At 60.7% G+C, this 56,917-nt stretch carries 56 protein-coding genes (2 of these 56 cut by a window edge); 34 read left to right on the plus strand and 22 right to left on the minus strand.

The genetic code is table 11. The annotated features are described in order from the left end of the window. The 3 genes in view from KD146_RS01365 to KD146_RS01375 are tightly spaced (at most 22 nt apart) and all read left to right on the plus strand, a layout consistent with a single transcriptional unit that may run on beyond the window. Positions 1-616, plus strand: the 3' portion of a protein-coding gene (locus tag KD146_RS01365; RefSeq protein WP_345790721.1) for an autotransporter assembly complex protein TamA. 1,259 nt of this gene lie to the left of the window's left edge; only the last 616 of its 1,875 coding nucleotides appear in the window; its start codon lies off the left edge, out of view; it ends in the stop codon at positions 614-616. After that, positions 616-4,941 (plus strand): translocation/assembly module TamB domain-containing protein, encoded by a 4,326-nt coding sequence (locus KD146_RS01370; RefSeq protein ID WP_212656965.1) that lies wholly within the window; start codon positions 616-618, stop codon positions 4,939-4,941. Before KD146_RS01365 ends, KD146_RS01370 begins: the two co-directional genes overlap by 1 nt. Before the next feature lie 22 nt (positions 4,942-4,963). Further along, complete coding sequence (locus KD146_RS01375; protein WP_212656966.1) at positions 4,964-5,566, plus strand: class I SAM-dependent methyltransferase; 603 nt, start codon at positions 4,964-4,966, stop codon at positions 5,564-5,566. Between the two features lie 76 nt (positions 5,567-5,642). On the opposite strand, the gene KD146_RS01380 is transcribed toward KD146_RS01375, so the two are convergent. The 4 genes from KD146_RS01380 to KD146_RS01395 are packed head-to-tail and all read right to left on the minus strand — an operon-like array spanning position 5,643 to position 11,395. Beyond that, positions 5,643-7,490: an extracellular solute-binding protein gene (locus KD146_RS01380; protein ID WP_212656967.1), complete on the minus strand. Its 1,848-nt coding sequence runs from the start codon at positions 7,488-7,490 to the stop codon at positions 5,643-5,645. Positions 7,491-7,536: 46 nt separating this feature from the next. After that, positions 7,537-9,168: an ABC transporter ATP-binding protein gene (locus tag KD146_RS01385; RefSeq protein ID WP_212656968.1), complete on the minus strand. Its 1,632-nt coding sequence runs from the start codon at positions 9,166-9,168 to the stop codon at positions 7,537-7,539. Next, complete coding sequence (locus KD146_RS01390) at positions 9,165-10,298, minus strand: ABC transporter permease (RefSeq protein ID WP_212656969.1); 1,134 nt, start codon at positions 10,296-10,298, stop codon at positions 9,165-9,167. Before KD146_RS01390 ends, KD146_RS01385 begins: the two co-directional genes overlap by 4 nt. Then, positions 10,295-11,395 (minus strand): microcin C ABC transporter permease YejB, encoded by a 1,101-nt coding sequence (locus KD146_RS01395; protein ID WP_212656970.1) that lies wholly within the window; start codon positions 11,393-11,395, stop codon positions 10,295-10,297. Before KD146_RS01395 ends, KD146_RS01390 begins: the two co-directional genes overlap by 4 nt. Before the next feature lie 216 nt (positions 11,396-11,611). On the opposite strand from KD146_RS01395, the gene KD146_RS01400 reads away from it, so the two are divergent. From KD146_RS01400 to KD146_RS01490, 19 genes are all read left to right on the plus strand, one after another. Then, positions 11,612-11,845, plus strand: coding sequence for a hypothetical protein (locus KD146_RS01400; protein ID WP_212656971.1), 234 nt, complete (start codon positions 11,612-11,614; stop codon positions 11,843-11,845). Between the two features lie 120 nt (positions 11,846-11,965). After that, positions 11,966-12,568, plus strand: coding sequence for an AprI/Inh family metalloprotease inhibitor (locus KD146_RS01405; RefSeq protein WP_212656972.1), 603 nt, complete (start codon positions 11,966-11,968; stop codon positions 12,566-12,568). A 158-nt stretch (positions 12,569-12,726) separates the two neighbouring features. Next, positions 12,727-13,872, plus strand: a complete 1,146-nt coding sequence (zapE, locus tag KD146_RS01410) for a cell division protein ZapE (RefSeq protein ID WP_212656973.1) — start codon at positions 12,727-12,729, stop codon at positions 13,870-13,872. A gap of 150 nt (positions 13,873-14,022) precedes the next feature. Then, on the plus strand, positions 14,023-14,985 hold the full coding sequence (gene mdh, locus KD146_RS01415) for a malate dehydrogenase (RefSeq protein WP_212656974.1): 963 nt from the start codon (positions 14,023-14,025) through the stop codon (positions 14,983-14,985). Positions 14,986-15,128: 143 nt separating this feature from the next. Beyond that, positions 15,129-16,322 carry an ADP-forming succinate--CoA ligase subunit beta gene (gene sucC / locus KD146_RS01420; protein ID WP_212656975.1) on the plus strand — a complete coding sequence of 398 codons (1,194 nt, stop codon included), beginning with the start codon at positions 15,129-15,131 and terminating at the stop codon, positions 16,320-16,322. Between the two features lie 4 nt (positions 16,323-16,326). Beyond that, the gene (locus tag KD146_RS01425; protein ID WP_212656976.1) at positions 16,327-16,848 is read left to right on the plus strand and encodes a hypothetical protein; all 522 of its coding nucleotides are present in this window, start codon (positions 16,327-16,329) and stop codon (positions 16,846-16,848) included. 67 nt (positions 16,849-16,915) lie between these two features. Then, positions 16,916-17,824 (plus strand): succinate--CoA ligase subunit alpha, encoded by a 909-nt coding sequence (sucD, locus tag KD146_RS01430; RefSeq protein ID WP_212656977.1) that lies wholly within the window; start codon positions 16,916-16,918, stop codon positions 17,822-17,824. A gap of 231 nt (positions 17,825-18,055) precedes the next feature. Further along, positions 18,056-21,058 carry a 2-oxoglutarate dehydrogenase E1 component gene (locus tag KD146_RS01435; protein WP_212656978.1) on the plus strand — a complete coding sequence of 1,001 codons (3,003 nt, stop codon included), beginning with the start codon at positions 18,056-18,058 and terminating at the stop codon, positions 21,056-21,058. An 11-nt stretch (positions 21,059-21,069) separates the two neighbouring features. Beyond that, positions 21,070-22,335, plus strand: a complete 1,266-nt coding sequence (gene odhB / locus KD146_RS01440; RefSeq protein WP_212656979.1) for a 2-oxoglutarate dehydrogenase complex dihydrolipoyllysine-residue succinyltransferase — start codon at positions 21,070-21,072, stop codon at positions 22,333-22,335. Between the two features lie 162 nt (positions 22,336-22,497). Continuing rightward, positions 22,498-22,944, plus strand: a complete 447-nt coding sequence (locus KD146_RS01445) for a hypothetical protein (RefSeq protein ID WP_212656980.1) — start codon at positions 22,498-22,500, stop codon at positions 22,942-22,944. Positions 22,945-23,032: 88 nt separating this feature from the next. Further along, positions 23,033-23,665, plus strand: a complete 633-nt coding sequence (locus tag KD146_RS01450) for a LysE family transporter (RefSeq protein WP_212656981.1) — start codon at positions 23,033-23,035, stop codon at positions 23,663-23,665. Between the two features lie 18 nt (positions 23,666-23,683). Beyond that, on the plus strand, positions 23,684-25,093 hold the full coding sequence (gene lpdA / locus KD146_RS01455) for a dihydrolipoyl dehydrogenase (protein ID WP_212656982.1): 1,410 nt from the start codon (positions 23,684-23,686) through the stop codon (positions 25,091-25,093). A 310-nt stretch (positions 25,094-25,403) separates the two neighbouring features. Continuing rightward, positions 25,404-26,381, plus strand: coding sequence for a TRAP transporter substrate-binding protein (locus KD146_RS01460; RefSeq protein ID WP_212656983.1), 978 nt, complete (start codon positions 25,404-25,406; stop codon positions 26,379-26,381). Between the two features lie 66 nt (positions 26,382-26,447). Next, positions 26,448-26,972, plus strand: coding sequence for a TRAP transporter small permease (locus KD146_RS01465; RefSeq protein WP_249327549.1), 525 nt, complete (start codon positions 26,448-26,450; stop codon positions 26,970-26,972). A 7-nt stretch (positions 26,973-26,979) separates the two neighbouring features. Beyond that, entirely contained in the window at positions 26,980-28,266 is a 1,287-nt protein-coding gene (locus tag KD146_RS01470) for a TRAP transporter large permease (RefSeq protein WP_212656984.1), read from the plus strand. Beyond that, a complete protein-coding gene (locus KD146_RS01475; protein ID WP_212656985.1) occupies positions 28,266-28,997 on the plus strand; it encodes a FadR/GntR family transcriptional regulator in 732 nt (243 codons plus the stop codon). Before KD146_RS01470 ends, KD146_RS01475 begins: the two co-directional genes overlap by 1 nt. Positions 28,998-29,016: 19 nt before the next feature. Further along, positions 29,017-29,859, plus strand: a complete 843-nt coding sequence (gene kduI / locus KD146_RS01480) for a 5-dehydro-4-deoxy-D-glucuronate isomerase (RefSeq protein ID WP_212656987.1) — start codon at positions 29,017-29,019, stop codon at positions 29,857-29,859. A gap of 38 nt (positions 29,860-29,897) precedes the next feature. After that, entirely contained in the window at positions 29,898-30,620 is a 723-nt protein-coding gene (gene kduD, locus KD146_RS01485) for a 2-dehydro-3-deoxy-D-gluconate 5-dehydrogenase KduD (RefSeq protein WP_249327691.1), read from the plus strand. Positions 30,621-30,624: 4 nt separating this feature from the next. Next, on the plus strand, positions 30,625-30,960 hold the full coding sequence (locus KD146_RS01490; RefSeq protein WP_212656989.1) for a cupin domain-containing protein: 336 nt from the start codon (positions 30,625-30,627) through the stop codon (positions 30,958-30,960). A 27-nt stretch (positions 30,961-30,987) separates the two neighbouring features. Here the strand turns inward: KD146_RS01490 and KD146_RS01495 are convergent, their stop codons facing one another. Continuing rightward, the gene (locus KD146_RS01495) at positions 30,988-31,617 is read right to left on the minus strand and encodes a hypothetical protein (protein WP_212656990.1); all 630 of its coding nucleotides are present in this window, start codon (positions 31,615-31,617) and stop codon (positions 30,988-30,990) included. An 80-nt stretch (positions 31,618-31,697) separates the two neighbouring features. On the opposite strand from KD146_RS01495, the gene KD146_RS01500 reads away from it, so the two are divergent. From KD146_RS01500 to KD146_RS01515, 4 genes are all read left to right on the plus strand, one after another. Continuing rightward, positions 31,698-32,312 carry a trimeric intracellular cation channel family protein gene (locus tag KD146_RS01500; RefSeq protein ID WP_212656992.1) on the plus strand — a complete coding sequence of 205 codons (615 nt, stop codon included), beginning with the start codon at positions 31,698-31,700 and terminating at the stop codon, positions 32,310-32,312. A 110-nt stretch (positions 32,313-32,422) separates the two neighbouring features. After that, positions 32,423-33,634: a mannonate dehydratase gene (gene uxuA, locus KD146_RS01505; protein ID WP_212656993.1), complete on the plus strand. Its 1,212-nt coding sequence runs from the start codon at positions 32,423-32,425 to the stop codon at positions 33,632-33,634. A 99-nt stretch (positions 33,635-33,733) separates the two neighbouring features. Next, complete coding sequence (locus KD146_RS18135; RefSeq protein WP_212656994.1) at positions 33,734-35,620, plus strand: ATP-binding protein; 1,887 nt, start codon at positions 33,734-33,736, stop codon at positions 35,618-35,620. A gap of 14 nt (positions 35,621-35,634) precedes the next feature. Next, positions 35,635-36,024: a response regulator gene (locus tag KD146_RS01515; protein ID WP_212656995.1), complete on the plus strand. Its 390-nt coding sequence runs from the start codon at positions 35,635-35,637 to the stop codon at positions 36,022-36,024. A gap of 87 nt (positions 36,025-36,111) precedes the next feature. Here the strand turns inward: KD146_RS01515 and KD146_RS01520 are convergent, their stop codons facing one another. Then, entirely contained in the window at positions 36,112-36,504 is a 393-nt protein-coding gene (locus KD146_RS01520) for a response regulator (RefSeq protein ID WP_212656996.1), read from the minus strand. 11 nt (positions 36,505-36,515) lie between these two features. Then, the gene (locus KD146_RS01525) at positions 36,516-37,877 is read right to left on the minus strand and encodes an aminotransferase class I/II-fold pyridoxal phosphate-dependent enzyme (protein ID WP_212656997.1); all 1,362 of its coding nucleotides are present in this window, start codon (positions 37,875-37,877) and stop codon (positions 36,516-36,518) included. A 207-nt stretch (positions 37,878-38,084) separates the two neighbouring features. On the opposite strand from KD146_RS01525, the gene KD146_RS01530 reads away from it, so the two are divergent. Beyond that, on the plus strand, positions 38,085-40,484 hold the full coding sequence (locus KD146_RS01530; RefSeq protein ID WP_212656998.1) for a putative bifunctional diguanylate cyclase/phosphodiesterase: 2,400 nt from the start codon (positions 38,085-38,087) through the stop codon (positions 40,482-40,484). Here the strand turns inward: KD146_RS01530 and KD146_RS01535 are convergent. From KD146_RS01535 to KD146_RS01560, 6 genes are all read right to left on the minus strand, one after another. Continuing rightward, positions 40,481-41,623, minus strand: a complete 1,143-nt coding sequence (locus KD146_RS01535) for a succinylglutamate desuccinylase/aspartoacylase family protein (protein WP_212656999.1) — start codon at positions 41,621-41,623, stop codon at positions 40,481-40,483. The genes KD146_RS01530 and KD146_RS01535 overlap by 4 nt on opposite strands. A 9-nt stretch (positions 41,624-41,632) precedes the next feature. Then, positions 41,633-41,923 carry an MTH1187 family thiamine-binding protein gene (locus KD146_RS01540; RefSeq protein WP_212657000.1) on the minus strand — a complete coding sequence of 97 codons (291 nt, stop codon included), beginning with the start codon at positions 41,921-41,923 and terminating at the stop codon, positions 41,633-41,635. Positions 41,924-41,927: 4 nt separating this feature from the next. Further along, positions 41,928-42,662, minus strand: coding sequence for an ABC transporter permease (locus KD146_RS01545; protein WP_212657001.1), 735 nt, complete (start codon positions 42,660-42,662; stop codon positions 41,928-41,930). Then, positions 42,662-43,471: an ABC transporter permease subunit gene (locus KD146_RS01550; protein WP_212657002.1), complete on the minus strand. Its 810-nt coding sequence runs from the start codon at positions 43,469-43,471 to the stop codon at positions 42,662-42,664. Before KD146_RS01550 ends, KD146_RS01545 begins: the two co-directional genes overlap by 1 nt. Before the next feature lie 86 nt (positions 43,472-43,557). Further along, positions 43,558-44,310, minus strand: a complete 753-nt coding sequence (locus KD146_RS01555) for a transporter substrate-binding domain-containing protein (RefSeq protein ID WP_212657003.1) — start codon at positions 44,308-44,310, stop codon at positions 43,558-43,560. A 55-nt stretch (positions 44,311-44,365) separates the two neighbouring features. Continuing rightward, positions 44,366-45,163: an ABC transporter ATP-binding protein gene (locus KD146_RS01560; protein ID WP_212657004.1), complete on the minus strand. Its 798-nt coding sequence runs from the start codon at positions 45,161-45,163 to the stop codon at positions 44,366-44,368. Positions 45,164-45,315: 152 nt separating this feature from the next. Between KD146_RS01560 and KD146_RS01565 the strand changes: the two genes are divergently transcribed. Next, entirely contained in the window at positions 45,316-46,155 is an 840-nt protein-coding gene (locus KD146_RS01565) for a YdcF family protein (RefSeq protein ID WP_249327693.1), read from the plus strand. 54 nt (positions 46,156-46,209) lie between these two features. Here KD146_RS01565 and KD146_RS01570 read toward each other — a convergent pair whose 3' ends face one another. Further along, the gene (locus KD146_RS01570; RefSeq protein WP_212657005.1) at positions 46,210-46,374 is read right to left on the minus strand and encodes a DUF1328 domain-containing protein; all 165 of its coding nucleotides are present in this window, start codon (positions 46,372-46,374) and stop codon (positions 46,210-46,212) included. A 115-nt stretch (positions 46,375-46,489) separates the two neighbouring features. After that, the gene (locus KD146_RS01575; RefSeq protein WP_212657006.1) at positions 46,490-47,284 is read right to left on the minus strand and encodes a response regulator; all 795 of its coding nucleotides are present in this window, start codon (positions 47,282-47,284) and stop codon (positions 46,490-46,492) included. A 156-nt stretch (positions 47,285-47,440) separates the two neighbouring features. Here KD146_RS01575 and KD146_RS01580 point away from each other — a divergent pair, with 156 nt between their 5' ends. Both KD146_RS01580 and KD146_RS01585 read left to right on the plus strand, forming a co-directional pair. Further along, the gene (locus tag KD146_RS01580) at positions 47,441-47,665 is read left to right on the plus strand and encodes a NepR family anti-sigma factor (protein WP_269371097.1); all 225 of its coding nucleotides are present in this window, start codon (positions 47,441-47,443) and stop codon (positions 47,663-47,665) included. Between the two features lie 4 nt (positions 47,666-47,669). Further along, positions 47,670-48,224, plus strand: coding sequence for an RNA polymerase sigma factor (locus KD146_RS01585; RefSeq protein ID WP_212657007.1), 555 nt, complete (start codon positions 47,670-47,672; stop codon positions 48,222-48,224). On the opposite strand, the gene KD146_RS01590 is transcribed toward KD146_RS01585, so the two are convergent. Then, positions 48,199-48,603 carry a response regulator gene (locus tag KD146_RS01590; RefSeq protein ID WP_212657008.1) on the minus strand — a complete coding sequence of 135 codons (405 nt, stop codon included), beginning with the start codon at positions 48,601-48,603 and terminating at the stop codon, positions 48,199-48,201. The genes KD146_RS01585 and KD146_RS01590 overlap by 26 nt on opposite strands. Positions 48,604-48,787: 184 nt before the next feature. On the opposite strand from KD146_RS01590, the gene KD146_RS01595 reads away from it, so the two are divergent. The 4 genes from KD146_RS01595 (at position 48,788) to KD146_RS18140 (ending at position 53,528) form a co-directional block, all read left to right on the plus strand. Then, the gene (locus KD146_RS01595) at positions 48,788-49,480 is read left to right on the plus strand and encodes a Crp/Fnr family transcriptional regulator (RefSeq protein WP_249327550.1); all 693 of its coding nucleotides are present in this window, start codon (positions 48,788-48,790) and stop codon (positions 49,478-49,480) included. A gap of 100 nt (positions 49,481-49,580) precedes the next feature. After that, a complete protein-coding gene (locus KD146_RS01600; RefSeq protein WP_212657009.1) occupies positions 49,581-50,972 on the plus strand; it encodes a sensor histidine kinase in 1,392 nt (463 codons plus the stop codon). A 31-nt stretch (positions 50,973-51,003) separates the two neighbouring features. Continuing rightward, positions 51,004-51,906: a diacylglycerol/lipid kinase family protein gene (locus tag KD146_RS01605; RefSeq protein WP_345790805.1), complete on the plus strand. Its 903-nt coding sequence runs from the start codon at positions 51,004-51,006 to the stop codon at positions 51,904-51,906. Positions 51,907-52,052: 146 nt separating this feature from the next. Next, positions 52,053-53,528, plus strand: a complete 1,476-nt coding sequence (locus KD146_RS18140; protein ID WP_212657011.1) for an HWE histidine kinase domain-containing protein — start codon at positions 52,053-52,055, stop codon at positions 53,526-53,528. 23 nt (positions 53,529-53,551) lie between these two features. Here KD146_RS18140 and KD146_RS01615 read toward each other — a convergent pair whose 3' ends face one another. The 6 genes from KD146_RS01615 to KD146_RS01640 form a co-directional block, all read right to left on the minus strand. Continuing rightward, positions 53,552-53,989: a hypothetical protein gene (locus KD146_RS01615; protein WP_212657012.1), complete on the minus strand. Its 438-nt coding sequence runs from the start codon at positions 53,987-53,989 to the stop codon at positions 53,552-53,554. Positions 53,990-53,994: 5 nt separating this feature from the next. After that, complete coding sequence (locus tag KD146_RS01620; protein WP_212657013.1) at positions 53,995-54,351, minus strand: ElaB/YgaM/YqjD family protein; 357 nt, start codon at positions 54,349-54,351, stop codon at positions 53,995-53,997. Positions 54,352-54,558: 207 nt separating this feature from the next. Beyond that, positions 54,559-54,717 (minus strand): DUF3309 family protein, encoded by a 159-nt coding sequence (locus KD146_RS01625; RefSeq protein ID WP_212657014.1) that lies wholly within the window; start codon positions 54,715-54,717, stop codon positions 54,559-54,561. A gap of 42 nt (positions 54,718-54,759) precedes the next feature. Next, positions 54,760-54,924 carry a hypothetical protein gene (locus tag KD146_RS01630; RefSeq protein ID WP_212657015.1) on the minus strand — a complete coding sequence of 55 codons (165 nt, stop codon included), beginning with the start codon at positions 54,922-54,924 and terminating at the stop codon, positions 54,760-54,762. A 137-nt stretch (positions 54,925-55,061) separates the two neighbouring features. Continuing rightward, positions 55,062-55,940 (minus strand): transglutaminase family protein, encoded by an 879-nt coding sequence (locus KD146_RS01635; RefSeq protein ID WP_212657016.1) that lies wholly within the window; start codon positions 55,938-55,940, stop codon positions 55,062-55,064. Between the two features lie 5 nt (positions 55,941-55,945). After that, a protein-coding gene (locus KD146_RS01640) for a circularly permuted type 2 ATP-grasp protein (RefSeq protein WP_212657017.1) crosses the window boundary here: on the minus strand, positions 55,946-56,917 show its end. It continues 1,437 nt past the right edge of the window; the window shows 972 of its 2,409 coding nt (coding positions 1,438-2,409); its start codon lies off the right edge, out of view — the gene reads right to left on this strand; its stop codon occupies positions 55,946-55,948.

Raw genomic sequence — 56,917 nt, forward strand, 5'->3', positions numbered from 1 at the left:
TTTCGGCACGCGCGACTTCACTACGGCGGGGCTCTATGGCGGTGCCACGCTGGACTTCCGCAATGACCGGGTCGATGCGACTGCGGGCTGGTATGCCCAGGCCAGTGTCGAACCGTTCTATGAATTCCGCTTCGCCAATGCCGGCGCGCGGGTGACGCTGGAAGGCCGGACCTATTTCGGTTTTGGCGAGAATGATCCGTTCGTTCTGGCGGGCCGGATCAAGGGCGGTGCCCTGGTGGGGCCGGCCCTGTCGGAAATCTCGCCAGACAAGCTGTTCTTTGCCGGCGGCGGCGGATCGGTGCGTGGCTATGGCTACAAGTCGATTGGCGTCAATGATGGTGCGGGCAATGTGACCGGCGGGCGCTATCTGCTCGAAGGATCGCTCGAAGCGCGTATGCGTATCAACGAAGCCTTCGGCATTGTCGGGTTCCTCGACGGTGGCTATGTGGCCGCCGATGTGTTCCCGAGCATTGATGATCTGCGCCTGGGGGCAGGTGCCGGCCTGCGCTATTACACAGGGCTTGGCCCATTGCGACTGGATGCGGCGATCCCGCTGAACAAGAAGCCGGGTGACGCTGATTATGCCGTCTATGTCGGCATCGGGCAGGCCTTCTGATGCGGCGTTTTCTGATTGCCTTGCTGGTCCTTGTGGGCCTTGGCGTGCCTGCGGCCCTGGTGGCGCAGGACGTGCTCAATATGGACAATGATGCGCAGAAGGACTGGTTGACCAGTTTTGTGCAGGATCAGTTGTCGACCCCTGAGCGCCAGATCCGGCTATCCAATATCGATGGTGTGCTGGGCTCGGATGTCTCGGTGCGTGAAATCACCATTTCCGATGCCGATGGCGTTTGGCTGCGGGTGAACAATGCGCAGCTGAACTGGAACCAGGCCGCGCTGTTCCTCGGCCGGCTCGAAGTCCGTTCGCTGACCGCCGATTCGATCGATTATCTGCGCAATGCTGTGGCCAGTGATCAGGTTGATCTGCCACCAGCGGAAGAGGGTGGCTTTACCGTGCCCGAATTCCCCGTGGCCATTCAGCTTGAACAGCTCAGCGTGCCGCAGGTGAGCTTTGGCGAAAGCGTCTTCGGGCTGGGTTCACAGGTGTCGCTGGAAGGCGCGTTTTCGCTTGATGGCGGCAATCTGAACACCAGTCTGGATATTGTCCGGCTTGATGGGCCGGGCGGCACGCTCAATCTGGATCTTGCCTATGCGCAGGGCGACAGCAATCTTGACCTGGGGTTGTCGCTGGTGGAGCCCGAAGACGGGGTGATTGCCAATCTGCTCAATATTGAAGGGCGCCCGGCGGTCACGCTGACGCTTAATGGCAAGGGCCCGGTCGGCGATCTGCGCACCGAACTTGAACTACAGGCCAATGGCCAGACCGCGTTGAGCGGCGTGGCGACTGTGCGGCAGCAGGCCGAGGGTTTTGGCGTCGATGCCGATCTGCGCGGTCCCCTGTCGAACCTGATGGCGCAGGCCTATCAGCCATTCTTTGGTGCCGAGACGGCTTTGAGTGCCAATGCGCTGGTGCGCAATGATGGCGGGCTGTCGATCAGCGGACTGCGCGTGAGTGGCGGACAATTGCAGCTTGAGGCTTCGGCCGAAACCACGACTGACAGCTTTTTGCGTGAGCTGACCCTCAACGCCATGATCAGTGATCCGGCAGGCAGCGCGGTGACGCTGCCGGTGGCGGGGGCGTCGACCAAGGTGCGTTCAGCCCAACTGACGGTTGATTATGGCGGGGCCGTCGGCAATGGCGCACCGCAGGAATGGCGCGCGAACCTCAATGTGAGCGGTTTTTCCCAGCCGGGCCTGACGGCAGATACCCTGGCGCTGGCCGTCGATGGTGTGGCGACCGCGCTCGATGATCCAACGGCGCGCATGGTGACCTTCAATGGCGATGGCTCGCTGAGCGGCATTGCGGCCGATGCGGCTATCGAAGCCGCGCTGGGCGATGAAATCGGCATTGGTATTGCCGGCCTCTACAAGGCGGGTGAGCCGGTGCAACTGGCGCAGTTGCGCGTGGTCGGCAAGGCGCTGACGGCAGCTCTGTCGGGTCAGCTGGATGGATTGAATTTTACCGGCGATATCGGGCTGGAGACGGCCAGCATTGCGCCGTTCTCCGGACTGGCGGATCGTGATCTGTCCGGCGGGCTGACGCTGGCGGCCAAGGGGACCGTCAAGCCGCTCACCGGTGGTTTTGATCTGACGCTGGATGGTACGGGCCGCGATCTGGCGATTGGCGACGAGATTGCCGATGATCTGCTGGCAGGCACGGTCAAGCTCTCGGGCCGGGTGGCGCGCAGCAAGGCGGGCCTGACCGCTGATAATTTCCGCATCGCCAACACCCAGGTTCAGCTGCTGGCCGACGGCACCTATTCCAGCGTGCTGGCCGATTTCGCGTTCAATCTGGATCTGAGTGATCTGTCGCTGCTGTCCGACCAGGCCAGTGGTGCGCTCAGCGTGGTGGGCACGGCCAAGGGCATGGACGATGTGATCGATCTTGATCTCAACGCCAGTGTCCCGGCTGGACAATTGGCTGATCGGGCGCTGCGCGAGGGTGCGCTGCGGTTTGCCGGGCAATATCGCGGTGAGGTGCTGAGCGGCAAGATTTCCGGCGCGGCAGCACTGGATGGCTATCGCACGACACTGGCAGCGGACGTGAATGTGGCGCCAGCCGAGCAGTCGCTGGCCAATATCGACTTTCAGGCAGCCGGGACGCGGATCAGCGGCGGGCTGACACGTACCGAACTGACCGGGCTGATCAATGGCGGGCTCAGCGTGGTGTCGCCGGACGTGTCAGTGGCGGCAGCATTGGCGCTGCTCGATGCCAGTGGTTCGGTCAATGCCGAGATTACCCTGACGCCGGTCAAGGCCAAGCAAAGTGCCAGCATTCGCGGTGATGTGCGGGCGCTCAGCGTCAACGACATCCGGGTTGGCGCTGCGGACATCAATGCTAGCATTGCCGATCTGTTCGGGGTGCCCGTGATCAATGGCGCCATCAATGGCAGCAATATTGCCGCTGCGGGCGTCGATATCGACACGCTGAGCGCGCGGGCCAACCAGACAGGCGAGACCACCGCTTTTGACGCGCAGGCCGCGCTGGCAACAGGCACCGATGTCGATCTGGCGGGGTCGCTGACCCCGGTCGATGGCGGCTATCGTCTGGCGCTGGATCGGGCGCAATTGCAGCAGGGCACGCTCTCGGCGGCTCTGGCACAGCCAACCGTGCTGGAAGTTGCCGGTTCCGATGTGCGGCTTGATGCAGTGCGGTTCAATGTGGGATCGGGGTCGATCACGGCAAGCGGGTCGGCTGGCGAGGTGATCGACATCGCGCTCGACATCAATGCGCTGCCGCTATCGGTGGCCAACGCCGTGGCGCCCGAGCTGGGCCTGAGCGGCACGCTGAGCGGGCAGGCCCAGATTTCGGGTTCGGGCAGTGATCCCCAGGTGCGGTTCACCACCCAGGCCCAGGGCATTGGCGCTGCGGCCATCAATGATTTCGGTATTGCGCCGCTCAGCCTGACGGCCAATGGCAGCTTTGCCAATGGCAGTGTGTCTCTGGCCTCGCTAACGGCCAATGGCGCCGGCGGGTTGACCATAAGCGGTTCGGGCACGGTGCCCCTGAGCGGCAATGGCCTGAACGTATCGGTGACCGGTTCGGCGCCGCTTGTACTGGCCAATCGCTTTGTTGCGGATCGCGGCGGCCAGTTGAGCGGTGTGGTCAACCTGAACGCCCAGGTCACGGGCAGTCTGGACAATCCGCAATTTGGCGGGCGGGTCTCGACCAGTGGCGCTGGCTATATCGATCCTGAACTCAATTTCCGCATGCAGGGCATTACCGGTTCGGCAAGCCTGAATGGCGACCGGCTGGTGATCGAACAGCTTTCGACCAATCTGGCGCGTGGCGGCTCGGTGTCGGCCTCTGGCTCGGTGGGGCTGAGCGGTGGTTTTCCCGCCGATATTCGCGTGGCGCTGAATTCAGTGCGCTATGCCGACGGCAATCTGTTTGTGGCGACGGTGGGGGGCAATCTTACCCTGACAGGCAATCTGACCGGCTCATCGCTGCTGGCCGGCGACGTGCGGGTGGAAGAAGCCAATATCACCGTGCCGGAGAATTTCGGTTCTGGCGCCGACCTGATCAATGTCGAACATGTGCGCGCCCCGGCTGCGGTGGAACGCACGCTGGCGCGTGCCCGGATCGACGAGACCAGTGGCGCGCCCATTCCGCAGACGCGCTCGCCGGGCATGCTGCTCGACATCAAGATCAGCGCGCCCAACCAGATATTCATCCGCGGCCGTGGGCTTGATGCCGAAGTGGGTGGCTCGGTGCGGGTCACCGGTCCGATCGGCAATATCCAGCCCGTGGGTGCGTTTTCGCTCAATCGCGGCCGCTTGGCGATCCTGGGGCAGCGCGTGACGTTTGAATCCGGTCAGGTCACCCTGGTAGGCGACCTTGATCCCATGCTGAACCTGATTGCCGTCACCGAGGGCGAGGGGATTACGGTCTATGTGACCGTATCGGGCCGCGCCTCCAATATCGATGTGAGCTTTTCCTCCAGCCCGGCCCTGCCGCAGGATGAAGTGCTCAGCCGGCTGATCTTCAAGCGCTCGATGAGCGAGCTGTCGCCACTGCAACTGGCCAAGCTGGCTGCTGCGGCCGCCGAGTTGGTGGGTGGCGGTGGCAATGGGCTGGTGGACAGCCTGCGCGGCGCTGCGGGGCTGGATGATCTCGACATCGTCACCGATGCCGATGGCAATGTCGCGGTTCAGGCGGGTACCTATCTGCAGGACAATGTCTATCTGGGCGTGCAGGCCGGGGCCGGCGGGCAGAGCAAGGTGACCATCAATCTCGATGTCACCAGCGATCTCAAGGTGACAGGTTCGGCCAGCCAGGACGGCAATTCGAGCGTCGGCGTCTATTACGAGAAAGACTACTAGATCCCAACCCAATGAGGGCGCGATGAGCTTCTGGGACCAGCGCTATGACCGCGCCGAATATGTGTTCGGCGAAGCGCCCAACGCCTTTCTGGCGGCCAATGCGGAGCGCCTGAAGGGTTATGGTTCGGCGCTGGCCGTTGCTGATGGCGAGGGCCGCAATGGCGTGTTCCTGGCTGAACAGGGGCTGGACGTGCTGGCCGTGGATGCCTCGCCAATTGGTTTGGCCAAGGCCGATCAGCTGGCCGAAAGGCGGGGCGTGACGCTGACCACGCAATGCCTGGATATCGGTGCCTATGACTGGCCCGAAGCCCGGTTCGATGTGGTGGCCGCCATCTTTATCCAGTTCGCGCCGCCCGCCATGCGCGACGCGATGTTTGCCGGCATGGTGCGCACCCTCAAGCCGGGTGGTCTGCTGTTGCTTGAAGGCTATCGCCCCGAGCAACTCGGCTATGGCACAGGCGGGCCGGGGCAGCTCGAGAACCTTTATACCGAGGCGCTGCTGCGCGCGCGCTTTGGTGCGCTCGAGATCATCTCGCTAGAGAGCTATGATGCCGAACTGAGCGAGGGATCCGCGCATGCCGGGCCGTCCGCCCTGATCGATCTGGTGGCGCGCAAGCCAGCCTAGGGATTTGCCTCTGGCTATCCTCCCCCCCCAAAAAAAGGGGGAGGAACAGATCGCGTCAGACTTTAGCCAATCTTGACTACTGCGCGCCGCCGGTCTTGGCGGCCTTGGCCTCGTCATACCACCAGATGGTGGGAAAGCCCGAGGAAAACTCCGGCAGCGGATCGGGGTGGCTGAAGCGGTCCCAGCGGGCGATGCGCGAATTGCGCAGGGTGTAGCTGGGGACCATGTAGTGGTGGTGCAGAAGGACGCGGTCGAGCGCCATGCTGGCCGCTTCCTGGGTGGCGCGATCATCGGCGATGATGATCTTGTCGATCAGGGCGTCAACACCAGGATCGGCAATGCCGGCATAGTTGCGCGAGCCTTCTTCATCGACGCTGCCGGAGCCGAAATAGTAGCGCTGTTCATTGCCCAGCGAGAAGGACTGGCTCCAGCCGGTATAGATGACATCGTAGTCGAAGCTGCGCAGGCGGTTGATGTATTGCGGGCTGTCGACCGAGCGGACGCTGACATCGACGCCGATCAGCGCCAGATTGGCGACCATATTGGCGGCCACGGGTTCGATGGTGGGGCCGTTGAGCAGGATCTCGAAGGTGAAGGGATTGCCCGCCTCGTCGACCAGCTTGGTGCCCTCGAGCGTATAACCGGCCTCGTTGAACAGGGTCAGCGCGGTGCGCAGGTTTTCGCGCTGTTTGGCGGAGTCGCTGCCCACCGGGTTTTCATAGGGCTCGGTGAACACCGATGCGGGCACCAGATCCTTGATCTCGTTGAGGATCTCGAGCTCTTCGCCTTCGGGCAGGCCGCTGGAGGCAAATGGCAGGCCGAAGAAATAGCTGTCGATGCGATCATACTGGCCAAAGAACAGCGTGTTGCTCAGCTCCTCGAAATTGAAGGCATAGTTGAGCGCCTCGCGCACCCGTTCGTCCTTGAACTTGTCGCGCCGCATATTGGGGATGAAGCCGACGCCGACACCACTACCGGCATAATCCTGGGGGAACAGTTCCTTGATCACCCGGCCATCGGCGACGGCGGGGAAGTCGTATGCGGTGGCCCAGCGGCGGGCCTGGTTCTCGCTCCACCAGTCGAACTGGTCACCCTTGAAGGCTTCGAACTGCACGGTCAGATCGAGGAAGTACTCGATCTTGTACTGATCAAAATTGTTGGAGCCGACGCGGGTGGGCTGGTTCAGCCCCCAATAGTGGGGGTCGCGCTGATAGGTGATGGTGCGGCCCGCATCGAAGCTGGCCAGCTGATAGGGGCCCGAGCCCATCGGCGCCTCAAGGGTGGACTGGCCGATATCGCGGGTTTCACCATTGGCGTTGGTGCCCTCCCACCAGTGCTGGGGCAGCACCAGCATCTGGCCCAGGATCAGCGGCAATTCGCGATTGCCGGTCTGATCGAAGGTGAAGGTGACTTCGCCCGGCGCGGTGACTTCAGCACTGATGATATTGGCGTAGTACTGCGCCATGTTGGGATTGATCTCGACCAGCGTGTCGAAGGACCACACAACATCCTGGGGCGTGACGGGTTCGCCGTCCTGCCATTTGGCGGCCGGGTCGATGCGGAAGGTGACCGCGCCATAATCTGGGGCGATCTTCAGGCTTGAGGCGATCAGTCCGTAATAGGTGTTCACCTCATCCGAGGAGGGGGTCATCAGGGTCTCATAGACCAGCCCCAGCCCACCGGCCGCCTCGCCCTTGGGCAGGACGGGATTGAAGGTGTCAAAGCCGCCCATATCGCCAATGCGCACGGTGCCGGTCTTGGGGGCATCGACATTGACGTAGTCGAAATGGGTGTAGTCCGCGCCATATTTCGGCTCGCCGGTCATGGTGAAGGCGTGGGTCCACACATCGGTGGGGGTCTGCGCCAGGGCAGGGGTGGCCAGGCCGGCCATCAGGCCAAGGGCGAGGAGGGGTGCGAACTTCATCGGACGGCTCCGGAGCTAGAGAACTGGGAAAACAGACTAGGCGCGATCATGGGCGGACAACAGGGGGTGTTGCCGCCGATGTGGGCGCGGTGAGGGTGGCGATGTCGAAAGCGGCGGCCATCAGGGTCCTGGTGTAGTCCGATTGCGGCGCGGCAAAGATGGCTGCAGCATCGCCCTGCTCGACGATCTTGCCATTGCGCATGACGATCAGGCGATTGGCCAGGGCGCGGACGACCTTGAGATCGTGGCTGATGAACATATAGGTCAGGCCATGGCGCTGCTGCAGATCGCGCAGCAGGTCCACGACCTGGGCCTGAATGGAGACATCGAGTGCCGAGGTGGGTTCATCGAGCACGACGAATTTGGGTTCGAGCACCATGGCGCGGGCAATGGCGATGCGCTGGCGCTGGCCGCCGGAGAATTCGTGCGGATAGCGAAAGCGCATTTCGGGCGGCAGGCCCACTTCGCGCAGCGCGGTGACGACACGGGCATCGCGCTCGGCGGCGCTGAGATCGGGGCGATGCACGGCCAGTCCTTCGCCAATGATGCGGTCAACCGACAGGCGCGGGCTGAGCGAGCCGAACGGGTCCTGAAACACGATCTGCAGATCAGCACGCAGCGGGCGCATGGCCTTCCAGGAGCGCGACTGGATTTCGTTGCCCAGCACGACGATCCGGCCCGTGGAGGGCAATAGCCGCAGCAGGGCATAGCCTAGGGTGGATTTGCCGGAACCGGATTCCCCGACCACGCCCAGCGTCTCGCCCTGACGGATGGTCAGATCAACACCATCAACGGCCCGGATATGGCCCTTGGTGCGGCGCAGCAGGCCGCGCTTGATGGGGAACCACACCTTGAGGTCGCTGACGTCGACAATGGTGGGCGCGCTCTCGTTGCTGGGCGGTGGGGCGCCATGCGGTTCGGCTGCCAGCAGGTGTTGGGTGTAAGCGTGTTGCGGGTTGGCAAACAGCGGGGCGACCGGGCCGGTCTCGACGATTTCGCCTTCGGTCATGACGCAGACGCGGTCGGCGATGGTTTTGACGATGCCCAGATCATGGGTGATGAACAGCATGGCCATGCCCAGACGTTTCTGCAGATCTTTGAGCAGAGTCAGGATCTGCGCCTGCACGGTGACGTCGAGCGCGGTGGTGGGCTCATCGGCAATCAGCAGATCGGGTTCATTGGCCAGCGCCATGGCGATCATGACGCGCTGGCGCTGGCCGCCCGAGAGCTGGTGCGGAAAGGCAGCCAGGCGGCTGGCCGGGTCGGGAATGCCGACGGCATCGAGCAGTTCGAGTGTGCGGGCACGGGCGGCGTTGGCGCGCAGGCCCCGATGGATGGCGAGCACTTCGCCGATCTGGGCCTCTATGGTGTGAACCGGATTGAGCGAGCTCATCGGTTCCTGAAAGATCATCGAAATATCATTGCCGCGCACGGCGCGCAGGTCGTCGGCTGGCGCGGTGATCAGGTCCTGGCCCTTGAACAGGATCTGGCCGGTCAGCTGCGCGCTGGGCGGCAGCAGCTTGAGCACCGACAGGGCGGTGACCGACTTGCCCGACCCGGATTCGCCGACCAGCGCGAGGGTCCCGCCACCCGCGATATCAAAGCTGATATTGCGGGTGGCGGGATTGTCGCCAAAGCGGATGGTCAGGTCGCGGACCGAAAGGAGGGGGGCGCTCATGCGAAGGCCTTGCGGGGGTCAAAGGCATCACGCACAGCCTCGCCGACAAACACCAGCAGGGTCATGATGATGGCGATGGCAAAAAAGCCGGTGAGGCCGAGCCAGGGCGCCTGCAGGTTCTCCTTGCCCTGAAACAGCAGGTCGCCCAGCGAGGGGGTCCCCGGTTCCAGGCCCAGGCCGAGCAGGTCAAGCGAGGTCAGCGTGACCACCGAGCCCGACAGGATGAACGGCATGAACGTCAGGGTGGCGACCATGGCGTTGGGCAGCAAGTGGCGCCACATAATGGTGACATTGGAGACGCCCAGCGCCCGGGCGGCGGCGATATATTCAAAGTTGCGGCCGCGCAGGAATTCGGCGCGCACAATGCCCACCAGCGACACCCAGGAGAACAGCAACAGAATGCCCAGCAAGACCCAGAAGCTGGGGGCGATAATGCTCGAGATGATCAGCAGCAGATAAAGGGCGGGGATGGAGGTCCAGATTTCGATCAGGCGCTGGGCGATCAGATCGAGCCAGCCGCCGAAATAGCCCTGCACAGCGCCCGCCATCAGCCCGATGATCGAGGACAGGATGGTCAGGGTGAAGCCGAACAGGATGGAAATGCGCACGCCATAGAGCAGGCGGGCCAGCACATCATGGGCTTCGCCATCGGTGCCCAGCCAGTGGTAATTGCTCCAATTGCATTCGAGATCATCCACGCCCAGCGGATAGCGCTGACAGGCTTCCTCGCGGCTGAGCATCCAGGTGGGGGCGATGGCGCCGGAGCCGGGCTGGTAGCCGTCCACGGTATTGTAGCTGAAATGAACCGGCGGCCAGATGGCCCAGCCATTGTCGGCGATCTGCTGTTCCATGAAGTCGCCGCGATAGTCGGGCGTGCCCAGAAAGCCGCCAAAGCGGGATTCGGGATAATCGACAAAGGCGGGAAACAGCAGCTCGTTTTGGTAGGACACCACGATGGGGCGATCATTGGCGATGAACTCCGAGCCCAGTGCCAGTACCAGCAGCGCCAGAAAGATCCATAGCGACCACCAGCCCCGGCGATTGGCGCGGAAATTGTCCCAGCGGCGCTGATTGAGCGGGCTGAGCCAGCGGCGGCGGGGCAGGCGCGCGGTGTCGGTCACGGCGCTCATACTTCGCGGCTTTCGAAATCGAGCCGCGGATCAACCCACATATAGGCCAGGTCGGACACCAGCGAGATCACCAGTCCGAGCAGGCTGAAGATGTAGAGCGTGGCAAATACCACCGGATAATCGCGGCTGGCCACCGAGACGAAGCCGAGCAGGCCCAGCCCATCAAGCGAGAAGATGGTTTCGATCAGCAGGGAGCCACCAAAGAAGGCGCCGACAAAGGCGGCGGGGAAACTGGCAATGATCAGCATCATGGCGTTGCGAAAGACGTGGCGGTAGAGCACCTGATTTTCCGTCAGGCCCTTGGCGCGGGCCGTGGTGACATATTGCTTGCCGATCTCGTCGATGAACGAGTTCTTGGTGAGCAAGGTGGTGGTGGCAAAGGCGCCCAGCCCCATGGCGGTGATGGGCAGCACAAGATGCCAGAGATAATCGAACAGCCAGAGGTGGAAAGGCCAGTTGGCAGCACCGGTGGAATGCAGGCCGCGGAGCGGGAAAATCGACCAGAAGCTGCCGCCGGCAAACAGGATGATCAGCGCGATGGCGACCAGAAAGCCGGGCACGGCATAGCCGATAATGACAATGGTCGAGGTCCAGACGTCAAAGCGGCTGCCATCGCTGACGGCCTTCTTGATGCCCAGCGGGATGGAAACGCCATAGGCAATCAGGGTCATCCACAGACCCAGCGAGATCGAGACCGGCATCTTCTCCTTGATCAGATCGATCACCGAGATGTCGCGGTAATAGCTGTCACCGAAGTCAAAGCGCAGATAATTCCACAGCATCATGCCGAAGCGTTCGAGCGGTGGCTTGTCGAAGCCGAACTGCTTTTCGATGCGCTCTACCAGTTCGGGCGCCAGACCCTGGCTGCCGCGATAGGCCGAGCCGCTTTGGCCGCCCTGGCCGGGCTGGGCGGTAAAATCGCCGCCCGCGCTGCCGGTGATGCGTTCGGTCATGGAGACGTTCTGGCCTGACAGATTGGCCAGCGCCTGTTCGACCGGCCCGCCGGGGGCGAATTGGGTGATCAGGAACGAAATGGCCATGATGCCGAATACCGTCGGGATCATCAGCAGGATGCGGCGAAGAATATAGGCGCCCATCGGGTCTCCGGGCAGGCAGGTTATCTGGCAAGCTAAGCGCTGCAGGGGGATCGGCGGCAAATCACCTTGCAGTGAAAGGGCTTGGGCACGAGTGCAACATTTTGATGAATGCTTGGCAAGCCGCGCACGGGCGCAAGCGTCCAGTGCGGGGCGGCCATGGTTATGGCTTGCCCCGCCGTGTATTGAGCGTCAGGATTGCGCCATAGGGAGCTGCTCATGAGCTACGAAATCATCGCCAATGTCGAAAACCCGTCCACGGCCCGTGTGCTGATGACCGCGCTGCGGGCGCACGGGTTTCATCCGCTCGAAAATGGCGAAGGCGGGCTGCCCGGTGTCGGCAATATCTTCGGCAAGGGGGGCGTTCCCGTGCAGGTTCCCGAAGAGGAAGCGGCCGATGCAACCCTGCTGGCGGCGGAGTTGTTGAAGGAAATGGTGGCCAGCGACACGTAAAAGCGCCACATTGATGCGCCTTACGTCAGTTGCGGCCAGGGCGGTTGAACGCAGTGTGGGCTTTGGCTATAAGCCAGCCGACCTGTTAACTTTTGTTAAGCCTTTGGGCAGGAGCGACCAATGTCGATTTGGATGCGCGGATCGTTTTCCGCTGCGGGAGTTGCAGCAATCGCGCTGTTGGTGGCGGGGTGTACCTCGACGGGATCAAACACAGCCAATCTCAATACGATTGGGGCACCACAGCAATTGCAGCCGGTGCAGAATTCTACAGTGCAACAGGGAACGCTGCCGGCAATCGGCGCGACCGGTACGGTTGCACCAGGCCTGTCTGGCCAGCCCGTGCTGGGCGGGGTTCAGGCCAATACCCAGGTTGCGGCCACAACGACCGGCACGCCATCGTCGATCGTTTCGCTTGATCCACTGGCCCGGCCCGTGTCCGGCGCCATGACCACGGGCCCTGAGGGCGTGTGGAATGTGGTTGCGGGCGCGCAGCAGTGCCGCCTCAACCTGCCCATGACCGCCAAGACCGGGACCAGCTATTTCCGCGCCTCGGCGCCGGGGTGTGCCATTCCGACCCTGGCTGGCGTTGCCGGTTGGCAGCAGGTGGGCAGCCAGCTGCAGCTTTATGATGAGAACGGCAATATCGCCGCGTTCCTGGCGCCAAGCGGTGGGCGCTATATCGGCACCATGGGCGGTGGCCAGGCCATCTCGATGGCGCGCTAAAAGATTTGGGAAGCCGGTCTGCAAAGGCCGGCTTCTTTTGACCTCTAAGGTCCATTCTTCTCCATGCTGTCCGCGGGCTTGACCCAGGGACCACTCTCAACGCATTGGATGCTGCAATTGACCTTCGGGTCGCGCCCGAGGGCAGCACAGTTTTTGCTATGTCATCCAGTTCTTCCCAAACATTCCCCGGCCCGGTCAACGCGGCCTATGCCGCGCTGGTAGCGCGCGGCGCCCTGACGGCGGACCCCGCCCAGCATGATGCCGCCGCACTGCTTGATGATGTGCTGGCTGGCCTCGAGGCGCAAAAGCCCAAGGGGCTGCTGGGCAAGCTGTTCGATGCCAAAACTGGCCCGGTACAGGGCCTTTACCTGCATGGCGAAGTGGGGCGCGGCAAAACCATGCTGATGGACCTGTTCTTCAACGCCGCGCCGATCGAGGGCAAGCGGCGGGTGCACTTCCACGAGTTCATGGACGAAATCCATGCCGGCATGTCGACCTTTCGCAAGAGCGCCAAGGGGCGCGATGCCGATCCGGTCGAGGCGGTGGTCAAACCGATTCTGAAATCGGGGCTGAAGCTGCTGTGCCTTGATGAAATGCATGTGCACGACATCACCAATGCCATGCTGCTGTCGCGGCTGTTCGAAAAACTGTTCGCTGGCGGCGTGACGCTGGTGGCAACGTCCAATGTGGTGCCGGACGAGCTCTATAAGGATGGGCTGAACCGGCAATTGTTCCTGCCCTTTATTGCGCTGCTCAAGGCGCATCTGACGGTGGCATCGCTGCCCGCGGCGCAGGATTACCGGCGGATGAAATTTGCCGGGCAGCATGTCTATGCCTTTGGCACGGGCGAAGCGGCGCGCGCGGAAATGGACAGGCTGTGGCTACGCATTACCGGGGGTGAACCCGGTGAGCCTGGCATTGTCGAAAGCACCGGGCGTTCCATTGCCGTGCCGCTGACAGCGCTGGGAGCGGCACGGTTCGGCTTTGCCGATCTGTGCGAGAAACCATTGGGGTCGCGCGATTTCGTGCGCATCGCGCATCAGTTCGATTCGATCATCGTGGATGGCGTGCCGCAAATGGACCGGACCATGTCCAACGCCGCCAAGCGGTTCATCCTGCTGATCGACACGCTCTATGATCGCGGCGTCAAGCTGGGCGCAAGCTTTGCGGTGCCGCTCGAAGAGCTGGGCCACGATGACAAGACCGCGTTTGAATTTCAGCGGACCGTGTCACGGCTGATCGAGATGCAGTCCGAGGACTATCTCGGCCAGGGGCTGCGCGATGCCCCGCCTGCGGCAGACTAGGGCTCGCGCAGCACTACCTTGCCCAACGGGCAGGGGGGCTTCACCCATCGGCAAGGGCGAAAGCGCTGTTTAGACGAAGGGTTCACTTGCCCCTCTGGGCCGCTAGGGTTAAACGTGCGCCAATTCAACGCAGTTTTGGGATGAGGACTTATGGCGCGTAAAAAGATCGCTCTTATCGGCTCAGGTCAGATCGGTGGCACGCTTGCCCATCTGGCTGCCCTCAAGGACCTTGGCGACATCGTTCTGTTTGATATCGTTGACGGTGTGCCGCAGGGCAAGGCGCTGGATCTGTCCCAGTCGGCTCCGGTTGAGGGCTATGACGCCGCGATCACCGGTACCTCGAAATATGAAGACCTCAAGGACTCCGATGTGGTGATCGTCACCGCCGGTGTGCCCCGCAAGCCCGGCATGAGCCGCGATGATCTGCTCGAAATCAACCTCAAGGTGATGGAGCAGGTTGGTGCAGGCATTGCCAAGTATGCGCCCAATGCCTTCGTGATCTGCATCACCAACCCGCTCGACGCGATGGTCTGGGCCCTGCAGAAGTTCTCCGGCCTGCCCACCAACAAGGTGATCGGCATGGCTGGCGTGCTGGACAGCTCGCGCTTTGTGCACTTCATCGCTGATGAGCTGGGCGTGTCGGTGCAGGACGTCAACGCCTTCGTGATGGGCGGTCATGGCGATACCATGGTGCCGCTGGCCCGCTACTCCACCGTTGCCGGCATCCCGCTCACTGACATCGTCAAGATGGGCTGGATGAGCAAGGAAAAGCTTGAAGAGATCATCCAGCGCACCCGTGATGGCGGTGCCGAGATCGTGGGCCTGCTCAAGACCGGTTCGGCGTTTTATGCGCCGGCCACTTCGGCGATCGCGATGGCCGAGAGCTATCTCAAGGACAAAAAGCGCGTGCTGCCCGCTGCCGTCTATCTGAACGGCGAATTCGGGGTCAAAGGCACCTATGTCGGCGTGCCGGTGGTGATCGGCGCAGGCGGTGCCGAGAAGGTCGTAGAGATCTCGCTCAACTCGGCTGAACAAAAAGCGTTCGACAAATCGGTCGGCGCGGTTGAAGGGCTGATCGAGGCCTGCAAGAAGATTGCGCCCAAGCTGGCGTAACCAAGATGGTGTCATCCCCGCGCAAGCGGGGATTTCCCGTTTGGGGGCACTGAGATGAGATTTCCGCACAAGCGGAAATGATGCGGTGGGGGCCAGGGGGCCCCGTGACCACTAAGCGATTTACCCATCCAAGGGGACTTTGAATGAACATCCATGAACATCAGGCCAAAGAGCTGCTGAAGTCGTATGGCGCGCCGGTTGCGGCGGGCGTGGCGATCTTTTCGGCGGACGATGCTGCGGCCGCAGCGCAGTCGCTGCCAGGCCCGCTCTATGTGGTCAAGAGCCAGATCCACGCCGGTGGCCGTGGCAAGGGCAAGTTCAAGGAACTGGGTCCAGATGCCAAGGGCGGCGTGCGCCTGGCCAAGACCGTCGACGAGGTTGTTGCCTTCTCCAGGGAGATGCTGGGCAACACGCTGGTGACCAAGCAGACCGGCGATGCCGGCAAGCAGGTCAATCGCCTGTATATCGAAGACGGCGCTGACATTGCCCGCGAGCTGTACTGCTCGCTGCTGGTCAATCGCGAGAGCGGCCGCGTGTCGTTCGTGGTCTCGACCGAAGGCGGCATGGACATTGAGGCAGTTGCCGAGGCGACCCCTGAAAAGATCATCAGCATCGATATCGACCCGACCGCTGGCGTCACCGATGCCGACGTGGCCAAGATCGTCTCGGCGTTGGCGCTCGATGGCGATGCCAAGGCCGATGCGGCCAAGCTGTTCCCGATCCTCTACAAGGCCTTTGTCGACACCGACATGAGCATGCTCGAGGTCAACCCGCTGATCGTGATGGATGATGGTCACCTGCGCGTGCTCGACGCCAAGGTGAGCTTCGACAACAATGCCGCGTTCCGCCATGAAGAACTCAAGGCCCTGCGCGATCTGAGCGAAGAAGACGCCAAGGAAATCGAAGCGTCCAAGTATGATCTGGCCTATGTGGCGCTGGACGGCAATATTGGCTGCATGGTCAATGGCGCGGGTCTGGCCATGTCCACCATGGACATCATCAAGCTCTATGGTGCCGAGCCGGCAAACTTCCTGGACGTTGGTGGCGGTGCCACCAAGGAAAAGGTCACTGCTGCGTTCAAGATCATCACCGCCGATCCGGCTGTGAAGGGCATTCTGGTCAACATCTTTGGCGGCATCATGCGCTGCGACGTGATCGCCGAAGGCGTGATCGCTGCGGTCAAGGAAGTCGGCCTGGAAGTGCCGCTGGTGGTTCGTCTGGAAGGCACCAAGGTCAAGGAAGGCAAGGCGATCCTGGATCAGTCCGGCCTGAACGTGATCTCGGCAGATGACCTGGACGATGCCGCCCAGAAGATCGTCAAGGCGGTCCAGGGCTAGCGCGGTGCGCGCCGCTCTCACCATCATTGCCGTTGTGGCACTCTGCGCGACGCCTGTCGCCGCGCAGGGCAAAACCAAGACCAAGGCGTCAGCCGGCGTTGCGGTTCTGGAGATGTGTGAGCGTTTTGCCAGCGGCGATGTGCTGGCAGTACAGGCGGCGCAAGCCCAGGGCTGGGATGCCTATGAAGATGCGGGCGAAAGCCCGTTCGTAAAGTCGTACACGGCCGACAAGGCCGTGCCCGGCGTAGGTGAAGCCAGCCTGTTTGCCCTGATCGAAAGCTATCCCGAAAGCAGCTTTGGCTATTGCCGGGTTGATGTCGACCAGCCCGAAGGGGGCAATGAACTCGTCCAGGCCATTGCCGATCTGCCGCGCTATGCGGGGGAGACACGGGTGGTCGATGACGGGCTCTATGCCAGCCTGGTGGCCAGCGACAAGCCCAATTGGCTGCTGCTGTCGCATCGCAATGCGGACAGTTTCGTGATCCAGCTTTCCATCAATACGCCCAAGGCGGCGACTGAACAGTAATTCAACGGCGCTTTGCCCATGGCAGGCGGAATTCGGCGCCGAGCGCCCAACGACGAAAGAGAAGTAGATGTCCATTCTCGTCAACAAAGACACCAAGGTTCTCGTACAGGGCCTGACCGGCAAGACCGGTACATTCCATACCGAACAGGCTCTGGCCTATTTCGGCACCCAGATGGTGGGTGGCACGCACCCCAAAAAGGGTGGCGAAGTGTGGACCAGCGGTCTGGATGCCGCGCGCACCCTGCCCATCTTCACCACGGTTGCTGAAGGCCGCGAAAAGACCGGCGCCAATGCATCGGTGATCTATGTGCCGCCTGCCGGCGCTGCTGCGGCCATCGAAGAAGCGATCGACGCTGAAATCGAGCTGATCGTATGCATCACCGAAGGCGTTCCCGTGCTCGACATGGTGCGGGTCAAGGCCAAGCTGGAAAAGTCCAAGTCGCGCCTGATCGGGCCAAACTGCCCCGGCGTGCTGACACCAGAAGAATGCAAGATCGGCATCATGCCCGGTTCGATCTTCTCGAAGGGCTCGGTGGGTATCGTGTCGCGTTCGGGCACATTGACCTATGAAGCCGTGTTCCAGACCACCAATGAAGGTCTGGGCCAGACCACTGCAGTGGGTATCGGTGGTGATCCGGTCAAGGGCACCGAATTCATCGACATGCTCGAGATGTTCCTGGCCGATGAAGCCACCAAGTCGATCGTGATGATCGGCGAAATCGGTGGTTCGGCTGAAGAAGATGCCGCCCAGTTCCTGATCGACGAAGCCAAGCGTGGCCGCAAAAAGCCAATGGCTGGCTTCATTGCGGGCCTGACTGCGCCTCCAGGCCGCACCATGGGTCATGCTGGTGCCGTAATTTCAGGCGGTAAGGGCGGTGCTGAAGACAAGATCGCGGCAATGGAGGCAGCGGGTATCCGCATGTCGAAGTCGCCAGCACGCATTGGCCGGACGCTTGCCGAAGTCCTCAAGGGCTAAGGCTTAGTCGAAAGTCGGTCGCGCTTCGGACACAGATCGGTGTTACCGATTGTGTGTGTTGGTGGCCGACAACACTGCAGTGTGAGCCGCGGCGCCTTCTGGGGCGCCGCAAGTCTTAACAGGATGCAAAGGAAAAGCGGTCAATAGTCCCAGAAGCAATGACCGCTCATTAAGCCGGGACTGTCCGGCGGTTCAGAAGGATGGCGGGGCGCGGGCCTCGGACATAAAGCGATGACACGACAGGAAAAGAACGACACGTTCTTGCTGACCTCGTTCCTCTATGGTGGGAACGCCGACTACATCGAGCAATTGTACTCCCGGTACAAAACCGATCCTTCGAGCGTCGATGAGACGTGGCAGAGCTTTTTTTCAAAGCTCGATGATGGTGAGGGTGTCGCGCAAAAGAATGCCGACGGTCCAAGCTGGGGCCGCAAGGACTGGCCGCAAGCCGCCAATGGCGAGCTTGTCAGTGCGCTGGACGGTAACTGGGGCGAGATCGCCGTAAAGACCGAACAGGCCGTCAGCAAGAAGGCCGCAGCGCTGGGCGTTGCCAATTCCAGTGTCGACGATGTGTTGCAGGCCACGCGCGATTCGATCCGCGCGATCATGATGATCCGGGCCTATCGCATGCGCGGCCATCTGCATGCCGATCTTGATCCGCTCAAGATGAAGGCTGAAGAGCCAGCGCCCGAGCTTGATCCCAAGAGCTATGGCTTCACCGAGGCTGACTACAGCCGCAAGATTTTCATCGATAACTATCTGGGCCTGGAATACGCGACCATTCCAGAGATGCTGTCGATCCTCAGCCGGACCTATTGCGGGACGCTGGGCATCGAATTCATGCATATCTCGGATCCCGAAGCCAAGCAGTGGATTCAGGAACGCATCGAAGGCCCTGACAAGGAAATCGCCTTCACTGCCGAGGGCAAGAAGGCGATCCTGAACAAGCTGATCGAATCCGAAGGGTTCGAGAAGTTCATCGACGTCAAATATACCGGCACCAAGCGGTTCGGTCTGGATGGCAGTGAAGCCACGATCCCGGCGCTTGAGCAGATCATCAAGCGCGGCGGTGCGCTGGGCATCAAGGACATCGTGCTGGGCATGGCTCACCGCGGTCGCCTGAACGTGCTGACCCAGGTGATGCAGAAGCCGCATCGCGCCCTGTTCCACGAATTCAAGGGCGGCGCTTTCTACCCCGACGATGTCGAGGGTTCGGGCGACGTGAAGTACCATCTGGGTGCCTCGTCGGATCGCGACTTTGACAACAACAAGGTCCATCTGTCGCTGACGGCAAATCCGAGCCATCTCGAGATCGTTGATCCCGTGGTGCTGGGCAAGTCGCGCGCCAAGCAGGATCAGCACATTGCCCCCAAGGGCAAGCTGGTCAACATCCCCACCGATGGCAAGCCAGACCGGTCCATGGTGCTGCCGCTGCTGATCCATGGTGATGCCGCTTTTGCCGGGCAGGGCGTGATCGCCGAATGTCTGGGGCTGAGTGGCCTGAAGGGCCACCGCACCGGTGGTTCGATCCACTTCGTGATCAACAACCAGATCGGCTTCACCACGAGCCCGATGTATTCGCGCTCGTCGCCCTATCCCACCGACGTCGCCAAGATGATCGAGGCGCCTGTACTGCATGTGAACGGGGATGACCCTGAAGCTGTGGTGTTTGCCGCCAAGGTGGCCGTGGAATATCGCCAGAAATTCGGCAAGCCTGTCGTGATCGACATGTTCTGCTATCGCCGGCATGGCCATAACGAGGGCGATGAGCCCAGCTTCACCCAGCCGCTGATGTATTCCAAGATCCGGGCGCACAAGACCACGCTCGAAATCTATTCGGAAAAGCTGGTCAGCGAAGGTCTGCTGACCGCCGCTGAAATCGATCAGCTCAAGGCTGACTGGCGCGCGACGCTGGAAAAGGAATTCGAGGCCGGCCAGGACTATCGTCCGAACAAGGCCGACTGGCTTGATGGGCAGTGGAAGGATTTCCGTCCTGCCGATCAGGAAGGTCCGCGTCGCGGCGAAACCGGTGTCGCCATTGATCGCCTGTCCAAAATCGGTACCGATCTGACGCGCATTCCCGAAGGCTTCAACGTCCACAAGACGGTCAAGCGCTTCATGGACAACCGCCTGTCGGCAATCGAGTCGGGCGAAGGCATTGACTGGGCAACCGCTGAATCCTTGGCCTTTGGCACGCTGGTGACCGAAGGTCATCCCGTGCGCCTGTCGGGTCAGGATGTGGAACGCGGCACGTTCAGCCAGCGCCACTCGGTGCTCAATGATCAGAAGGTCGACAACAAGACCTATACCCCGCTCAACAATCTGGACCCCGACCAGTGCCGCTACGAGGTCATCAACTCGATGCTCTCGGAAGAGGCCGTGCTGGGTTTTGAATATGGCTATTCGCTGGCCGAGCCACGTGCCCTGACCATCTGGGAAGCCCAGTTTGGTGACTTCGTGAACGGCGCGCAGGTGGTGATCGACCAGTTCATCTCCTCGGGTGAACGCAAGTGGTTCCGCATGAGCGGTCTGGTGATGCTGTTGCCTCATGGCTATGAGGGCCAGGGTCCAGAGCATTCCTCGGCCCGTCCCGAGCGCTTCCTGCAGCTGTGCGCAGAAGACAATATGCAGGTCGCCAACTGCACCACGCCCGCCAACTACTTCCATGCCCTGCGCCGTCAGGTGACCCGCGACTTCCGCAAGCCGCTGATCCTGATGACGCCCAAGAGCCTGCTGCGCCACAAGCGTGCGACGTCGGGGCTGGCGGAAATGGGTCCGGATTCGGTGTTCCATCGCCTGCTCTGGGACGATGCTGAAGCGCCCGGCGCGCCCAAGACCACTACCAAGCTGACCAGCGACGACAAGATCCGTCGCGTCGTGCTGTGCACCGGCAAGGTCTATTACGATCTGCTCGAAGAGCGCGAGAAGAAGGGCATCGACGATGTCTATCTGCTGCGCATCGAACAGCTTTATCCGTTCCCGGCCAAGGCGCTGCTGGACGAATTGAACCGGTTCCAGAACGCCGAAGTGATCTGGTGCCAGGAAGAACCCAAAAATATGGGTGCCTGGGCGTTCATTCAGCCTTATGTTGAATGGGTGTTTGACCAGATGGGCCGGACGGGCCAGCGCGTGCGCTATACCGGTCGCCCTGCATCCGCTTCCACAGCGACGGGCCTGATGCGCACGCATCTGGCACAGTTGCAAGCCTTCCTCGACGAAGCCTTCGCTCAATAAAAGGACTACACATGTCGACTGAAATCCGCGTACCGACGCTGGGCGAAAGCGTCACCGAAGCCACTATCGGGCAGTGGTTCAAGCAGGTTGGCGACACTGTCGCTGCCGATGAGCCGCTCGTCGAGCTCGAGACCGACAAGGTCACCATCGAAGTGCCAGCACCTGCCGCTGGCGTGCTCGAAGCCATTGCGGCCAATCCCGGCGACACCGTCGAAATCAATGCCCTGCTTGGCGCCATTGGCGGCGCCGGTGCCGCTGCTGCGCCCAAGGCGACTGCCGAGCCAATCAAGGCTGAAGCACCACCAGCAGCAGCGCCTGCGCCAGCTGCCGCAGCGCCAGCCGCACAGGCCACCAGCATGGCTCCTTCGCCTTCGGCCCAGAAAATGGCTGCCGAAAAGGGCGTGGACACCGATGACGTTGCCGGTTCGGGCAAGCGTGGTCAGGTGCTCAAGGAAGACGTGTTGTCGGCCATGAGCAAGATTGCTGCGGCGCCGGCCGAGGCCAAACCTGCTGAAACCAAGCCAGCCGAAGCCAAGGCACCTGCTGCGGCCAAGGCTCCGGCATCGGGCGTTCAGGGCGATCGCGAAGAGCGCGTGAAGATGACGCGTTTGCGTCAGACCATTGCCCGTCGCCTCAAGGATGCGCAGAACACGGCTGCCATGCTGACCACCTTTAACGAGGTGGACATGGCGCCAGTGATGAACCTGCGCACACAGTACAAAGAGCTGTTCGAGAAAAAGCATGGCGTCAAGCTTGGCTTCATGGGCTTTTTCACCAAGGCTGTGGTGCACGCGCTCAAGGAAATCCCCGCCGTCAATGCCGAGATCGATGGCGATGAGCTGATCTACAAGCAGTACGCCAATATCGGCGTTGCCGTGGGTACCGATAAGGGCCTTGTGGTTCCTGTGGTGCGCGATGCGGACCAGATGTCGATCGCCGATATCGAAAAGGCCATCAACGGTCTGGGCAAGAAGGCGCGCGATGGTCAGCTGTCGATGGCCGATATGCAGGGCGGCACCTTCACCATCTCCAATGGTGGCGTTTATGGCTCGCTGATGAGCACGCCAATCCTCAATGCTCCACAGTCTGGTATTCTGGGGATGCACAAGATCCAGGAGCGGCCGGTGGTCGTGAATGGCGAGATCGTGATCCGTCCGATGATGTATCTGGCCCTGAGCTATGATCACCGGATCGTGGACGGCAAGGAAGCGGTGACGTTCCTGGTGCGGGTCAAGGAAAGCCTTGAATCGCCAGAGCGTCTGGTGCTCGACCTTTAGTTCGCCGCATTGCGGTGCGAATTGCAGGGGTCCGCTTCGGCGGGCCCCTTTTTGTTAGCGTAATCGTGATGCGCGTGCGGCTCGATGCTAACAGTGTGTTAACGTCTGACGGGCAGATGACGCGATGTGTTGTCATGCCAAATGTTGAGAGTAGACCGCCTTTTGCGTCCACTGATCCGAACCGCCGTCTGCTGGCTTGTCGCCCTTGTCCCCGCCTACGCCCAGGATGCTGCAGACCCCGAACTGGTCGGCGAGCTGATGGCGTTTCACGGCTCCAAGACCATAGTGTCGGTGATGAGCACCCATTGCTACGAGACCACGGGGCTCGACGAGGCCTATCACGAGGCCAGCGAGAACTGGTATCTGCGCAATATCGGCTTTCTTGATCTGGCCAACCGGGTTGCGGAACGACTGGGTGGCGGCACGCCCGCAGAGATTGCGGCAGCCGAGACCTATGGCGGCACCCAGATCATGAGCGCCTATAATCAGGCCGAGAACAAGGACAGCTTTTGTCGGGCGTTTCTCGATCAGGTCAATTCCGGCGCACTTGATATCGACGAAAGCCTGCCGGTCGCGCTCAAGAAGGCCCAAGAAGTCGCTGCGCAATAGGCGCATAATGGCGGTTTGCGTCGCGGGCAGACTCCGGTAAACAGAGATTCATCGCCGCGGCGGGCGTGTCACTGTTATTGGTGTCCCCATGGACTTCCCCTGGCTCGAATTTATCGGCCTCATGCTGGCCTTTGGCATCAATGCGGTCATTCCGGGCGCCGATTTTGCCATGGTGCTGCGCCAATCAATTGCCCATGACCGGCGCGCGGCGCTGTTTACCTCAGCGGGTATCGCGGCATCCATTCTGGTCCATGGCAGCTATACGCTGCTGGGCGTGGGGGTGATCGTGGGCCAGTCGCTGATGCTGTTCAACATCCTGAAGTGGCTGGGCGCTGCCTATCTGGTGTATCTGGCGATCTCTGCCTTGCGCAGTCCACCACCACAACCGCCTGCCGCTGCCGATCTGGGCGTGGCGCGGCGCGGTGATTTTTCGGCCTTCGCATTGGGTTTTCTGACCAATCTGCTCAATCCCAAGGCCGTCCTGTTCTTCCTGGCGCTGTTCACCAGTCTGGTGTCGGCGCATACGGGTGGCGATATCAAGGTGTTCTACGTGGCCTGCATGAGCATCATGCTTTTTGCCTGGTTCGCTTTGGTCTCGATATTCTTTACGACAGCGTCGGTACGACAGAGCTTTTTCCGCTTTGGCAGGTGGTTTAATCGCGTCACCGGCATTACCTTTATCCTGCTGGCGGTGCGTGTCGCACTGGCGCAGCAACAATAACCAGTTTCGGGGCTTCCAATGGCAGACGTTTTCGACCTCACCATCATCGGCTCGGGTCCGGGCGGCTATGTCGCAGCGATCCGCGCGGCGCAGCTTGGTCTGAAGGTTGCAGTGGTTGAGAAATGGGCCACCCATGGCGGCACCTGTCTCAATATCGGCTGTATCCCGTCCAAGGCGCTGCTGCACGCTTCGGAGCTGTTTGAAGAAGCCGGCCACGGCTTCAAGGCGCTGGGCATTGATATCCCCGCGCCCGTGCTGAACCTGCCGCAGATGATGACGCACAAGACCGAGACGGTTGCGGCCAATGTCGGCGGCGTCGATTATCTGTTCAAGAAGAACAAGATCACCACCTTCCAGGGCATCGGCACGATTGCCGCCCCGGGCAAGGTGCGGGTCACGCCGCAGAATGGCGCGACGACCGAAATCGAGACCAAGAATATCGTGATCGCTTCGGGTTCGGTTTCGGCCAATCTGCCGGGCATTGAGGTCGATGAAAAAAAGATCGTGACCTCGACCGGCGCGCTGAACCTGGACAAGGTGCCTGGCAAGCTGGTGGTGATCGGTGCTGGTGTGATCGGGCTCGAACTGGGTTCGGTCTGGGCGCGTCTGGGCAGCCAGGTGACGGTTGTCGAATATCTTGATCGCATCCTGCCCGGCATGGACAGCGAAGTGGCCCGCCAGTTCCAGCGGATGCTGCAAAAGCAGGGCATGGAATTCAAGCTGTCGAGCAAGGTTTCGGGCGTCGACAAGCAGGACGATGGCTCGCTCAAGGTCAAGGTTGAGCCCGCCAAGGGTGGCGCCGCCGAGAGCCTGGACGCCGATGTGGTGCTGGTGGCCATTGGCCGCAAGCCATACACCGAAGGTCTGGGGCTCGACATTGTGGGCGTTGGTCTGGACGAGCGCGGCCGGGTCCGCGTCGATGGCCATTACAAGACTTCGGTTGATGGCATCTACGCCATTGGTGACGTAATTGCCGGTCCGATGCTGGCGCACAAGGCTGAAGACGAAGGCATTGCAGTGGCCGAAATTCTGGCCGGGCAGGCCGGGCACGTGAATTACGCCGCCATCCCGTCAGTGGTCTACACCAATCCTGAAGTGGCCAGCGTTGGCAAGACCGAGGATGAACTCAAGGCCGAGGGCATTGAGTACAAGATCGGCAAATTCCCCTTCACTGCCAACGGTCGCGCCAAGGCGATGCTGGCCACCCAGGGCTTTGTCAAAATCCTGGCCGATGTGAATACAGACCGCGTTCTGGGCGCCCATATCGTGGGCAAGAATGCCGGCGAAATGATCCACGAACTGGTGGTTCTGATGGAATTTTCGGGCGCTGCAGAAGATCTTGCCCGTTCCACCCACGCGCATCCGACGCTGTCGGAAGCGGTGCGCGAGGCGGCCTTGTCGCTTGGCGATGGCGCGATCCACATCTGATCACTGGACAAATGGTCTGATCATGAACATGGCCCCGCCGGGATTTTCCCAGCGGGGCCAATTGTTTGATAGGGGCTTTCGGCCCTAGCAGATGTTTGCGGAAAATTCATCATACAACATACAAGCGTTTGTATGTTGACTAGCCAGTTGTACTTCCATACCAGTTTGAAGACCAAGGCCCGGAGAGTCCAGACGGGACGCGCCGGCTTTGTGTCGCGGAGCGCAAGCTTCGCACTGAATAGCGACACCGATCGCGATGGGCACGGAGGACGCGCCCGACCGGTGTCATCAGACAAACTGGGAGGACTACATGTTTCATCTGTCTAAATTGGCAGCGACCGCGCTTGTTGCTGCATCCTTGATGGTTTCGACCGCCAGCGCCCAGACGGTGCTGCGCTCGTCGGATACCCATCCTGATGGCTATCCAACCGTTGAAGCGGTCAAGTATTTTGGCGAGAAGCTCAGCGAGCTGACCGATGGTCGCTATGCTGTTGAAGTGTTCCACTCCGCTCAGCTGGGCGAAGAAAAGGACACCATCGAACAGACGCAGTTCGGTGTAATCGACCTGAACCGTATCTCGATCGGCGCGTTCGGCACGCAGGTGCCCGCTGCAACCGTGACGCAGCTGCCTTACATCTTCCGTTCGGCTGACCACTTCCACGCCGTGCTCGATGGCCCGATCGGTGATGAAATCCTGGCCGCGTTTGACGCTGTGGATCTCAAGGCCCTGGCCTATTACGACGGCGGCGCCCGCTCGTTCTACAATAGCGGCAAGCCCATCAACTCGCCTGCCGATCTTGAAGGCATGAAGCTGCGCGTGATGGGTTCGGATATCTTCGTGGACATGGTTGCGGCCCTGGGCGGCAACGCCACGCCAATGCCCTATGGCGAAGTATATTCGGGCATTCAGACCGGCGTTATCGACGGCGCTGAAAACAACTATCCCAGCTATGATACCGCTGGTCACTCTGAAGTTGCCAAGTACTACTCGCTGGACGAACACCTGATGGTGCCAGAAGTGCTGGTGATGTCCAAGATGGTCTGGGATGGCCTGTCGGCCGAAGATCAGGCTGCCGTAATGGAAGCGGCCAAGGCATCGGTCGGCAAGCAGCGCGAGCTGTGGGCTGCCAAGGAAGTTGAATCCAAGGCCATCGTTGAAGCTGGCGGCGCCATCATCAACGAAGTCGACAAGGCCCCCTTCATCGCTGCGATGGACTCGGTCTACGAAAAGCATGTGACCGATCCTGCCCTGCAGGACCTGGTGGCACGCATCAAGGCAACCGAATAGCAAATCTGTCGGGCTGGCGCTTTGGCGCCGGCCCGATCTGTCTGTGTCTAGCCTTGGGAGGCTCTCTTGAAAGTCTGGCTGCTGTCCGTTAGCCGCGTGCTTGGACGCATATCGACCCTGGCGTTATGGCTTGCCGGTATTGGCCTTGTCGCCATGACCGCCGTGGTGGCCTTCCAGGTCTATATGCGTTTTGTCGTCAACTCGTCCCCGGCATGGACCGAGGGTGGCGCTATCATGATCATGAGTTGGTTCATCTTCCTTGGGGCCGCTGTGGGCGTGCGCGAGAAGTTCCATATGGGCTTTGACGTGCTGCTCTATGTGCTGCCTGACAGCGCCTTGCCCTGGCTGCGCGGTATCAGCGATGTGTTCATCTTCATTTTTGCGGCTGGCATGGTGGTCTACGGTTCGGAGCTGGCGATCCGTTTCTGGTCCACGACCATTCCCGTGCTGGGCCTGCCTACCTCCTTCACCTATTTCCCGATCATCGTATCGGGCGGGCTGATGTGCCTGTTCATCATTGAGCGCATGGCGTTGCGTTTGTCGGGCGAGCCCGTGGATACCGCCAGCCCGAACGAAATCACCGAGGTCTGACGGTTTCATGGAATATTTCATCCTGTTTGGCGTGTTCCTCACGCTGATGATCATCGGTACCCCGATTGCCTTCTGCCTGGGTATATCGAGCTTTGCGACCGTGGCTTATCTGGGCCTGCCACCTGTAGTGGTGTTCCAGCGGCTCAATTCGGGCGTCTCGCTGTTCACGCTGATGGCGATCCCATTCTTCATTTTCGCGGGCGATCTGATGATGCGCGGCGGCATTGCTTCGCGGATCATCGCCTTTGCCGGGTCGCTGATCGGGCATGTGCGTGGCGGTCTGGGCCAGGTCAACATTCTGGCCTCGACGCTGTTTGGCGGCATTTCCGGTTCCGCTGTTGCTGAGGCGGCTGCTGTGGGTGGCATCATGGTGCCGCAGATGAAGGCGCGCGGTTATGGCGCCGATTATGCGGTGAACGTGACCTCGATGGCCGCGCTGATCGCGCTGCTGCTGCCGCCCAGCCACAACATGATCATCTATTCGATCTCGGGCGGTGGCCGCATTTCGATTGCCGACCTGTTCACCGCCGGCGTCATTCCCGGCCTGCTGCTGGCCGTTGCGCTGATGATCACGGCCTATGTGGTTGCCCGCAAGCGCGGCTATCCGACCGAGCCATTCCCCGGCTTTTCCAAGGTAGGGCAGTATCTGGTTGTGGCGGTGCCCGGCCTGATGCTGATTGCCATCATCTTTGGCGGCGTGCGTTCGGGCATTTTCACGGCGACGGAAAGCTCGTGCATTGCCGTGCTCTATGCGCTGCTGGTGACGCTGCTGGTCTACCGCTCGATGAGCTGGAGCGAGTTCGTCCATTCCACGCTCGGTGCGGTCAAGACCACCGCGATGGTGTTGTTCATCATCGGCTCGGCGGCTGCCTTTGGCTGGTTGATGGCCTATCTCAAGATCGCGACCATCATGATTGATTTCATGGGCAGCATTTCGGACGACCCGCTGGTGATCCTGCTGTTGGTCAACGTGCTGCTGCTGGTGCTGGGCACCTTCATGGACATGGGGCCGCTGATCATCATTACCACGCCGATCTTCCTGCCGGTGGTATCCTCATTTGGTGTTGATCCCGTGCATTTCGGGGTGATCATGGTGCTCAATCTGGGTATTGGCTTGAACACACCGCCATTGGGGCCGGTGCAATTCGTGGCCGCGGCCGTGGGCAAGATATCGATCTGGGAGGCCATGCGTTCGATCTGGCCGTTCTACGGCGCCGGTATCGTGGTGCTGGGTCTGGTGACCTATATCCCCGCCCTGTCACTCTGGCTGCCGGCCCTGTTCAGGGGGAACTGATGAGCCTGAATGATGAAATGCTGGCGCAGGGCAGGAAACCCAAACTGGCCGATCTGGTCATTGGGACCCTGCGCAAGCGGATCAGCGAAGGCGAGTATGAGGCGGGCGGCAAGCTGCCCACCGAAAGCCAGATGACCTCGATTTTCGGGGTCAGCCGGACGGTTGTGCGCGAAGCCATTGCGGCGCTGGCGGCGGATGGTCTGGTGCAGTCGCGCCAGGGCGCCGGGGTGTTCGTGATGGCCAATGCGGCCAGTGCTTTTTCGGCTATCGGCGCGGAAAGCTCGAACAAGATCTCGGTAGCGCTCAATGTGCTTGAAGTGCGCATGGGTATCGAGATCGAGTCTGCAGGGCTTGCTGCCCTGCGGCGCAGCTCAAGCCAGGACGCGGCGATTCAGGAAGCCTGGAACGAGTTCGAACGGCAATTGAAGCTGGGAACGCCCACCGGCAAGACTGACTTTGCGTTCCACCGGGCGATTGCAGCGGCGACCAACAACCCGTTTTACATCGAAGTGCTCGACGGTCTGGGTGGCCGGACCATTCCCTGCGACGTGGCATCGCCATGGGGAACCGAGAGCGTTTTGACGATTGAATATCAAAAGGGATTGCAGCGGGAACATCTCGCTATTCTCAAGGCCATCTCGGCGCAGGATGCCGAGGGGGCACGCGAAGCGATGCGGCAACATCTCTGGCTGAGCCAAGAGCGCTATCGCCAGCGGTTGCGTGAACAATAGACAGGAAGCAGGACAAGACATGAGCACCGATTTCGATATCCGTTTCGCCATTGACCCGGTGAGTGCGAGCACGATGAACACCGAGGAACTGCGCGAAAATTTCCTGATCGATGATCTGTTCAGCCTGGGCAATGTGAACTGGACCTACACCCATTACGACCGCATGGCCGTGGGTAGCGCGATGCCTGGTGGCAGCGCGTTGCAGCTTGAGGTGATCAAGCCAACCGGCACGGCCAATTTCCTGGATCGGCGCGAGATGATTGCCGCCAATATCGGTGGCGCGGGCAGTATAACGGTTGATGGCGTCGAGCACGCTGTTGGCACCAAGGACATGCTCTATGTCGGCATGGGCAACAAGGATGTGCGCTTTGCCTCCAATAGTGCGGATGCGCCGGCAAAGTTCTATCTGGTGAGTGCGCCAGCCCATGTCAGCCACCCCACCAAGCTGATCCGTCAGGGCGATGCCAAGCGCATTGATCTGGGCAGCAAGGAAGCGGCCAATGAGCGGAGTATTTTCCAGTTCGTGAATGCCGACAGCGTCAAGACCTGCCAATTGGTGGTGGGGCTGACCAGCTTTGCACCGGGCTCGGTGTGGAACACCATGCCGGCCCATGTTCATGACCGCCGCATGGAAGCTTATCTGTATTTCGAACTCGATCCCGATGCTGTCGTGGTCCACCTGATGGGTGAACCCGACGAGACGCGGCATCTAATGGTGCGCAATGAGCAGGCGATCATTTCGCCGCCATGGTCGATCCATTCGGGTGCCGGTACCGGTTCGTACACCTTCATCTGGGCGATGGCTGGCGACAATATCGACTACACCGATGTCGAGAAGGTCGGGATGGACGAACTGCTGTGATCGATCTTTCTGCATTCAGTCTTGAGGGCAAGACCGTGATGGTGACCGGTGCCAATACTGGCATCGGACAAGGCATTGCGGTCAGCATTGGCCGGGCCGGGGGGCGGGTGATCGGCGTCGGTCGTTCGAGCATGGACGAGACCGCAGCGCTGTTGACCGAGATTGGCGCCGCGTTTGTCGGCGTCAAGGCAGACCTGGGCTCGACCCAAGCGGCCCAGGCGATGTTTGACGCGGTCTGGGCGGAGCATGGTCCGATCGACGGGCTGGTCAATAATGCCGGGATCATCAAGCGGGCCGATGCGGTGGATTTCACCGAAGCGGACTGGGACGAGGTGATGGACATCAATCTCAAGTCGATGTTCTTCCTGTGCCAGTCGCTGGGCAAGAAGGCGCTTGAGGCTGGCCGTGGTGCACAGATCGTCAATATTTCGTCGATGTTGAGCTTTCAGGGGGGCATTCGGGTCGCCAGCTATACCGCTTCAAAGAGCGGTGTGCTGGGGATAACCCGACTGCTGGCCAATGAGTGGGCGGCAAAGGGCATCAACGTGAACTCGATTGCTCCGGGCTATATCGAAACCAATAATACCGAGGCCTTGCGGGCTGATCCCGACCGGTCTGCTTCCATTCTCGGACGCATTCCTGTGGGGCGTTGGGGCGTGCCTTCCGACATTGGCGATGCGGCAGTGTTCCTGTTGTCGCGTGCTTCCAACTATATGCACGGCGCCGTCATCCCGGTGGATGGCGGCTGGCTGGCGAGGTAATTTAATGAGTGAACAGCAGTTTTTTGCACAGCCCGAAACGAGCGAATGGATTGAACTGGCCCCTGGAAATCGGCGACGCGTGCTGATCCATACGCCGGAGCTGATGCAGGTGGAATTCGGCTTCGACAAGGGTGGCATTGGCGCGCCGCATAGTCATCCGCATATTCAGGTGAGCTATGTTGCCGAAGGCACTTTCGAAGTGACCATTGACGGCAAGACGGAGACGGTGGGCACTGGTGGCAGCTTTATCGTGCCAACCGGACTGGTGCACAGCGTGGTGGCGCTGGAAGCCGGACGACTGGTGGATGTATTCACCCCGATGCGGCAGGATTTCGTCTAGCCTGAGTGGCGGCGCTTTCGGGCGCCGTCATTGCGATGCGCCCAGTTCGGCCAGCATGGCGGCATAGGCGCTGCTGTGATCGATATTCCGGTTCGACTCGCCGGGCTTGGTCAATGTTCCGCGGCGTGGCGGGATATAGCTATAGATGCGCCGTTCAGGTTGTTCGCGCCATTGCAGGTTGAAGGCGGCATAGCGCGGAAAGAACTGCATGTCGTGATAGGGCAGGTGGTCGTGGATCCACCATGCCATCGCTTCCCAGTCGCCGGTGCGCTCGTAATAAGGCACGAAGCGATTGATGATGATGCAGGCGGTGGCGCCCATATGGCCAGCGGCGTCGCGCCGGTCCCAGATGTGGCCGGCATAGTTGGCTTCGTTGCGGCTGCAATTGAGTTTGTTGGCGTTGCCGAACTGATTGAGGGCGCAGGAGCGGTAGGACGAGCGGATCGAGATGCGGCCAAAGCGGGCCTGTAGCGGTTCAAGCAGGTTCTGACACAGAGCGGTGCCGGCAGCGATGGCAAGGTCGGGATCGTCGGGAATATTGGGAATGGCGTGGATGGCGGCGATTTCCGAATAAAGAAAATCGCGCAGGTAGAAGCTCTCCGACAGGCGGACGCGGCCGAGCTCTTCGAGACCCTTGACGCTTTGCGGTTGTCGCATGATGAGCTCCGGCTCTGGACGCGGGCATGGTGATCTATACCTTAGCGCCTGCGAACCCGGTTTTTACCGTAAGGACACAGATGCTCATCGTCATTTTCTATATCGCCATTACCGTTGAAGCGATGACCGCCGCGCTGGCTGCCGGGCGCCGCCAGATGGACTGGTTTGGCGTGTGTGTGCTGGCTTGCGTGACAGCTCTGGGGGGCGGATCGGCGCGCGATATCATTTTGGGGCATTACCCCCTGACCTGGGTGGGTAATCCGTGGCTGCTGGTACTGGCCTGCGGGGCGGCCCTGTTCACCATCGGCATCGCGCGGGTGGTGCATCGGCTGCGCTGGCCGTTCCTGTTGCTCGATGCGCTGGGGCTGGTGGTGTTTTCGATCATTGGCTGCAATGTGGCACTGGAGATGGGACAGCACCCGGTGATCGTGATTGTGGCGGGCATGCTGACCGGCATTGTCGGCGGCATTCTGCGCGACGTGTTGTGCAATGACATCCCGCTGGTGTTCAGCGGCGAGCTCTACGCCACCGTGTCGGCGCTGACCGGGATCATCTATTTCGGTGGGCTGATGCTGGAACTGCCGCAGGATCTGGTGATCATCGGCGCCATGACAGTCGGGTTCGGGCTGCGCGTTGCCGCCATCGTGTTCAAGTGGGAAATGCCCCGCTTCGTCTATGACAAGGATTTGCGATGAGACTGTCGCAGGTCCAAGCCGGGGCTCATTTCGGGTGACTGGCAAATAAGACTTTTCCGCCCTGCCGCCTTGTGGCAAGGCACTACCATACAAGTATATGGAGCATTCTCGTGCGACAGACGTGGCGTTGGTTCGGGCCCAAAGATCTTTGCAGCATTGATGACATCACCCAGGTGGGCGCCGAAGGCGTGGTCAGCGCGCTGCACCATGTGCCCAACGGGGTGGTCTGGACGCCCGAAGAGATTGCCAAGCGACACAGCGAGATCGCCACGCGCAAGGATGGCACCGCCTCGGGGCTGACCTGGGATGTGGTGGAGAGTCTGCCGGTATCGGAAGATATCAAAAAGCAGAAGAATGACTGGCGCGGTCACATTGAGAACTACAAGGTCTCGATGCAGAACCTGGCGGCGAGCGGCGTCGAGGTGATCTGCTACAATTTCATGCCCGTGCTGGACTGGACCCGGACTGATCTGCGCTGGAACGTGCCCAATGGCGGGTCGTGCATGCGGTTCGACATCAACGACTTTGCGGCATTCGACATTCATATCCTGGAGCGCGACGGCGCTGGGGCCGACTATACCAATGCCATTGCCGACGAGGCCGGGCGGCGTGCTGCAGCACTGGACGAGGCGGGCAAGAAGCAATTGGCGCGCAATGTGACCATGGGGCTGCCGGGCTCGACGGAATCGATGACGCTGGACGATGTGCGGGCGCATCTGGCGGAATATGCAGGGATCAGCCGGGAGCGACTGCAGGCCAATTTTGTCGACTTCCTCGAAGCTGTGGTGCCGATGGCCGAGGATCTGGGATTGCGGCTGTGCTGCCATCCCGATGATCCACCGTTCTCGCTGCTGGGTCTGCCCCGTGTGATGTCAACCGAGGCCGATTACAGCTACATCATGGATGCGGTCGAAAGCCCCGCCAACGGCATGACGCTGTGTTCGGGCTCGCTGGGCGCGCGGCCAGACAATGATCTGCCCGGCATGATGGAGAGGCTTGGCGACAAGGTACATTTCCTGCACCTGCGCAACGTCAAGCGCGACAATTCCGAAGTGGTTGGCTCGTTCTTCGAAGCCGAGCATCTGGGTGGGGACACCGATATGGTGGCGCTGATCGCCGCGGTGGTACGCGAGGAGGCCCGTCGCAAGGCTGCTGGTCGCAAGGACCATTCCATCCCCATGCGGCCCGATCACGGTCAGGACATTCTTGACGATCTGGGGCGTCGCTCGCAGCCGGGCTATCCCACGATTGGCCGAATGAAGGGGCTGGCCGAGTTGCGCGGTGTCATGAAGGCATTGGAATACCAACAGGCGACCAGCTAAACACAAGCTTTCCCGCTTAGTTTCAGGTTCCGAACCAAACTTTACGACTTCTCAAAGGGTTCAGCGCACTCTGTAGTGATCTGTGGCGCGAGGCGCATTGTGATTACTACGGTATTTCAGGGGCTGGTGAACTGGTTCATCCCCCAACACATGGCGGACGATCTGCACACGCGCAAGCGCGTGCAGATGTTCATCATCAGCCATATATTCGGACCGATCATCGCGACGCCGATCCCGCTCTTCCTGTGGAGCGCTGATCCGCAGCCATGGCCGCATGTGCTGGTCCTGGCGCTGTCGATCTATGGTTTCTGGCCATTTCTGGCGCTGGTAAAGCTGTTTCCGCGCGCTTACACGCCGCTGGCCATGGCCTCGGTGCTGAACCTGTCATTCGCCATTCTGTGGGGCACCTATAATTACGGCGGCACCAGCTCGCCGTTCCTGGTGTGGTTCGTGCTGACGCCGCTGCTGGCGTTCATGTATCTGGGATCGACCTGGACGGCGCGAATATTCGTTCTGGCGCAGATCACGCTGGGTCTGGCGTCCCTGTACGGCTTCTATCTGTTTGGCGATTTCCCCGAGCACATCCCGGTCAATGACATGGTGGTGGCGGGTCTGCTATCGGCGCTGGGCGCCAACATCTATGTGTTCATGATGGCGGCCTATTACTCGAGCGTGGTGGATAGCCAGTCCGAGTTGATCAAGGAAATTGACCGTCACCAGTACACCCTCAAGGCGCTGACCAGCGCCAAGGACGATGCCGAGCGCGCCAATGGCGCCAAATCCGACTTCCTGGCCAAGATGAGCCACGAGCTGCGGACCCCGCTCAACGCGGTGCTGGGCTATTCGGAAATCCTGCTCGAAGATGCCGAACTGGACGGGCGTGGCGAACAAATCGCGGATTTGCAGAAAATCAGTGCCGCCGGCAAGCACTTGCTGGCCATGGTCAATGACATTCTCGATATCTCCAAGATCGAAGCAGGCAAGATGGCCCTGCATATCGAGACGGTTGATCTGGGCAAGCTGATCGATGAGGTAGAGGCCACAGGACGCCCGCTGGCAGCCAAGAATACCAACAGCTTTGTGGTGGAGCGTGGCAAGGATCTGGGCATGATGCGGGCCGACGCAACCAAGCTGCGTCAGGCCATTTTCAACCTGCTCTCGAATGCCGCCAAGTTCACCCAGAACGGCACTATTACGCTGTCGGCCAAGCGCACAGGGGACTGGGTCGATATTGCAGTGATCGACACCGGTATCGGCATATCGCGCGAACAGCAGCAGGCACTTTTCTCCAATTTCAGTCAGGCCAGTTCCAAGATTGCTGCGGTCTATGGTGGCACCGGGCTGGGGCTGTCGCTGAGCCAGAACCTGTGCCGATTGATGGGGGGACAGATCGAGATCGAAAGTGAACTGGGTGCGGGCAGTCGCTTCACCATTCACCTTCCCGCCCAGGTCGACCAGACCATGCCCTTGCCCACCGAGATGCCGATCGTGCCGCTGACAACGCGGGCTGACGATGACTTCCTCAACGACGCCGAGGACGACGCTGTCAAGCGCAAGGTCGGTCATGCCGGCATGAACGGGCACTCCAACGACCATGACAAGCGCGAGCGCGTGCTGGTGGTCGACGATGACCGCAATTTCCTGGAACTGGCCGAGCGCCTGTTTATCCGTGAGAATTACACGCCGATCTGCTCGGATGCGCCCCAATCGGCGCTGCAGATTGCGCGAACCGTCAAGCCTTCGGCGATTTTTCTCGACATACTGATGCCTGGGTTTGATGGTTGGGACGTACTGGCGGCTCTGAAGTCCGACCCGGTCACGGCCGATATTCCAGTGTTCATGATTTCCATTCTGGCCGAGCGCAGCAAAGCGCTGGCGGCCGGAGCGGACGGTATTGTGATGAAGCCGTTTGATGCGGCGAAGGTGAAGGCAGCGCTGGCCGCGCTCCGATCAACGCGTGGCCGGAACAGAGCTGCCAATGTATAGGATGGATAGCTAAGATGGCCCTGGTGCTCATCGTTGAAGACAACCCCGTCAATCGGGATGTACTGGGTCGCCGCCTTGAGCGACGCGGTTTTTCCATTCGCTTTGCCGAGGATGGCCCCAGTGGGATCGATGCGGCCAAGTCGCTGATGCCCGACGTGATCCTGATGGATATCGGGCTGGGTGAAATGGATGGCTGCGAGGCCACCAGGCGCATCCGCGCTGATCCAGAGACTGCGGCGCTGCCCATTATCGCCCTGACTGCCAGTGCGTTTGAATCCGATCGCGCTAAGGCGCTGGCTGCCGGATGTATTGACTTTGATACCAAGCCGGTGGATTTGCCGCGCCTGCTGGGCAAGATGGCCGCCGTGCTGGGGCCAAAGATGCCGGCTGCGGCAATGGTCTAGCGCCACTGCCCACTTTCAGACGGTGACCCTGATACCAAAAAGCCCCCGGCCAAGGCCGGGGGCTTTTGTATTTGGAGCGGGGAGTGCCTAGCTGGCAATCGCCATGCGGTTGGCATTAAGCGTTTCGCGCAGCCGCATGAAGTCGAGCGGCTTCTGGTGAATGTGGGGCTGTTGCAGCCCCATCAGTTCAGCGCTGCGCTGGACCATAAGCAGGGTTTGATCATCCTGTCCGCTGACGATGACAATCTTGCCCTGGTAGCGATGCTCGGCGAGCAGGCGAAACAGCTCGATGGCATCGACATGGGGCATGGAAATATCGACCGCCATAACGTCTGGCCGCAATGCTGCGACCAGATTGATGACGCCACGGGAATCCGAGGTGGCAAAGGCTTCGTAGCCGCAGCGCTCCGCTACCCGCACGATCAGTTCGGCTGAGGCGACATCATCGTCGACTGCGAGCAGCCTCAATGGTTGAGCCATTCTTGCCTCCACTACGCCGCAGCGCTTGAGCTGGCGGTTGCCGGGCGCGTTGCGTCCTGCTGGCCTTCATGGCCCAGACGATATTCAAGGTCTGCATCGCGCATGGCCTTGGCCAGGATCTTGACGACCTGATCGATGTCTTCCTGGGTGTGGGACGCCATGACCTGGAAGCGGAAACGGGCGCCGCCCTGCGGCACAGCCGGGTATTCGACCAGGTTGGCAATGCCCCCCAGCGCCATCAGATGACGCGAGGCGAAACGGCCGACGCCTTCCAGCCCGAGGCGAACTGGCACGATAGGCGATGGGTCGCCCAGTGTTTCCAGACCTGCACGCGTCAGCTCGGCGCGCAGATAGAGAATGTTGTCCATCAGCTTGCGACGCAGGGTCCGGCCTTCCTCGGAGCGCACAATGTTCAGTGCGGTGAGTACTGTCGCGGCCTGAACGGGCGAGAGTGCGTTGGAGAAGGTGTGGGTGGCGCTGTAATATTTCAGATATTCAGCGGCCGCGCGCGTCTTGACGGCGATGAAACCGCCATTGGAGCCGAAGGTCTTGGAGAAGCTGCCGATGATGATGTCGGCGCTGTCCATGGCGTTCTGCAGGCCGAGATGGCCCAGGCCATCATCACCGATCGAACCCAGATCGTGGGCGCAATCGACCAGCAGGGTTGCTCCGTACTGATCGCACAGGGCGCGCATGGCAGCCAGGTCCGGTGTATCGGAGTGCATGGAGAACAGGCTCTCGGTGACCACCAGAATGCCGTTCTGCTGATCGGTGTTACGAATGCGTTCAAGCTTGCGTGCCAGGGCGTCGAGGTTGAGGTGTCCGTGGTAGTGAATGTTCTGTGTGGCTGCCTTGGCGCCTTCCTGCAGGCAGGAATGGGCGAGAATGTCGAGAATGACATGGTCATTGCCGCGCACAAAGCCCTGCACCGAACCATAGCCAGCGGACCAGCCGGTCGGGTAGAGCACGATTTCACGCCCGCCCAGGAAGGATGAGAGGCCCTGTTCGAGCAGCAGCGAGTTGGCTGTGTTGCCCAGCAGCGCTGCAGAGCCCGCGCTATGCACACCATATTCGCCGATGGCGTCGATGGCGGCCTGCTTGATGGCTGGGTGCGAGGACAGGCTCAGATAATCCTGACTGGCGAAATTGATGCCCGAGAAACTGGTGCCGGCATCGCTCTTGGCCTCGCAACGCGCCTGAGGTGCTGTTGAGGTTGAGCGGGCATATGGCCACAGATCATGGCTGCGGCGCAGGTCCTGCCAATCATAGAAGCCCGTTACACGCTCCATCAGATCTGCACCTTCTGGCGCCCGGAAATCACGCAGGCTGCCCGCCAAAGCGGCTTCTGGAACTGACTTGAAATCTTTAGACATCGACGCTCTCCACGTAGACCTTTCTGGTCCTTCTGGAGGCCAAACTACTTTGGCTACTTGAAAAGCAGCTTAATCGTTGCGGTATATTTTGTATGACCGAACGCGGTGCAATTTTGCTTACGTTGAATGGTAAATACGATTTGAATACTTCGTAACTGGACGGTTGGACTCACGCAAAATTAAGTGCTGCCGGTCCATTCTAGGCTCATGAACACTCAGTCTGGGTCCGGCCTGCTTTCCCTGGTCAACGGGTTTGTCGACCGCGCCATTGGTGCGGCAGACCTGCCCACGGCGGTGCGCCAGAAGCTGCTGCGCCAACAATTGAACTCGGTCAGCAAGATGACACCGGCCATGCTGGCGAGCACGGTCGTGGTCTCGGTGGTGTTTCTGCTGCTGACCTGGGGGACCGCCCGGTTCTGGCCGATGGCTGTCACGCTGGCCGCAATCAATATGCTGCAATTGCACGCAAGCTATCTGGCGTGGAGCAACCCCAATCTGAGCCTTGAGAGCAAGCCACATAAATCGGTGGTGCGCACAGTGCTTTATGCGCTGCTGCTGGGCACGTTGTGGGGTGTGGTGTTCAACATCATCCCGGTCGATCTCAATTCAACGGTGCGCGGCGCGGCCACGATTGGTGCGGGTGGCCTGTTGTGTATCTCGATGATGGCGCTGGTTAATTATCCCCAAGCGCTTGCGGCCTTTACGATCCCGCTGATCGTGGGTGCACTGGGCACGGTAGTGGGTATGGATACCACGCCTGATGTCTGGGTGCAGGGTGTGCTGCTGATGGCGTTTACTTCCATCATGGTGGGCATCACCTTCAACCATGCCTCGGCCTTTGTGGCTCATCGCGCATCTGAAGCGCTGCTGCTGGAAAAGCGCGAGATCATCGGGTTGCTGCTGCGCGAGTTCGAGCAGGCGGCTTCGGACTGGGTATGGGGCTTTGATGCAGACGGCTCCATCAACCGGCTTTCGAGTGGCTTCACCACAGCAACAGGCGTGGATGAGGACGATCTGGTGGGCGCTGATTTCGTGCATTTCATGCAGTGCATCACGCCGCCCAACGATACGCTGGTGGCGCAGCTTGAACGCGACGTAAGTGATCGCAAGACATTTCAGGATATCGAGTTGCGGGTCACCGCCGCAGGCGTTGAGTGCTGGTGGGCGCTGACAGGCAAGCCAGCCTTTGACGACGCCGGAGTCTATCTGGGTTATATTGGCACCGGTTCTGACGTTACCGCCCGCAAGCTGGCGGAGCGGCGGATCACCATGCTGGCGCATCATGATCCGATGACCGGCTTGCTCAACCGGAACAAGTTTACCGAACAGCTCAATAGCTGTGTCGCCCGCCTGGAGCGCTACGGCGCGCCGTTCACCGTGATGTTCCTTGATCTGGACCAATTCAAATCGGTCAATGACAGTCGCGGGCATATGGTTGGCGACCGACTGCTGGTAGAGGTGGCCAAGCGGATCGATGCGCTGGTGCATGAGCCCGATCTGACGGCCCGGTTGGGCGGTGATGAATTTGCGATCATCCTGCCCAATAGTGGCGATAGCGAAATGGTAGCTCGGCTGGCTGATCGCCTGATCGCCGAGATCAAGCGCCCTTTCATCATCGAAGGTGAAGAGGTTGTCATCGGCATGAGCGTGGGCATTGCCATGGCGCCGTTGAGCGGCACGCGCCCAGACCAGATCTTGCGCAATGCCGATCTGGCGCTCTATCGGGCCAAGGATGACGGTCGCTCGGTCTATCGCTTCTTTGAAAGCCAGATGGACAGTGACGCCCGTGAACGGCGCCTGCTGGAAGTGGAACTGCGCGACGCTATCGGCAATCGTGAACTGGTCCTGTACTACCAGCCGCTGGTTTCGGCCGAGAGCGAAGAACCGGTAGGCTTTGAGGCGCTGATCCGCTGGAACCATCCGATCCGCGGGCTGGTGCCGCCGGTGGAGTTCATCCCGGTGGCTGAGCACTCGAACCTGATCGTCGACATTGGCGACTGGACTATCGAGCAGGCCTGTATGGCGGCGTCGACCTGGCCGGAGCATCTGACCGTGGCGGTGAACCTGTCGGCCAAGCATTTCCGGCGATCAGACATTACGCAGGTGGTGCAGAAAGCGCTGGCCATGTCGGGTCTGGCACCCAAGCGGCTGGAGATCGAAATCACCGAGGGTCTGCTAATGGAAGACCCAGAAGAGGTTGTGGCCAAGCTTGGTGAATTGCGCGCACTGGGCGTCAGCATCGCCATGGACGACTTTGGCACCGGCTATTCAAGCCTGAACTATCTGCTGAAATTCCCCTTCGACAAGATCAAGATCGACCGCTCGTTCGTCAACGCCTCGAGCGGCGACGAAGTGGCACGCGATATCCTCAAGGCGATTGCTTCGCTCGGGCGCACGCTCAAGCTCAAGATCACCGCAGAGGGCGTTGAGACACGCGAGCAGGCAAGCTTCCTGACAGAGATAGCCTGCGATCAGTTGCAGGGCTTCTTCTTTGCCCGGCCGCTGGACCCGGTCGAGTTGCCCCACTATCTGCTGACCCGCTTCCCCGGGCGCGCCGAAGCGGTGACCTCCGAAGCACAAGCGCGGCTGGCAGCCATCGCCAGCTAGTCTTCGAGCAGATAGCCACCCGCGCGGGCAGGCAGGATTTCGTCGCCGACAATCTTGGCAATGGTGGCGCCGCGCCTGACGTATTTGGCGGTGACCATTGAGAGCACAAACCCGTCGGTGCCGGCCAGAATGGGTTGGCGTGCCATAAAGGCCTCGGGCCCATCCATGGCGATGAGATCGGCGATGGGCTGGCCCTTCTTGACGCGGTCGCCCAGCTCCACCCGATAGGCGAGCAGGCCCGGTGCCTCGGCACGCAGGACTTCGGTTGCCTCGAATGGGGTCGGAGCGGGTGCTGCAGCGGGTGTGGTCCCGGCATCCGCCGCAATCAGGCCGCGCCCGGCGAAAAAGCCGAACAGTCCCGCCGCATCGGCCTGACCAAAGCTGTCAAAACTATCGGCGCGCCCGCGATATTCCAGTGTTGCGGTTTCAGCCGCCGCCGGGATGGGGTGATCCGGATTGGCAAGCTGAGCCTTGCGATAGAGCGATGGGAGCACCTCGTCGAACGAGCCGCCACCGCTGTCCTCGGCGGTCAGGGTGGCCGCAACCCCCATCCAGTCGGCCAGATCCTGCAGTCCGGGCATCAATTCGGGTGAGGTGAAGATGTGCTTGAGGCTGTGATCATCGCAGTGCAGGTCGAGCACGATGTCGGCGGTGGTCGCAGACTTCATGACCAGCAGCCGCAATTGCTGGATGGCCGATGCGGGACGCTGGCTGTCGAGCCAAGCGGCGACGGCGGTGCGGATTGTCTGAATGTTGGCCTTGGGGTCGCTGCCAAGCTTGCCTGCAATGGCGTTGGCTATCTGAGGATAGAGGTCGGGCCAGCGGCGGTTGTAATTGACGCCCGTTTCAATGTCGTAGCGCCCGACGTGGTTGCGCAGGGCATAGGTGGCCAGGCCCAGCGGGTTGACCGAGGGGTAGATGGTGAAATGCGCCCTGAGCTGGCCGGCAGCGTCCGCATCGCGCAGTTTTGGCAGCAGGTGGTGCAGCGCCATGGTGCCGGGCTGTTCGTCAGCGTGCAGCGCGGCCTGGAGGTGTACGCGCGTGGCCGCGTCAGCAGGACCGGCTGTGTACCAATAGAGCGTGGTGGCAGCGCCGGGTGTGTCGCCGCTCAGCGTGGTGGAGTGCAGTTCAAAAGCCATTGGAGTTCTCTAAGGAGTGAGGCTGGCGAGCTTGTCGGCCATGGTCTGCGGTTTGTCGGTACGGGTTGAAAACGCCATGGTGCAGAAAGTGCGCTCGATGCCCATTTCGGTGAGGCGGGCGCAGCAGGCCTCGATCAGCGCACTGACCTGGGCCATCTCGCCCTCGATATTGGTGCCATTGGCATGCATGACATGAACCAGGCCAGAGGCCTCGATAATGGTCTGGATTTCCCGGACATAGGTCGAGACAGAGGGCCCCACACCCATGGGGACGATGCAGAAATCGGCGATAATCTTCATGAGGCTAACGCATCCATTTGGGGGCAAAACGCATGCCGGGGGCGGCCGGCATGTGCCGCATAAGGCGCTTATAGATCAGGCCGAACAGGAAGAAGATGACCAGCGACACAACTAGGAAATAGAGCGCCGCGACCGAGAAATGCAGGAAGGCATTATAATCGCGTTCGAACAATTCCTTGGCTGTGATCATCACATCCTTCTGCATGCCGATGACCGGCAAAGCGAAATAAACAATGGCAGTGGCGTGGAACAGGAACACCACCTCGTTGGTATAGGCAGGCCAGGCCAGCCGGATGAGATTGGGCCAGACGACCTGACGGAATTGCTGGCGCCGGCTCATGCCATAGGCGCAGGCGGCTTCCACCTCGCCGCGCGGCACGGCGCGCAGGGCGCCATAGAATATTTCGGCGGTATAGGCACTGGTGTTGAGCACCAGAACGAGCGGGCCGATGAACAGCGGGTGCAGCACGAACCATGACACACCCAGTGGCTTCCAGACCGCCAGGTTGAACGAGAGCGTGAGCGAATAGATCATGAAGAACTGGATGAAGAGCGGTGAGCCGCGAAAGGCGTAGATATAGCCGCGACTGAGCCGTGAGATCAGCGGATTGTCAGAGGCCTTTCCCAGCGCCAGAAAGATGGCCATCACAAAACCAAGCGGGATGGAGGCGACGGCGAAATAGATGTTGAACACCACGGCGGGCGCAAACAGCACGATTTCCTGGAGGAAGCGCTCCATTATCTGGCCTCGTTGAGAATGCCGCGACCGGCGCGGTTCATGAGTGCACCGAAAGCCTTCTCGGAGACCAGCGTGACCAGAATATAGAAAACGAACAGCACCAGATAATAGCGCCAGCGCCAGTCCTCATGTACCAGACCAACGGTGGGCAGGAAATTCGGCGCGCCCAGGCGATCGGCCCAGAGCACGATGTCAGCGATCTGCAGCAGTGAGAGCAGCGAGGTTGCCTTGACGATCAGCATCCAGACATTGGACAGGCCGGGCAGGGCGTAAACCCACATCTGGCGGATATGGACGCGCCACATTACCTGGGCCAGGGACATGCCATAGGCGCGAGCGGCTTCCAGCTGGCCTTTGGGCACTGCGCGCATGGCGCCGTGAATGACATTGGTGGCGAAGGCGCCATAGACGATGCCCAGCGAGACCGAGGCCAGGATCAGATATTCAGGGGTGCCCAGAAACCAGTTGGCTTCCTTGCAGGGCGGCCAGGCCGCTGATTGCAGAGCGATTGCCTCGGGGGAGCAGACCTGTGTGGCCAGAAACCACTCAACGGCCTGTTCGAAGGCGAGCGGGAAGAACAGAAAGAACAAGACGTCGGGGACGCCGCGGACGATGGATGAGTAGGTCGAACCGATCAGGCGCAGGGGCCAGAACCGCGAATTCTTCAGGGTCGCGCCGATCAGGCCGAAGACCACGGCGAGCGTGCCGCCAAAGAGTGCTGCAAAAATGGTGAACTGAAAGCTGGCGTACCAGGTCAGATGCTTGCCGTTGGTGAGATAGTCCAGCCAGAAGGCGATGTCGTCGCTCATGGGCTGATCCAGCGGGGCATGGAAGGGGGCATGGATGGGCTTTCAGAAAATCCGGGGTGGGTGTTGAGCCCACCCCGGCAAGTGCTTTAGTCGGCGAAGTACGGGCCACGGCCCTCGAACCACTTGGCGATCAGTTCGTCGACGGTGCCGTCCTTCTTGAGGGCGGTCAGGGCGTCGTCAAACTTGCCCTTGAGGTCAGCTTCGTCCTTGCGGATGCCGCCACCAACGCCGCTGCCGATCATCACGTCTTCGCCCACGAATTCGAAAGCGCCGCCGGATGCTGCAACGACGGGCTCAAGATAGGCGCCGTCGGCCAGGATGGTGTCGAGATTGCCAGCGCCCAGATCAGCCATGGCCTGATCGGCGGTGCCGAAGGAGACGATGGTATTGTTGGCGCCGAGGTTTTCTTCGGCATAGGCAGCCTGGATAGTGCCGCCCTGAACGCCAACGCGCTTGCCTTCAAGTGCGCTGGGATCAATGCCCGCGCCGGCTGCCGCGATGTACAGCGACGGATCGGGCGGGAAGTAGTTCTGGGTGAAGTCGATGGTTTCCAGACGTTCTTCGGTAATCGACATACCGGCCATGATCACGTCGTAGTTGCCAGCGAGCAGGTTGGGGATGATGGAGTCCCAATCGTTGATGATGAACTCGCAGGAAAGTTCGGCCTGTTCGCAGATGGCATTGCCCAGGTCGATTTCGAAGCCAGCGGGTGCGCCGCTATCATCGAGGAAGTTCCAGGGGGCATAGGCACCCTCGGTGGCAATGCGCACCGTTTCCTGTGCCTGGGCAGTCGTGCCGAGCGCCAGAAGCGCGGCGGCTGTGAGAATGAGCTTCTTCATCTTGTTTCTCCGTTGAATGTTGCTCTGCGTGTGCCCGTTGACCGGGACTTGTCGCCTAGTCGTGGTTGGCGGCATTGAGAAATTGTTTGAGGCGGGCGGATTTGGTGGCGCTGAAGACCTCGTCGGGGGTGCCTTGCTCTTCAATGGCGCCCTTGTGCAGGAAGATCACGCGATCCGAGACGGATCGGGCAAATTCCATGTCGTGGGTGACCAGCACCATGGTGCGGCCTTCGTCAGCCAGCACCTTGATGACGCGCAGCACCTCGACTTCGAGTTCGGGATCGAGTGCCGAGGTCGGTTCATCAAACAGCATGACGCGCGGATTGATGCACAGGGCGCGCGCGATCGCGGCGCGTTGCTGCTGGCCGCCGGAAAGTTGTGCGGGATAGGCGTCGGCTTTGGCACCAATGCCGACCTTGTCGAGCATGGCGCGAGCCTCGGTCTCGACCTCGTCGCGCGCGCGCTTCTGGACGATCAACGGCGCTTCCATGACGTTTTCGAGAATGGTCAGATGGGCCCACAGATTAAAGCTCTGGAACACCATGCCCAGCTCGGAACGAATGCGACGGATCTGTTGCTCGTCGGCAATCTGGCGATGCGGATGGGTGCCGCGCAGCTTGATCTCTTCGCCGTCAATGCTGACCACGCCACTGTCGGGTATTTCGAGCATGTTGATACAGCGCAGAAGAGTCGACTTGCCTGAACCGGACGAGCCGATCAGCGACACGACTTCGCCCTCATTGGCAGTGAACGAAATACCCTTGAGCACTTCAAGCGTGCCGAAGGATTTGTGCAGATCGCGGATCGCCACAACTGGCAATTTGTCCGCAACTACAGCGGTAGCTTGCGCCATTTTCACCCAATAGCCTGCATAGCGCAGACGTTTCCTGACCGGCGGTTGCCTTATTGAGACTGGCAATCTTGACCGCCCTCAACAAAAACAGAAGCGGGGCAGATAGCAAGCGCGAATTCGCCGTGGCAGGGCGGTGATCGGTATTGTATCGCATGACAATGGCGTCAACGGACGGGCAGGCGATGTTCTTTGTGGTTTCAAAATTGTTCTGGCTGGTCGCACAACCGATCAGTATCTGCGCCCTGTTGGTGCTGGCGGGCGGTGTGCTGGTGGCATGGCGCCGCGTCCGATGGGGGCTGACGCTTGGCGGGCTCGGGCTGAGCGTTCTGGTGGTGAGTGGATATACCACACTGGGCGCCTTGCTGATCGGACCGCTGGAAAACCGCTTCGAGCGCCCCGCGCAAATGCCGGTTTCGGTATCGACCATCATCGTGCTGGGTGGTTCTACGGTGGGGCGCGTGAGCGGTGCGCGCGGCGTTTCAGAACTCAACGAAGCAGGCGATCGTCTGGTCGCGGCAGTCTATCTGGCTCAGACCTATCCGGCGGCCAGAATTGTGCTGAGCGGTGGCACGGGCCTGCTGACGCAGGGTGTCGAGGCCGAGGCGGTGACGTCGGCGCGATTGCTGGCGGATCTTGGGGTGCCGGCCGATCGGTTGGTGCTTGAGACGGCGTCCCGCAACACGATTGAAAACGCCGATCTGACCCGCGTCATGCTGGGCGAGGTGAATGGGGCAATCATGCTGGTGACCTCGGCCTTTCATATGCCGCGCTCGGTGGCGCTGTTTGAGAAAGCTGGGCTGGAAGTAATTGCTTGGCCAACGGACTATCGCAGCACCGGCGCGGAGGGCTTTGGCCTGGACCTGGCCAACCCGGTGTACAATTTTTCCAATACCAGCGTGGCGATCCGGGAGTGGGTCGGCTTGCTGGTTTACGCGGCGACCGGCCGGATCGACACAGTTTTCCCCGGTCCATCGGTCTCACCTACCACATAAGGTTCGGCCCCGCCGATGGGCGAGGCCGAAACAGGGTGTCAGGATGGTCTGTGGCTAAGTGCGGCGAATGAAACCAATGACCAGCGAGATGACCAGGAACGCCAGAAAAAGAAAGAACAGGATCTGGGCGATACCGGCGGACGCGCCGGCAATACCACCGAAGCCCAAGATGCCGGCGACCAGTGCGATCACCAGAAAGACGAGTGCATAGTACAGCATGAAAAGCTCCTCTGAATACGTGTTGGTTTTACAACGGACGAGGGGTTTTCAGGTTCCGTATAACAGCAAAAAGGGCCGGAAAACCGGCCCTTCTATTAATGCGTTGGGGTTGGTGTCAGGCTGCGGCGCGTGAGCCCTCATCAAAGAACAGCGCCTGGCTGATCAGTGCCTTGACCATGTCCGGGTTGAACGGCTTGGTGACCAGGAAGGTTGGCTCTGGCCGCTCGCCGGTCAGCAGGCGTTCCGGGAAGGCGGTGATGAAAATCACCGGCACCGCATGGGTGTTGAGAATGTCGTTGACCGCATCAATGCCAGAGCTGCCATCGGCGAGCTGAATATCGGCCAGGATCATGCGTGGCTGATGCTTGGCGAACAGGTTGACTGCTTCCTTGTGGGTGCGTGCAACGCAGACGACCTTGTGTCCAAGGCTTTCAACCAGCTGTTCAATGTCCATGGCGATCAGTGGCTCATCTTCGATGATCATGATCTCGGTGGCGACCTGGCGCGAGATTTCGACGGATGCTTCATCGATGAGCTTGGCGAAATCGTCTTCGCTCACATCGAGAATTTCGGCGGCCTGCGGGTGGGTGAAGCCTTCAACGGCGACCAGCAGGAAGGCCTGACGTGGGCGGGGCGACAGATTGGCCAGATTGCTGGCGGCACGCTGTTCCCAAGCATAGCTGGAAATGGGCTCTGGCACCTGCACCGCTGAAGAAGAAAACAGTGCGGAAAACAGTTTATAAAGCGCGATGCGATCATTGCTGGCTTCGGGAAAAAGCGAAATGTCGGCGATCAGTGCTTCAAGGGTGGCGGCGACGTAGGCATCGCCGGAGGTTTGCGACCCGGTTACCGCCCGGGAAAATCGCCGCAGGTAAGGCAGGTGCGGCGCGATCCGCGTGGACAAAGACATATATCAAACTCCCAGTGACGCTTTAGGCTCGTGCTTCCACGAATTTACACAACGGGGCGGCAAAACAAAAGTTCCGGCCCTTGCGGAACTTTTTTGAATGTGGCGCATTGATCAAGCAAATCTAACGATTCAACCGATCTGACGGTCGCGGTAGGCATGGAAAAGGACAAACTTTTGACCCAGCAACGTATGCGGACGCAGGCGGCGCGGGCAGATGATGGGCTGGGTCCGAATACGGATATCGGCAATCGTCTGCGGGCGCTTTATGGAGCTGTTCAGGACGAAGGTGTTCCTGATCAGCTTCTCGACCTGCTCGAAAAACTCGATAGCGCTGAGCAGAACCAGGCAGCCAAAGCCAATTCTTCCAGAGACGGAGAGTAACGGCATGACCGCCGAACCGACGTCTTTCAAGCGCGAAATGCTTGCGACATTGCCCAGCCTGCGCGCTTTCGCCGTGTCGCTGACAGGCAAGCACGACAAGGCCGACGATCTGGTGCAGGACACCGTGATGAAGGCCTGGGCGAAGCAGACCAGCTTTGAAATGGGCACCAATATCAAGGCTTGGCTCTTCACTATTCTGCGCAATGAATTCTACAGCCAGATGCGCAAGCGGGGCCGTGAAGTCCAGGATAGCGATGGCGCGTTTACAGAGCGGCTTTCGGTGCATCCAGCTCAATACGGCTCGATGGACATGCAGGACTTCAAAAAGGCGCTGAGCCAGTTGCCTGACGATCAGCGCGAAGCGGTGATCCTGATTGGTGCCTCGGGCTTCTCCTATGAGGAAGCTGCGGAGATCTGTGATTGCGCTGTGGGCACAATGAAGAGCCGGGTCAGCCGGGCCCGGACGCGCCTGCAGGACATTCTCAAGATTGTCGGGGAGTCAGACTATGGTCCCGATGCCGTTTCGGCGCAGGTTACGACACACAATCACTCGTTCTAGGGAGCCGGGCAATTGCCTGGGCCACGGAGCGGCGGAAATCTTCCTCGATCATCGGTTTGATGATTACGGGAATATCAGGAAAGTCCGGATGGCCATCGATCAATGCGCTATCGGATGAATTGAGAACCACAGGCGTTCCAGACTGCAGCAGGCCGGTGAGCAATTCATCGGTCTGCGCGCAATTGCGAACACACTCGATGATCGCCAGATCGATTGAGGGCCAATCTGGCTTGAATCGATTGGCTTCAGCAGCAGAGCGAGCCAGCAGCAATTGACCTGCGGACAGGTCTTCCAGCATGGCTTGAATATCGAATGCGATTAGAAACTCTGCCTCGACGATGAGGACAGTCTGGCCGCTGAGCATGTCTTCTTTCACCATCTAAAAATGATTGAATGGACCGCGAAGGCGCTATTGTCATTTAAATATGACATGTGGGGAACGGACCGGGCTCGGCCGCGTTGGGTTAAGCAATGTCTTTTACTCAGCGTCCGGGTGCAGATTGAATCTCGTTCTTCCCACCTCAGGACGGCGCGTTCCTTGCGAACAGTGCCCGCTGCGCGCCATGCCGGGGTTTCGCTCTTTTGCGGCTAACGAGCTGCAATTCATATCAAGCTTCAAGACTGGCGAGCTAGTTGCGGAGACCGGCGCGACGCTGCTGTCGGAGGGCGCGCACAGTTCGCACCTTTATACGCTGCTGTCGGGCTGGGCCTTTCGCTACAAGGTGCTCGCCGATGGGCGTCGGCAGATTCTGAATTATATGTTGCCCGGCGATCTGATCGGGCTGCAAGGGTCGATTATTGGCGAGATGGAGCACTCCGTCGAGGCGCTGTCGACCTCGGTGCTGTGCGTGTTTCAGCGTGATCGGCTCAGTGAACTGTTCCGCAATCATCCGGGCCTGGGGTTCGATATTACCTGGCTGGCAGCGCGCGAAGAGCGGATGCTCGATGATCATCTACTCAGCCTGGGGCGGCGCACGGCGATGGAGCGCGCCGCCTATCTGCTGGCATTCCTGCACCAGCGAGCGGTATCGGTCGGCCTGGTGTCGGACAAGAACCTGTTCATCCCCATCACTCAGCAGCATGTCGCCGACACGCTGGGCCTGTCCATCGTTCATACCAACAAGACCCTGCGCAAGCTTGCCGAACGCGGCTTGATCCAGTGGCTGGATCGCTCCTGCGAGGTCATTGATGTTCAAGGGCTGATGGCGCTGGCTGAATGGGAGGGGCTGCCCGAGGGCGGTCGACCGTTGATATGAAGCGGGGGCGAGCCTCAAAGCTGACACCGGTGTGCTGCACTGCAAAAGGGCGGTATGGTTCTGCCGCAATACAACAATGGTAATGAGCATCCCCGACAGCATGACGAAACGAGTTATCGAACGCGCGAAGCGCCCGCGGATAACCCAGCGGCTGGCTGTGCTGGTGTCGTTGACGCTTGTCGTATTGGCCGTCGTTGCCTCATTGGTGTTGATGCAGGGTATCGAGCGCCAGATCGACGACATGACGCGGACCTATGAGGTGCGCAACCAGGCGCGTGAGCTTACCCTGGCCTTGACCGATGCCGAGAGCAGTCAGCTTGGCTACATGTTGACCGAAGAAAAGCGTTATCTCGAATCCTATCGTAGGGCCTCGGCCGCCATTGAAACGCGCATGGGTTCATTGGCTGCTGTGGTCAGCAATGATGCAGCTCAAGCGTCCAGGGTGCAGTCGATCGTGGATGATATTCGCCTCCGAGCCGATGGCCTGGCGCAGGTGATGACGCTGGTGGCAGGGCAACGGCTTGATGAAGCGAGAGCGCTGCTGACCAGCGGATCGAGCGAGCGGCCGATGGAGCCGGTGCGCCTGGCACTTGAGCAGTTCATCGGCGAAGAAAACCAGAAACTGCTCGATCGTAACTGGAGCATTGATGCCTCTCGGCGCTGGCTGGTTGGCGCCATCATCGCGGCGCTCGTTGGCGCGGTCGTGCTGGCCTATGTGCTGTTCGTGCGGGCGCAGCGTGAAGTGCGCTTATTGGCGCATAACCGCAGCCTGTTGCAGAGCGAAAAGGAAGTGTTGGAGGCCCATGTCCGCGAGCGGACCCAAGCGGTCGAAGAGGCACGAGCGCATGCAGAGCGAGAGCGTGAGCGTGTAGAGACGCTGTTGCAGGACACCAGTCACCGGATTGGCAATTCACTGGCGACGGTGTCGTCGCTGCTTGGCCTTCAATTGATGCGCAGCAAGTCCGATGAGGTCAAGCAGGCGCTCGAAGCGGCACGGTCGCGGGTGCATGCCATTGCCTCGGCACACCGTCGGCTGCGGCTGGGTGAGGATCTGGAAACCGCCAGCGCCGACGAATTTCTCGATGCGGTGCTGCAGGATCTTTCGACAACGGTTTCCGATGCCAAGGGCGTTAAATTGACCGGCGAGGTGGATGCGATTGTCATCAGTGCGCGCGATTCCACTACGATCGGGATTCTGGTGGGCGAGCTTGTAACCAATGCCCTCAAGCATGCGTTTCCTGAAGAGCATGGCGGCAACATCTTGGTGCAGCTCAAACGCGACGGGGATGGCGTTCCAATCCTGTCGGTGACCGACGACGGCGTTGGGATGGCTGCCGATAGCCAGCCGGGAGAAGGCGGGCTGGGCTCCGTGATCGTCAAGCAGTTGGCGCATCAGTTCGGTGGCGTTCCCGAATATCAGCGTCCGCCGACCGGTGGCCTGAGAGTTGTCGTGCCGCTACCCGGGATTGAGAACCAGCAGGCCGGGGCCTAATCTAACAGAGTGGAGCAGTGCCTTGCACGTAGTGGCGATCCTCAACCGCGATGGCGGTACCTTGCGGACTATGGATCTGGACGCCTTCTGCGCCGATGCCGTCGCAGCCTTCAAGCGTCACGGTCATACGCTCGATTGTCGGGTGGTGGCGGGCGACGCGGTAGAAGCGCAACTGCGCGATGCCGCGGGCGAGGAGGGCGTCGACGCCGTCCTGGCAGGGGGGGGTGACGGCACCATTTCAACGGCGGCCGGCATTGCTTACGAAACGGGGATGCCCTTGGCGGTGCTCCCGGCGGGCACGATGAACCTGTTTGCACGCGCGCTTCAGGTGCCCCTTGACCTCGATGAAGCTCTTGAAGCGCTAGCGGCAGGTGAATTGGGTGTCGTGGATGTCGCCACAGCGAATGGGCAGTTGTTCGTGCATCAGTTTGGGGTGGGTATCCACGCTCGTCTGGTGCGGATCCGCGAGGGCATGACCTATGGCAGCCGGCTGGGTAAGCTTTTGGCGAGCCTGCGTGCAGTGGCAGCGGCTGTGGTACGCCCGCCCGTATTCGAAGCCGAGTTGCGGACCGTAAAGGGCACGGAAAAGCGGCGGGTGTCGGGTATTGCGGTATCGAACAACCCTGTAGGTGACGGCCACATTCCCCATGCAGATCGGCTGGATGCGGGGGTGCTTGGCGTTTATGTCGCCGCGCCCGTAACATCGTCGGAACTGGCGGCGCTGGGGACCGGAATACTTCTGGGCACATGGCGCTCGAGCCCCATGATTTCAGAAAAGGAAGTGACTTCGCTGACTCTGCACTTCCCGAATCGCAAGAAGGGCGCACAGGCGGTCATTGATGGCGAGTTGGTGACGCTGGATGCGTCGGTGGAACTGGCCATCAAGCCGGGCGCACTCAAGGTCATTAAACCCCGACAACTTGTTGTCGAATAGACCTGAATTTTTTTGGAACCAATATGGCTTGGGTGTCGTTTCTGTCGATTATCCGGTGATGTTGGTTATTCGTCGGGCGGTCAGTTTATGCAGGACGCAACGTGGTAAAAACAGGGGGCAGGCTGCCTGACAATGTTCGGGCGGTTGTGGATGACCAGCAACGTCTAAAGGCGTTGTCGGCCTTTGAGGGACACGAAGGCGAGCCGGATGTCGACTTTGATCGGTTGAGCCGTGCAGTCGCCCATATCTTCGAGACCGAGTTTGCCCTGGTGACAGTCGTGGGGGCGGAGCGTCAATCGTTCCGCGCGTGCTTTGGCATGGGCGACATGACGGGCACTTCCACTGAAACATCGTTTTGCGCCCACACCATTTCGCTGCCAGATGACGACGCCCTGGTGGTCCTTGATACCCATCAGGATGACCGATTTCGCGACAACTCGCTGGTGACGACCTGGCCGTTCATCAGGTTTTATGCTGGCGCGCCAATTGTTGTTAAAGGCCAGAAGATCGGCTCGCTTTGCGTGCTCAGTACGACGCCGCGCGAAAAGGTCGATCCCCAGATGCTGGCGCAGCTGGGCGATCTGGCCGGCATTGCTGCGGCCCTTTTCGCCCTCAAGGATGAAGCGCGGGTACGCGCCCGCACCGCCGCTGCGCTGATGCGCGAGGAATGGCGGCATGCACTGACGCTCGAAGCGGGCAAGGTCGGCAGCTGGGTGTGGGATATCCGAACCGGCGAGATAGCCTGCAACGAAACCTTCCGACGCATGTATGACCTGCCGGAAACGGGTGTTATCCTGATGGAGCAGGTGCTTGAGGCAACCCACCCGGTTGACCGCGCGGTGGTTGAAGCAGGTATTGCGGCCAGCCTGAGCGACGGGGTGGACTACAATGCCGAAGCCCGGGTGGCCAGGACCGGGCGCTGGTTGACCATGCGTGGTCGCGTCTATCAACGCGATACCGAGGGAAAGCCGCTGATCATGATGGGCGCCAGCACCGACATCAGCGAAAGCAAGCATACGGCTGAGCAGACGCGGCTGCTGTTGCGTGAGCTCAATCACCGCGTAAAAAACACCTTGGCGATGATCCAGTCGGTCGCACGACAGACGATCCGGCAAAATCCGGATCCGCAGGAGTTCATCGACGCCTTTTCAGGCCGGTTGCGGACAATCTCTGAAGCCCATGTGCTGCTGGCGGACCGCGACTGGTCCGGCGTGCAGCTCTATGAGGTGATTGCGGCCCAGCTCGGCCCCAATTTCCTTTCGCAGCCAGACCACGCCGAGGTTGTGGGCGACGACATCATGTTGCCCGCTGATCATGCGCTGGGGCTGGGACTAATCCTGCACGAGTTGACCACCAACGCGCACCGATATGGCGCGTGGTCCAGTGAGGATGGGGTGGTGAGCATTTCCTGGGACGTAAAGACGACGCCTGTACGTGGACTGGCGCTGAAATGGCGCGAGCGCGGCGGTCCGGAAGTGGCTGAAAAGCAGGAATACGGCCTGGGCGCGCGGTTGATCGAACGTAGTCTGGCCAAGGTGCTCGATAGCGCCGTCACATTGCAGTTCCGCCCCGAAGGCGTGACAGCCGATGTATGGCTGCCACTGCCCGTCGAGGCGGCATAAGCGTTTGTTCAGTTTGGTCTTGGTCAGTCGTCTTTGCGATCACTGCCATTGCTAATGACCCAGAGCGCGGCGATTGCCGCGGCTGGCAGGCCCAGCGTGCGCACCATTGGCGAGCGTAGTAGCACCGGCAATGCGGTCAGGGTTGCTGTCGTCAGAAAGGCGCTGGTGTCGCTCGAGCGTCGCTTTTCGGCAATCGCCCGCTTACGGCGTGCTTCAGCGATGCGGGTGCCCAGGTAGATCGTCAGAGCCAACACAGCAAAGGCGGCTGCGCAGATCAACGCGGCATAGATGCCACCCACCTGATCAGCGAGCGCCATGAAGCCTGCGGCAACCAAAAAGCTCGCCGCTGCCAGGCCAAACAAGGCCATGGCTGCGTTGATGATGACCGCGTGCTTGATGCGATCGGTGATGTGCTCAACTTCCATACCCAGGAAGCTGGCCAATGGGCTCAGGAAATTCATGGCGATCAGTGGCGCGACAGAAGGGCCAGGATGTAGCCGATGCCAATCGCGCTGGCGACGGCCGTCAGTGGCTTTTCGCGGATGGTGTCCTTGAGCTGCTGTTCCATGGCGCCAGCCTGGTCCTGAACTTCGTCGATCACGTGCTGGCCCTGGCGCTGCATATTGCGCGCTTCATCCTTGGCCGTGTCGCGAGCCTCATTGACCTTGTCCGTGCTCAGCTTGGTCAGCGTTGCGGCGATCGCCTTGAGATCGGCCTGCAGCTGGGCAATCTGGTCTTCCAGCTGGTCTTCGCGCGGCTTGGTGCTGGCGCGGCTGCGGCTGGTCTTGCTGCGCTCAGGGGCGAGGTCGGATGTGCTAGCCATTGAGAAGCTCCTTGTGTTGTGTAGGTGTAACGCGGAGCGTGCCCCGCAGTTCCGCCCCATCGGTGACAAGCAAAAAAAGATGCACCCCAATACGCAGGAACGTATCGAGGTGCACCATCGCGGGCGAAAGGGGGGCGTCTTCTGCCCGCCGGGCGCTGTTCACAAACGTGGACCCCGGGACTGGGTGCGCCCGATTAGGGGACGGGGCTAGATGTTGCCCATCAATGCGAGAATGATAACGACCACCAGAACGACACCGAGGATGCCGGAGGGGAAGTAGCCGAAGCCGCGCGAGTAGCCCCATGTTGGCAGGGCGCCGATCAGCAGCAGAATCAGGATGATGATGAGAATTGTACCCAAGCCCATGGTCGTTCTCCGTAGGGATGTTGTTGATGTGAAAGAGCGCGCCTAGAGAATGGCGAGCATCAGGCCTGCAGCGGTGGCCAGAATGAGAAATGCCGGCGTCAGCGCCTTGAGCACGTCGCCATAATGGGTCTGGCCGTCATAACCTTCGGACCAAACCATTGCCGTGCGACTTGCGTTCTCAAGTGCCTTGAATTCGATATTTGTCATGACTGCCTCCGCCGTGGCCGATGGCGAAGAACTGTGTGGTCCCGCCATCTTTTTTGCTGCGCAGTGTTGCGCCTGGCCAAAGAACGGACGTGGGTCGGGTTTGGTTCCGCGAATGATTTTGATGCTAGTCGCGCAGGCTAGAGGACGGGCAATACGTCAACGGACTGCTTGGCCTCGTGCGAGCCGTGCGTCTTGAGCACGCCGACGATGGGAGAGATGTCGGCATAGTCACGGCCGTGGCCAATCGAAATATGGTCGGGTCCGGCCATGATCGCATTGGTGGGGTCGAACTCAATCCACCCCATATCCTGGCCGCACCAGGCGCGCACCCATGCATGCATGGCATCAGCGCCTTCCAGACGCGGCTTGCCGGGCGGCGGGCTGGTGCGCAGGAAACCCGAGACATAGCCGGCTGGAATGCCCAGACCACGCAAGCCGGCAATCATGACATGGGCAAAGTCCTGGCAGACGCCCTTGCGCAAGGCAAAGGCCTCGGCGGGTTCAGTTTCCACATCGGTGGCTTTGGGGTCATAGGCAAAGTCGCGATGGATCGCCATGCACAGGGCGTTGGCGGCGACCAGAACGGTGGGTGCGCCAGCGACGGCCTTGGCGGCGTAGTGGGTAATAGCCGGCTCGAGCGGAACGCGCGGCGAAGCGGCCAGGAAATGGTGCGGGCTGTCCGGTTGCACGCTCCATAGCCGCGCAATCTGCTGGCGGAGGTCGGCCAATGAGGGCGACAGGTCGATCGGCGGTAGCAGGTTTTCAACGTTGACCCGCGCCGTCAGGCGGATCTTGAGCTGATCATGGGGTGTCACATAGGCGATGGTAGTGGCGACATTGCCAAAGAAGTCGCTGAACGTGGTGACGCGTTCGGGGCGTGGTTCGAATGACAGGCTAGATGCCACTACGCGTTGGACGCCGGGAATGCTGATGGGGGCGACGCGCACCAGATGGCGACCGCCATGCACTGTTGCATCGTAGTCGTAGCTCATCTCAAGGCGGATATCGTAAAGCATCGGCGTCACACCAGATAAGCCGCAGAGATCAGGCCCGACAGGCCAACAATATCGTCAGCCAGCTTATCGAGCCGTTCGGGCGTCATGTCGCCGGCATCGGCGATGCGCAGTTCGGTTTCGAGCTCGAGCGCGGCCTTGGCGGCAGGCGACAATTGCCCTTCGACGATCCCGCCGGGTAGCTTGTCGATCTGGGCCCGCAAGCGGTCGAGCTGGAAGATGACCGAGCGTGGGTTGAGCGGGTCCAGGATCAGCAGGTCGATGGCGCTCTGCGCACCCGCGCTCACCGAATAGCGGCGCCGATGGCTCATCACGCTGTCGCCAATTTCGAGCAGCATCTCGACCGACCCGACCGGGGCATCCTCATGGGTCAACCAGGAGACAATGCGGGCAATCTGCATGGCGCGCTCAAGGCGGCGACCGAGCTCGAGGAAGCGCCAGCCGGCAAAGCGGTACATGTTTTCGTGCACCAGACCGGAAAAGCCCGCGAGCTTGCGCAGCAAGACGGTCATGGCATGAGCGGAGTCATCCCCCGGCCGGACGCGCCTGGCAAAGCGCTGCGCTGTTTTTTGCAGGTCATTGAGCGCCAGCCAGCCATCGGGCGAAAAGCGATCTCGGATCTGTCCGGCGCTGTGCACGGCGCTGTTGATCGAGGCCAGCAACCCCTGTGGCATGGGCTGGGCGGCGTCGACATCGATGCTGTCCAGGAAGTCGGCGCAGTGGGTCAGGATCGGCAAATCTGTCTTGGACAGTTCGGCCAGCCGGGCGTTATAGGCGCGCAGAATGCGCAGCGTGGCCTCGGTGCGTTCGGCATAGCGCCCCAGCCAGATCAGATTGTCGGCGGCGCGACTGGGCAGATCGCCCACGGCGGCGCGCACCATCTGCTTGCCGTCCTGGGGCAACAGGGAAATGTGTTCTACCGGCTTGGAGGAGAGCACCCAGACGTCGGCCGCCTGACCGCCGCGCTGCATGGCAATGGC

Source organism: Devosia litorisediminis (genome assembly GCF_018334155.1).
GTDB lineage: Bacteria > Pseudomonadota > Alphaproteobacteria > Rhizobiales > Devosiaceae > Devosia > Devosia litorisediminis.

Coding starts and splice junctions, on each gene's coding strand:
- KD146_RS01635 (WP_212657016.1), bottom strand. CDS start 55,940: ATGCTTTACGATATCCGCCTTGAGATGAGCTACGACTACGATGCAACA.
- KD146_RS01435 (WP_212656978.1), top strand. CDS start 18,056: ATGACACGACAGGAAAAGAACGACACGTTCTTGCTGACCTCGTTCCTC.
- KD146_RS01370 (WP_212656965.1), top strand. CDS start 616: ATGCGGCGTTTTCTGATTGCCTTGCTGGTCCTTGTGGGCCTTGGCGTG.
- zapE (WP_212656973.1), top strand. CDS start 12,727: ATGTCATCCAGTTCTTCCCAAACATTCCCCGGCCCGGTCAACGCGGCC.
- KD146_RS01615 (WP_212657012.1), bottom strand. CDS start 53,989: ATGAATTTCCTGAGCCCATTGGCCAGCTTCCTGGGTATGGAAGTTGAG.
- lpdA (WP_212656982.1), top strand. CDS start 23,684: ATGGCAGACGTTTTCGACCTCACCATCATCGGCTCGGGTCCGGGCGGC.
- odhB (WP_212656979.1), top strand. CDS start 21,070: ATGTCGACTGAAATCCGCGTACCGACGCTGGGCGAAAGCGTCACCGAA.
- KD146_RS01515 (WP_212656995.1), top strand. CDS start 35,635: ATGGCCCTGGTGCTCATCGTTGAAGACAACCCCGTCAATCGGGATGTA.
- kduI (WP_212656987.1), top strand. CDS start 29,017: ATGAGCACCGATTTCGATATCCGTTTCGCCATTGACCCGGTGAGTGCG.
- KD146_RS01500 (WP_212656992.1), top strand. CDS start 31,698: ATGCTCATCGTCATTTTCTATATCGCCATTACCGTTGAAGCGATGACC.
- KD146_RS01450 (WP_212656981.1), top strand. CDS start 23,033: ATGGACTTCCCCTGGCTCGAATTTATCGGCCTCATGCTGGCCTTTGGC.
- KD146_RS01575 (WP_212657006.1), bottom strand. CDS start 47,284: ATGTCTTTGTCCACGCGGATCGCGCCGCACCTGCCTTACCTGCGGCGA.
- KD146_RS01530 (WP_212656998.1), top strand. CDS start 38,085: ATGAACACTCAGTCTGGGTCCGGCCTGCTTTCCCTGGTCAACGGGTTT.
- KD146_RS01475 (WP_212656985.1), top strand. CDS start 28,266: ATGAGCCTGAATGATGAAATGCTGGCGCAGGGCAGGAAACCCAAACTG.
- KD146_RS01375 (WP_212656966.1), top strand. CDS start 4,964: ATGAGCTTCTGGGACCAGCGCTATGACCGCGCCGAATATGTGTTCGGC.
- KD146_RS01630 (WP_212657015.1), bottom strand. CDS start 54,924: ATGACAAATATCGAATTCAAGGCACTTGAGAACGCAAGTCGCACGGCA.
- KD146_RS01470 (WP_212656984.1), top strand. CDS start 26,980: ATGGAATATTTCATCCTGTTTGGCGTGTTCCTCACGCTGATGATCATC.
- KD146_RS01545 (WP_212657001.1), bottom strand. CDS start 42,662: ATGGAGCGCTTCCTCCAGGAAATCGTGCTGTTTGCGCCCGCCGTGGTG.
- KD146_RS01590 (WP_212657008.1), bottom strand. CDS start 48,603: ATGGTGAAAGAAGACATGCTCAGCGGCCAGACTGTCCTCATCGTCGAG.
- kduD (WP_249327691.1), top strand. CDS start 29,898: ATGGTGACCGGTGCCAATACTGGCATCGGACAAGGCATTGCGGTCAGC.
- KD146_RS01490 (WP_212656989.1), top strand. CDS start 30,625: ATGAGTGAACAGCAGTTTTTTGCACAGCCCGAAACGAGCGAATGGATT.
- KD146_RS01400 (WP_212656971.1), top strand. CDS start 11,612: ATGAGCTACGAAATCATCGCCAATGTCGAAAACCCGTCCACGGCCCGT.
- KD146_RS01495 (WP_212656990.1), bottom strand. CDS start 31,617: ATGCGACAACCGCAAAGCGTCAAGGGTCTCGAAGAGCTCGGCCGCGTC.
- KD146_RS01540 (WP_212657000.1), bottom strand. CDS start 41,923: ATGAAGATTATCGCCGATTTCTGCATCGTCCCCATGGGTGTGGGGCCC.
- KD146_RS01620 (WP_212657013.1), bottom strand. CDS start 54,351: ATGGCTAGCACATCCGACCTCGCCCCTGAGCGCAGCAAGACCAGCCGC.
- KD146_RS01520 (WP_212656996.1), bottom strand. CDS start 36,504: ATGGCTCAACCATTGAGGCTGCTCGCAGTCGACGATGATGTCGCCTCA.
- KD146_RS01535 (WP_212656999.1), bottom strand. CDS start 41,623: ATGGCTTTTGAACTGCACTCCACCACGCTGAGCGGCGACACACCCGGC.
- mdh (WP_212656974.1), top strand. CDS start 14,023: ATGGCGCGTAAAAAGATCGCTCTTATCGGCTCAGGTCAGATCGGTGGC.
- KD146_RS01525 (WP_212656997.1), bottom strand. CDS start 37,877: ATGTCTAAAGATTTCAAGTCAGTTCCAGAAGCCGCTTTGGCGGGCAGC.
- KD146_RS01565 (WP_249327693.1), top strand. CDS start 45,316: ATGACAATGGCGTCAACGGACGGGCAGGCGATGTTCTTTGTGGTTTCA.
- KD146_RS01570 (WP_212657005.1), bottom strand. CDS start 46,374: ATGCTGTACTATGCACTCGTCTTTCTGGTGATCGCACTGGTCGCCGGC.
- KD146_RS01625 (WP_212657014.1), bottom strand. CDS start 54,717: ATGGGCTTGGGTACAATTCTCATCATCATCCTGATTCTGCTGCTGATC.
- KD146_RS01460 (WP_212656983.1), top strand. CDS start 25,404: ATGTTTCATCTGTCTAAATTGGCAGCGACCGCGCTTGTTGCTGCATCC.
- KD146_RS01595 (WP_249327550.1), top strand. CDS start 48,788: ATGCCGGGGTTTCGCTCTTTTGCGGCTAACGAGCTGCAATTCATATCA.
- KD146_RS01600 (WP_212657009.1), top strand. CDS start 49,581: ATGACGAAACGAGTTATCGAACGCGCGAAGCGCCCGCGGATAACCCAG.
- KD146_RS01385 (WP_212656968.1), bottom strand. CDS start 9,168: ATGAGCGCCCCCCTCCTTTCGGTCCGCGACCTGACCATCCGCTTTGGC.
- sucD (WP_212656977.1), top strand. CDS start 16,916: ATGTCCATTCTCGTCAACAAAGACACCAAGGTTCTCGTACAGGGCCTG.
- KD146_RS01585 (WP_212657007.1), top strand. CDS start 47,670: ATGACCGCCGAACCGACGTCTTTCAAGCGCGAAATGCTTGCGACATTG.
- KD146_RS01380 (WP_212656967.1), bottom strand. CDS start 7,490: ATGAAGTTCGCACCCCTCCTCGCCCTTGGCCTGATGGCCGGCCTGGCC.
- KD146_RS01550 (WP_212657002.1), bottom strand. CDS start 43,471: ATGAGCGACGACATCGCCTTCTGGCTGGACTATCTCACCAACGGCAAG.
- KD146_RS01555 (WP_212657003.1), bottom strand. CDS start 44,310: ATGAAGAAGCTCATTCTCACAGCCGCCGCGCTTCTGGCGCTCGGCACG.
- KD146_RS01560 (WP_212657004.1), bottom strand. CDS start 45,163: ATGGCGCAAGCTACCGCTGTAGTTGCGGACAAATTGCCAGTTGTGGCG.
- sucC (WP_212656975.1), top strand. CDS start 15,129: ATGAACATCCATGAACATCAGGCCAAAGAGCTGCTGAAGTCGTATGGC.
- KD146_RS01405 (WP_212656972.1), top strand. CDS start 11,966: ATGTCGATTTGGATGCGCGGATCGTTTTCCGCTGCGGGAGTTGCAGCA.
- KD146_RS01580 (WP_269371097.1), top strand. CDS start 47,441: ATGGAAAAGGACAAACTTTTGACCCAGCAACGTATGCGGACGCAGGCG.
- KD146_RS01395 (WP_212656970.1), bottom strand. CDS start 11,395: ATGGGCGCCTATATTCTTCGCCGCATCCTGCTGATGATCCCGACGGTA.
- KD146_RS01390 (WP_212656969.1), bottom strand. CDS start 10,298: ATGAGCGCCGTGACCGACACCGCGCGCCTGCCCCGCCGCCGCTGGCTC.